The sequence below is a fragment of the Roseovarius sp. D22-M7 genome, assembly GCF_037083785.1.
Classification (GTDB): domain Bacteria; phylum Pseudomonadota; class Alphaproteobacteria; order Rhodobacterales; family Rhodobacteraceae; genus Roseovarius.
The window spans coordinates 1-53,560 of sequence record NZ_JBAPKY010000020.1 but is presented as its reverse complement, the minus strand read 5'-3'; the positions used below and the strand labels follow the sequence as shown (position 1 = coordinate 53,560).

Here is a 53,560-nt window from a genome sequence, read left to right as displayed (position 1 = left end):
GTCTCCGATACGATCGAGCCAGCGTCGCTGAACGTCGTCGAGATCGTGACTCGATGCAACCTTCCTGATGGCATTATCGACGCGGTCGGCGTAGGCCATCAGAGGATCGCCGAGGGCGGCCTGACGGATGAAGCCGATGATGGAGGCGGCAATGTCTTCATTCGTGCGGTCCCGCCATGCCGCGCGCAGATCGCTCTCTCGGAAGTGGCGGGCGTCGAGAGCGAGGCGAAGCTCACGCAGGCTCTCGCGGGTCAGGTCGCGGGGACGCGTGACGACGATGCTCAGGGCATCGATCTGGTTGGCGTTGTCGCGCACGAAGGTCTCGAAGGCGTCTATGAAGTCTGCGGGGCGGATCCCTTCGCCGTAACCCCGCGTGACACCGGTCACGTTATCCTCGCCGGTGTAGATCGGGATGATCGGTGGGGCACCGCGGTCGCCCTTGAAGTCGAAGAACTTGCCAAGGCCCGGGCGATCCTGCGTCCATTTCCGGACTTGTGGCGGCGGGCCGTTTCGGAAGCGCTCGAGCGTCTCTTCGGGCGTCTCGCCTGCCTGGGCGGTGTATTGCTCCCGAATCTCCGTATTCATGCGCCGGACCTTGCGGGACAATTTAACGATGATCTGGTCGAGAATTTCCTCCTGATGGGACGGATCATCGGCGTTCTCAAAACCATCAAAGAGGGTTTCGAAGGACACCTTCGGATCGACCACGACCGGCCGCATCTCGGTCATGGCCTGGAGGTTCGGGTAAAGGTCTACCGCATCGTAGATCTGGAAGGCCTCCTTGCCGATCTCGTCACACTTGCGGGTCGCCCGACCGATCATCTGGTCATAGAGGATCCGGGAATTCACCCGTCGGAGGAATACCAAGTTGGTTATAGACGGGACATCGATGCCTGTGGTCAGCAGATCGACCGTGACAGCGATCCTGGGATCGGCCTCGTTCTTGTATTTCAGGATCAGTTTCCCTGGCTTGTCGACCGAGCCGGTGATCTTCTGGATCATGTCGTCCCGAATCTCGAGGCCTTCCTCCCGGTAGGCCTGACGCAGGTACTGGACCACCTCATCGGCATGATCGTCGGAGTTCGCGAAGACCAAGGTCTTGCCGGCATTGGGCGATATGATGTCGATCCGGCGCGCGATTTCTGCGGCAACGACCTGGTTGAACTTCGGCGTCCGAACGCGTCGATTGAAATGTTCGACCGTAAAGTCCAGTTGATCCGGAAGAGTGGCGGTGTCGATCTGCCCCGTGCGAGGATCGAGCACGTCGATGGTCTCGCCAGCCTCGATCGTGATGCCGGCCTCGCTGAGGGCGGTCTTGATCAGATGCGGCGGGTCGTGATCGATCAGCCAGCCGTCGATGACCGCCTCACGATAGCTGTAGCGGTATATCGGATCGCCAAAGATCTGCGCCGTGTGCAGGGCCGGCGTCGCCGTGAGCCCAACCTTCACGGCGTCAAAATATTCGACCACACGGCGATACTTTGACACGTAGTCGTTCTGATCCCGGAAGGTCGTCTCGGCCTCGCTCATCTCCCGGTCGAGCAGGTAGCCCCTGTGACACTCGTCAATCAAGATCAGGTCGTATTGATCAACTGGAGGTCTCTCTCCGGGCTCGCGCTCGAGCACGCGCTTCACAAGACTTTGAACGGTGCAGATATGAATCTTCGCGTCACGATCGATGTCCTGCTCTTCGAGGCCTCGGAGTCCAAAGATCTCGGCAAAGGTCTTGGCGCCGACCATGCGGGTGGTCTCGAAGGCACTTTCCGCCTGCTCACCGAGGGCGCTGCGGTCGACCACGAAGCAAACCCGTAGGAACCGCTTCGCTTCGAGAAGACGGTAGATCATGGCGATCGCCAGTTTCGTTTTGCCCGTGCCCGTGGCCATAGCGATGAGCATTTCCCGCTGGCCTTCGGAAACCCCCTTCTCGACCGCCTTGATCGCCGTCATCTGATAGGGGCGCAGGTCGAAACCGAAATTGAAAGGTTTCTCCTCCAGCTCCTTCTCTGCGGCGCGACAATCGACCTCAAGTCGTTCGATAAGACCCTTAGGCGTGAACCATCCTTCCAGGGCCCGAGAAGCATTTGTCTCATCGCGCGTGTCGCGGAACCAGATCCCGCTCTGCGTCGCCATGGCCGGATAGAAGCTCCGCCCGTTTGTGGCAAAGATGAAAGGGGCCTTGTGGCCATCCCACGGCCCCCCCGCGAAGTCAAAAGTCTCGTCGGGCTGGATATCGTGCGAATACCGCGTCGCCTGGACGTCGACGGCTGACATCACGTTCTTGCGCTTGCGCTTCGCCTCCACGAGGCCGACCAGGGTCCGACCGGCGAAGAGCGCATAGTCCGCCTGACCCGAGGACGTCGGCCATTCAGCAATGGCCATGTTGCGGTTCTTTTCCGGCCTTGTACCCTTGGAATGGCGCATCGTCGCACTGTCGACATCCCAACCGGCCTGGCGGAGCTGTTCGTCCACGAGGAGGCGAGTGTCGGCTTCGTCGAAGTCCATGTCCTTGGCCGAGTCGAAGGCGGCCTTTATAAACATCTGTGCCTTGCCGCGCTCGACCGGTCTTGTCGCTCGTCGCTCGGCATCCTCGGCCAGTTCAAAATAGATCGCGCGCTCTTCTTCAGCGAGACGGGCCCTTTCCTCGGCATCCAGGGCGGCGCTTCTCGCGTTGTCCGCCTCGCCTGCGAGACGGACGGCTTCTGATGAACGCTCATCCAATGCTGACTTGAGCGCCGCAACCTGCTCCTTGAGATCGGGCGCATCGTCCTCCGCCAGTCTCGGTGGGATGAACGGCATGGTAAGTCGCGGGTGACGCGTGGTAGAAGCGCGGAGCCACACACCGAGACGATGGCACAGCTTCAACGCCTCGAAAGCCATGCGGCGTTCGCCGTCGTGACCATGTACAGCCGCGTTACCGTCGATACGCAGACGGTGGAGGATGTCGAGGATCTCGCGCGGGAGTAGATCATCACGGCGAATACTTCGAAGCATGCCGGAGAACGTATCGTCGCCGGAGACGTCTGCACCGGCACTCTCAGCGACGATCCGCGCCATGCGTTCCGCGAACTGCCGAGTCTTGATCAGAGCCGTGTTCGCATCGTCGACGAAATATCTTTCGGCATGCGACGCCAAGATTGCCAGCGGGCGATCGATATCATTCAGGTGATCGAAGTTCTGGCTTGTCATTTCGGGCAATCACTCACGACATATAAGCATGCTCAGGATTTCTGGTCTTATCGCGCAATGCAATAGATCGCGCTGCCTTCACACGCCGTCCCGAAAAAGGGTGTCTGCAAACCCAGACGTTCACTTTAGAGTGGCATCGGAAAGAACGATACTGGAACACTCCTCGAAACTATGTTATCAACCAGAGGTTTAGCATCTTTCCCGGAGCTTGTCTACGCGCGAAGATATTTTCGTGAGAGCGGAATGGCTCGAAAATCGAACGCTACAAGATATTCAGATGCCGGCGGCGACCTTCGCCGACAACGAAGGCGCCAAGTTCTGGCTGTCGGTGATGATCCGCGGCTTCATCGTCGTGCAGACGTACAGGCCGACCAGGCCAGAGGTAACGCGCGAATTGGTCGAGGGATGGTATCGAGACCGGGCCCACATCAAGTTTCTGGAGCGGATCGAACTCTGCCTCGGTCTCTTCCCGGATCCGGAGGCATTCCGGCCGAAGGGTCTCATCGTGCGTCAGACCAGGCAGCGATAGGGGTCCATGTCACCGGCCGGACGTCTGCTGCTGAACCGCCGCCTCGTGCAGGCGCCGGTCGACGCCATCGACTACGTGATTTACCCACGAGATCTGCCACGTGGCCGAGCCACATCACGGCGCCGCCTTTTTCGAGCTACTCGACAAGGTGATGCCGGATTGGGAGCGTTGGAAGTAGAGGTTGGAACGGGCCATGGCCTACGAATACTCGAGCTTTTTCGTAGATGGCAGGGTACACGCATTCCGATCTTTTCGAGCCTCGCCTTCGTTGACAAGTCGACAATACGCGGTCAGCGCGGCAAAAACTGTCACCGGCCTATAACGCTGCAAGCAATTGATTAAAACTGAACTTTTACAATGTCCTATTCAAAGGCTCCGGATCTGCTGCGCGTTGCCGAGATGGCGATGTCGCGCTTTGACGGCATCGCCCTGCAGGACATCACCGAAGAATTCAACTGCGATCACCGCACCGCGTAGCGCATGATGCGATCTTTCGAGACAGTCTTTCCCAGGTTCGTCCGGTAAATCTCGCCGCTTCGGATCAACGCCCAGACGACCTGCGCCATGCGGTTCGCCAGCGCGACCGCGACGACCTTCACCGGCTTTTTCTCCAGCATGCGTGTCAATCCCGGAGCAAAATGGGTCAGTGAACCGGTGAAATAGTCCTCAGCGGCGGCGGTCTGTCAGGCGCCTTGGCGCTTGCGCTCTTATATAGCTGGCAGGCGTCAAGGTGCACTGGCCAAAGGCCAGTCGTTTTATACAGTGTCGATCTGTTTCGATTTCAGGATTTGGCTTTGCGGCTCTGTCTGAGCCGGAAGCTTTCGCCGTTCATCTCGAGGATGTGCACATGGTGCCTCAGTCGGTCGAGGATGGCGCCGGTGAGACGCTCCGGTCCGAAGACCTCGGTCCACTCATCGAAGGGCAGGTTCGAGGTAATGATGATAGATCCGCGCTTGTAGCGCTGAGAGATGATCTCGAAGAACAGCTCGGCTCTCCTATTGATCAGATGCGAGACTCTCATCATCAGCTCGTTTAGTGTCAAGCATAGTGCACACGCGGATATTTTGTAGAGCAAATTGTGGATCAAATTGTGGATCAAATTGTGGACCGATCCTCTGCCAGAACCGGCCGTTCACCTTCAAATCCCTTTAATTTCAAGGATTTATCTGTTTTTTGATTGCGAATGATGGTGCCCGGGGGCGGAATCGAACCACCGACACGAGGATTTTCAATCCACTGCTCTACCCCTGAGCTACCCGGGCTTTTTTGAAGCACACCGACTTCACGACATCCTATTAGGCGAGGTGAAACAGGGTGTCCAGAGTCGATGCCGAAAAATCACTCGGGTTCTTGCGGCATGTCTTTGGCGTCTTTCGCGCCTGCGTCGATGTCCTCCGGATCGGTCGCGGGCACTGCGTACTCGCCGCTGAACCACTTGCCAAGATCGACATCCGCGCAGCGTTTCGAGCAGAACGGGCGGTAGCGGGGAGAGGTCGGTTTTCGGCAGATCGGACAGGTCATCACATCACGTCGGTCAGGGGCAGTCGGTCACGTTTACGCTGAAGCTCGAAATGGCCCAACGGCGACCATCCGGCAAGGGCCGTCTCGACCGGGTCCGCGCGGAAAGCGGCGCGCAGGGCGGTCTCGAACGCGCGCCGGTCCTTCTTGGGCATCGGCGCGAGGTCGAGGGTGATCTGCCCGCCCAGCCCGCGCAGGCGCAATTGCCGGGGCAGGTCGCGAGCCATTGCGAGGTTGGCCTTGAGGCCGGCGGCCGGGCTGGTATCGCCGCCGGTATTCACGTCGACCGCCACGAGGGCGCGTGTCGGCTCTATGTAGCACGAACCTCCGCCGGGCAGCGCCACCTCGGCCCGCCGCAAGGCCTCGACCTGGTCGAGCACGCCAAGCGTGGCGAAAGAGCCCGGCCTACACGCGACATCCGCCGGCTCCACCCAGTCGCGCCAGGCGAGGGTGTGCGGCCCGTCCCCCTCGACCAGCTTCTCCGGCCCCTGCCCGGCCGCGTCGGCCAGCACCGCGCGCGCGAGATCGTGCATCGCGCGAATATCCTCTGCGACCGCGTCGGGATCGGCGTCGGCACAGGCCGAGCGCAGGATCAGGCCGATCTCCTGGCCGCCAAGCGCGTCATGGGCGATCTCAAGCAGGCTGTCGCGCAGATCCTCGTCCTTGATGCCCCGCGACAGGTTCAGCCCCGGCGCTTCGGGTGTGACGATCGCGTAGCGGCTCTTGAAGAGCAGCCGTGCGGTCACCGGCAGCGCCTTGCCCGGCTCTGCATATCCGGTCACTTGGACCAGGATCGGCTGGCCGGGCGCAAGCCCCTTGACCTGCCGCAAGAACGCAGGGCCGTCGGGCGTGCGCACGAACATGCCCCCTTGCCCTTTCACCGGCCGGTCGGCGATGGCGCGGTAGATCGTGCCGGGCCGCGGCAGATCGGTGTCGATCAGCAGGTCGTCGAGTTGCCCCGAGACGAGCGACGCCGCCGCCTCGGCCCCGCCGAGATGGTCGAGGGCGATGCTGCGCGCGCTCATCGGCCCGGTTTCCAGAGCGGATGGCCGGCAGCCTGCAAAAGGCCAGCAGTTTCGGCCAGCGGCAGCCCGACGACCCCGGTGAAAGAGCCCTGGATCCACGGGATCAACGCGCCGGCAAGCCCCTGAATGCCGTAGCCGCCGGCCTTTCCCTGCCAGTCACCGGTGGCGAGATAGGCGTTCAATTCCTCGTCGGACACACGCTTCATGCGAACCTTGGTCACCACGTCGCGTTCCCACAGGCGGGTCCCGCGCCGCACCGCGACGGCCGTGATCACCTTGTGGCGGCGCCCCGAAAGCGCAATCAGGAACTGCGCCGCCTCGCCGGCCGAGGCGGGCTTGCCCAGGATGCGACGGCCAAGTGCGACCGTGGTATCGGCGGCGAGCACCAGATCGTCGTCACCGGCGCTGACCGCGCGCGCCTTTTCACGGGCCATCCGGGCGCAGTACGGGCGCGGCAATTCGCCGTTTCCGGGCGTCTCGTCGATATCGGGCGGGCGTATATCGTCGGCCACGACGCCGATCTGCGCCAGCAGGTCCCTGCGGCGCGGACTGGCCGACCCGAGAATGAACGTCATGAAACCGGTCGCTTACTTGAAGCGGTAGTTGATCCGACCCTTGGTCAGATCGTAGGGTGTCATTTCCACCTGCACCTTGTCGCCGGCCAGAACCCGGATGCGGTTCTTGCGCATCTTGCCTGCCGTATGCGCGATGATCTCATGGCCGTTTTCCAGCTCGACCCTGAATGTCGCATTCGGCAGGAGTTCCTTCACGACACCGGGGAATTCGAGCGTGTCTTCCTTGGCCATGGTCTCTCCTTGCTGTGTTCACCCGCACAGTCGCGGGACGCGCCTGTAAATGAGCCTGTTTCGGGCTTTTTTCAAGAGACTATATCAGTCGAGCCGCAACGATGTGACCTCTGCGTCGCGGCCGGCCTGTTCTCCCCAGTGCAGCCGGTTGAGCACGCCACCATCGGCCCGCACCCGCGCGACCTGGTCGAGATCGACATCCGCCACGGTCCAGCCCGGCTGGTCGAGCGTGCCTTCGGCGATCACCCCGGTGGGCGGGAACCCGGTATCGGGGGGCGCGAAGATGCCGCCCGTGCCGGTATTTTCATCCACCGCCGGCGACCACGCGGCCGCCCCGACGGTCGAGGCCATGACCGTCACGCACTGGGTTTCGAGCGCGCGCGCCATCGCCGCGATGCGCACCCGAGTATATCCTGCATGCGCCTCGGTGCAGGACGGCACGAGGATCAGCTCGGCTGCGCGCAACGCCCGAGCCAGCAGGGGGAATTCGCCGTCATAGCAGATCAGCACACCGATCTTTCCGATGGCGGTGTCGAAAAGCCGCAACGGGCCGCCGGGCACGATCCCCCAAGGGTCGCGCTCGTACCGGGTCATGATCTGCTTGTCCTGCACGCCTACGCCGCCGGCCGGCGTGAAGAGCCGCGCGCGGTTGACCGGGCGCGGGCCGAGATCCGCGTCGAAGACCGGCGCCGAGGCGGCGAGCACATGCACCCTGTACTGGGCGGCAAGCCGGCTGTGCAGATCGTCCACCTCGGCGATCCGGCGCGTGATCGCCTGCACCGACCGTTCCAGATCGCCCGCCACCTCCGGCCCGTCGAGCGTGGCCAGCTCCATCGCGCCGTATTCGGGGAAAACCGCAAGGTCGGCCCCCTGCCCCGCGGCGGCACCGATCCAGTCATCGATCTTGCTCTCGTACTCACCCCAGTTGGCGAGCACATCGAGCGGATAGGCAGCGGTGGCGATTCTCATTCTCGATCCTCGGTTTTACGTTGTTTCCATGTGTAAACCCTCGTGCCGGGCGCGTCGAGCGATTGCCGCCCCACGCGCAACCGTGCTATTGCTAAGGCCAAAGAGGCGGGACAGCCCTTCACATGGCAACGACGGCACTGACCAAGTATCAGAGGCTCGAGGCGGCAGGGCTGTGGCGCGCCGACGAGTCCGCGCAACGCCTCGACGTGATCGTGTCGGTGGGCGAGGCGACGCTGACCATCACCGACTTGCGCGACCGCGTGCAGACGCACTGGTCCATTGCCGCGATCGCGCGCGCCAATCCCGGGCAGCGCCCGGCGATCTATCACCCCGACGGCGATCCCGGTGAGACGCTGGAACTGCCCGAGGACGAGGCCGAGATGATCGCCACCATCGAGACCCTGCGCAGCGCCGTGGCCCGGCAGCGCCCACGTCCCGGCCGGCTGCGCCTCATCGGGGTGCTGGCCGTGCTGGCCGCGGTGATCGTGCTGGCAACGGTATGGCTGCCGGGCGTGGTGCGCGATCACGCGCTGCGCGTGGTGCCGGCCGTCAAGCGCGCCGAGATCGGGCAGGCGCTTGTCGGGCATCTGCACCGCGCGACCGGTCCCGCCTGCCGCGGTCCGGGGGGGCGCGTGGCGCTTGCAGCCCTTGCCCGGCGCCTGCCGCCGCGGCGTGGATCCGCGCGGTTCACAGTGGTGCGCAGCGGCCTCGCGGACGTGCTGCGGCTGCCGGGCGGCACGATGATGATCCCCGCCCGCCTCGTCGAGGCGTATGAGGAACCCGACGTGGTCGCGGGCCATGTCATCGCCGCCTACCTGCGGGCCGAGGCCCGCGATCCGCTCGAGCGTCTCCTGGCCGATGCCGGGCCGATCGCAACCCTAAGGCTGCTGACCACCGGCCACCTGATCGACGAGACACTGCGCGCCCATGCCGAAACGCTGGTCGATACCCGCCGCGAGGCGACGCCCGGCGACGCGATGCTCGACGGTTTCAAGCATTGGCAAGTCCGCGCCACGCCCTTTGCCACCGAACACGACATGCCGGTCGCGACGCGGAGCGCGCTGGTGGATGGCGACCCCTTCGCGCCCGCCGTGCCGCCCCCCCCGCCGATCCTGCGGGACGGGGACTGGCTTCGGCTGCAGGGGATTTGCGGCGGATAGGGTTGTACCAAACGCCCTGCCCTCTTGTACCGACCGCGCCGCGAGGCAGCCTACATGTATCCGCGCACAAGGCTGTCGGCGATCAGCGTCCACCCATCCGCGATCACGAAGAAGGCCAGCTTGAAAGGCAGCGACACCATCGCCGGCGGGACCATCATCATGCCCATCGACATCAGGATCGCGGCGATTACCAGGTCGATGATGAGAAACGGCAGGAAGATCAGGAAACCGATCTGGAAGGCCCGCGCGATCTCCGACAACATGAAGCTGGGCACCAGCACCGAAAGCGGCGCGTCGGGGCCGGTGACGATCTCGGCGGCATCGGGGCGCAGCGCGGCCATCGACGCGAAGGTACTGCCATCCACCCGCGCCGCCATGAAGCCGCGGAACGGCGACAGTGCCCGCGTCACGGCCTCGTCCAGCGGCAGGGTTTCGGCGAGCAGCGGCTCTATGCCGTTGGTCCAGGCCTCGGTGAAGACCGGCGCCATCACGAAATAGGTCAGGAACAGCGCAAGGCTGATGATCAGCATGTTGGGCGGCGATTGCTGCAAGCCGATCCCCTGCCGCAGGATCGACAGAACCGTGACAATGAAGGGAAAACAGGTGATCATGATGGCGATGCCGGGCGCCAGGCTCAGCACCGTGACCAGCGCGAGAAGCTGGATCGTGCGGGCCGAGATCGACCCGCCCTCGCCCATGGAGATCGAGATGTCCTGCGCCGCGGCGCCGTTTGCCGCGACGATCAGCACGAGCGCGATCGCGCAGACCCATCCGCCAGTGCGCATGCCGCTCACCCCAGCCCGTCGGACAGGTTCGCGACTTCGGTAAGGCGCACCGCGAGCTGCCCGGCCTGCTCGCCGTCGAGCTCTTCGAGCTGGCCGCGCGCGATCAGGCGTTCGCCGATGTAAAGCTCTACCGCGTCATCGACCCGGCGGTCGAGGGGCAGCACCGCGTCGCGACCGAGGCTCAGCAGGTCGCGGATCAACGGGCGGGCCTTTCCGACCGAGATCGTGATCTCGATGGGCACCGAGGAAAACGGGTTCGAGAGATCCGCGCCGGGGCGCGTCTTTTGCGTGCTCATGTCGTCGGTCATGCTGTGGCTTTCCTGCTGTTTTCGAAAAATCCCGAAACCGCCTGCTCGATGCCCTCAAGCACCTCCTGCATATCGATGGCCTGTTCACGGCCGTCGAAGCGCAAGTAAATCTGGCCGCTCGCCAGGGTGTCATCCACGCCCAGTTCGATGTCGATCTCGGGCACGGCCTCGGTCAGATGCGCGAGCGCGGGCATGTCCGCCTCGGCCGCGGCGATCGCGATCTTCTGGTGACCCTGCTCGCGCGCGATGTCGTGCAAGGTCTCGACCAGCCGCGGCACGAGGCTGTCGCGGGCGAGGCGGGGCAGCACCGCAGAAACCATCTGTTCGAGAAGCGGGTGCACCGCCTGCATCACCGCCGCGTAGGCCTCTTCATAGGTGAAACTCAGATCCTGCAGGTTCTGCCCCAGATCCGCGGCGATCCGGCGCGACTCTTCGCCCTGCGATTTTACCGAGTCGTCCCAGCCCGCCTGGTAACCCTTCTCGAAGGCTTCGAGCCGTTCCTCCTCGAGCGACACGTCGGTGATCGACAGCGAGGTGCCGCGCCGGGTCACGCCGAAATCCTCCAGCAGATGGGTGATCGACATCAGACCTTTTCCTCCTCGCCCTCGAGCCAGCTGCGCAGGATCTCGACGCTTTCCTCCTGGCGCTGGCCGATCAGGTTGCGCAGGCGCACCACGGGATCCTCGTCGGTCTGGCCCGGGAACCGCTCTTGCAGGCTGTTTTGCGGGCTTTCGCCCGAGACCACCGACAACCGGCTGGAATCGAATTCGCCGTCCTCGATCTCGCCGGTGAGCGGCGCGGACTCGGCAGGCGCCTCGTTGCGCGCGGTGTCGTCCTGCGCCGCCGGCGCGTCCAGCCTCGCCGGCTGGTGCGCCGCCGGCCGTGCCAGGATCGGGCGCAGCACGAACAGCCCGAGGATCAGCGCCACGAGCGCGAGAACCGCGACCTGCAAAAGCGACATCACGTCGAGATCGAAGCGGTCGAACAGGCCCGGAACCGCCAGGGTGCCCGCCGGCTGCGGTGTCTCGAACTGCATGGTCTTGATCGTCAGGACATCGCCGCGCTCCGGGTTCAGGCCGACGGCGGAAGACACGAGTTCGGCGAGGGCGTCGAGCTCTTCCTGCGGGCGCGGCTGGAAGACGGGCGTGCCGGTCTCGTCCGGCGCAAGGCTTCCGTTCACGAGCACGGCAACGGTCAGCCGCTTGATCGCGCCGGGGCCTTTGGTGATTTCGCGCTCGGTCGTCGAGACCTCGTAATTGACCCGTTCGCGGGTGTCGCTTCTCTGGCTTTGCGAGGTGTTCTCGCTGCCCGCATCACCGTCGGGCACGTTCGAGGCCACGGTCACCCCGCCGCCCTCGTCCGTCGAGGTGCTGCTGGTTTCCTCGGTATCGGTGCTGATGGCGACGCGGCCCTCGGGATCGAAGCGCCGCTCGCGAATCGCCTCGGTGCGGGTTTCGGTGTCGAGCGCCACCTCGACCACGGCATTGCCGGCCCCGACACGAGCCTCCAGAAGCCGCTGCGCACGCGCGCGCAGCGCCTCGATGCGGGTGTCGGGCGCGTTTTCCGACACGTCCTCTCCGGGGCCGATCAACCCGCCCTCGGCATCTATGACCGACACGTCGTCGGGCGTCAGCCCCGCCACCGCGGAGGCCACCAGGAACCGCAATGCCCGCGCGTGCTTGGCGGTGATCCCCGGGGCCTGCGCCGTGATCGAGACCGAGGCGGATTGCCTGATGTCGCGCTGGAACGGGTTCGACCCCGTCGAGGCCAGGTGTACCCGCGCGCTGTCGATCGCCGGATGCGCGACGATGGTGCGCGCCAGTTCGCCCTCTTTCGCGCGCCAGTAGGCGGCGTCGAACATCTGTGACGTGGTGCCGAAGCCCGACATCCCGTCGAGCAACTCGTAGCCTTTCGAGGTCGAGGCGGGCAGCCCCTCGCCGGCGAGGCTCATGCGCAGCGAGTCGCGTTGCGCCGAATCGACGAAGATCGACGTGCCGCGCACCTCGTGCGCCACGCCACGCTGGTCGAGGGCCTCGACGATCTCGCCGGCCGCGGCGCCTTCCAGCCCGGAATACAGAAGCGTCATGCTGGGGGCCGAGGCCATGCGCGCAAGCGCCAGCACCGCCACGAACATGGCCAGTGTCGCCACCCCGACGATGACGCGCCGACGCGTGTCGAGAGAGTGCCAGAGGGTCACGATCTGCTGCAATTCTTTGCCTCCTGATCTGCGGCGTTCTGCCGGTCGCTTTGGTCATGTTTCGCCGATCAGACTTAATAATCGGTTAGTTTCTGTCGGTCATATTGGCGCTGACGGAATTCGAGGAGCACGCCATGGCGCATGCAGAAGACATCGATCAGCCCGCAGAGGCGGGGCCGGGCCGCAGCAAGGCGCCGTGGGTCATCGGGCTGGTTCTGGCGCTGGTCGGGGGTGGCGGCGGCTTTTACGCCGCAGTCAACGGGTTGCTGCCCTTTCTCGCTTCGAGCGAGCCCGCGTCCGAGGACGCCGCAGGCGATTCGGACGCGCCGGCGCGCGACGCGTTCGCGGATCTGGCCTTCGTGCCGATCGAGCCGCTTGTCATATCCCTCGCCGGCGATGGGCAGACGCGCCATCTGCGGTTCCGCGCCGAGCTCGAGGTGCAGACCGACCAGAAGGCGGACATCACCCGGCTGATGCCGCGCATCGTCGACGTCCTCAATACCTATCTGCGCGCGCTCAGCATCGCGGATCTCGAGGACCGAGCGGCGCTGCTGCGCCTGCGCGCACAGATGCTGCGGCGCGTGCAGATCGTGACCGGACAGGACGGGGTCAACGATCTGCTGATCATGGAATTCGTTTTGAACTGAAAGGGGAAATGATGGAACTCATTGCCGATATCCTGCTGGTGGCGGGCGCTCTAGGGGCGGGATTCTACTGTCACGTCCTGGCCCGGCGGCTGAGCCGCTTCAACGATCTGGAAACAGGTGTCGGCGGTGCCGTCGCGGTGTTGTCGGCGCAGGTTGACGATCTGACGAAGACGCTGCGCCACGCCCAGACCACGGCCAGCGGCTCGATGGAGTCGCTCGACGGGCTGACCGACCGGGCCGAGACCGTGGCCAAGCGGCTCGAACTTTTGGTCGCATCGATGCATGACCTGCCCGACGAGCCCGCAGCGCCCGAGAGCGGCGACACCCCGGTGTTTCAGCGTCACGGCCGCGAGATGACCGGAGAGCGGTCATGACCGCAATCCGCACCCGGCCGCGCCGGCCGCGTCGGCGCCTGCGCGGCGCGCTCGTGATGATCGCGACCATGCTTCTGGCATCCGCGTTCGTGCGCCTCGGCAACGGTGTCGGTCAGGCGGTGGCGCTGGCTTCCGCCGAGGCGGTGACGGGATCAGATGCACCCGACGCACCAGACGCGAACCGCTCGTGCGAGACGCCGCAGGACCTGCAAATCCTGCTCGACGCATTGCAGGACCGCGCCGCCCGCCTCGATGTCGACGAGGCCGCAATGCAGGACCGGATGCAGGCGCTGCGAATCGCCGATCGCGAGGTCACGCAGAAGCTCGCCGCGCTCGAATCGGCCGAAAGCAGCCTGCGACAGACGCTGACCATCGCCGAAAGCGCCGCGGAAGAGGACATCAACCGCCTCACCCAGGTCTACGAGCGCATGAAGCCCAAACAGGCCGCCGCGCTTTTCGAGCAGATGGATCCCAGCTTTGCCACCGGGTTTCTCGCACGAATGCGCCCGGACGCGGCGGCCGCGATCATGGCCGGGCTCAGCCCGCAGGCCGCGCATACCTTCAGTGTCGTGCTGGCCGGTCGCAACGCCGACGTCCCGACCAAGTGACACGACCTTGACCGGCTTCTCGAAACACTCCGATGCCACCCTGACACATGTACATCCGCGGAGAATATAATGCTCGGAACCATCGGTATTCTTCTGATCTTCATCATGGTTTTCGGGGGCTATCTTGCCGCCGGAGGCAAGCTCGACATCATTTTCGCGGCCCTTCCCTTCGAGATGATGATCATCTGCGGCGCCGCCGCCGGCGCGTTCCTCATAGCCAATGACCAGTCTGTCATCAAGACGACTTTCCGGGATCTCGCGAAGGTGTTCAAGGGTCCGAAATGGAAGCCCGACGATTATCGCGATCTGCTGTGCCTGCTCTTCACCCTGATCCGCCTCAGCCGGCAGAACCCGGTGGCGATCGAGGCGCATATCGAACAGCCGGAAACATCGACGATATTCGCGGGTTATCCACGCATCCTCGCGGACGCGGAAGCGGTCGCGCTGATCGGCGATACGCTGCGTTCGGCAATGATGAACTACGACGATCCGCACCAGGTCGAGGAGGTTCTCGAAAAACGCATGGAGGTCAGCGAGCATCACGCCCTGCAATCCAGCCACGCCCTTCAGACCGTCGCCGACGGGTTGCCCGCCCTCGGCATCGTCGCTGCCGTGCTGGGCGTGATCAAGACCATGGCCTCGATCGACCAACCGCCCGAAATCCTCGGGAAGATGATCGGCGGCGCCCTCGTGGGCACCTTCCTGGGAGTGTTTCTCGCCTACGGCTTCGTCGGGCCGTTCTCGGTCAAGGTGCGCGATGTCGTCGAGGAGGATGCCCATTTCTACCGCCTTATCCGCGAGGTCCTGATCGCCAATCTGCACAATCATGCCGCGAATATCTGCATCGAGGTCGGACGCCAGAACGCCCCTCTTCACAACCGTCCCAGCTTTACGGATCTCGAACAGGCGTTGAAAAAAGTGAAACAGGGGGCGGCATGATGGTACGTTTGCTGTGTCTGGGTGTTTTCTGCCTGGCCGGTGCCGCCTCGGCGCAGACGGTCTCCGTCAGGTCCGGCGAGCACGGAAGCTTCACGCGTCTTGCCCTTGACATGCCGTACAAGGCGGAGTGGCAAATGGCCGCCGAGGGCGAGGTGAGAAAGATACGCTTTTCCGAGCCGGGGCTGGATTTCGACACCACCCGCGTGTTCGACCGGATCGGCAAGGGCCGGCTGCGCGCGATCGACCCTGCGCCCGGTGAGCTTGAGCTTGACCTGGCCTGTGACTGTGGCGTGCAAGCCTTCTGGCATACCGACACCATGCTCGTGCTCGACATCGGCGAAGCGTTCCCCCGGGTCGCGACGCCGCCGCAACCGTCGATCCCGTCGGCATCGGCACCGGAAAAGGACATTCCGCACCGAACGACACCGTCGAATGATGTCAACGCGCGGCTCTCACGGAGGTTTGCGACGAGGTTGCCTGATATGCGCTTTCCGGACCCGACCGGGGCGGGAGGTCCCTCGTCCGAAGACGAACGCGCGGATCTTTCGCAAATGCGGAAAAAACTTCTCACCGAGCTGGGCCGTGCGGCAAGCCAGGGCCTTCTGACCCCAAGTCCGCGGACGCGTCCCGAAAGCGAGCGCCTGACCGATACCGGAACCGCGCAGCCGGCGTCCGCCGCCCCGCGGGGCGAAGACTCCGCCGCGACGGCGGTTGCGCAGCCCTCTGGCGGCGCGGCGTTGAACCTGCGCGCGCAAAGCAGTATCGATGATGCAATCTCGTCGATCCAGCTCGCGACGACACCTGCTGACGGAAACGCCGACTGTCCGACAGCGGAACTGGTCGATTTGCCCTCCTGGGCGGGCACCGAACCCTTCCACCAGCAGATCGGGGCGCTCAACCGTCAGCTTCTGCGCGAATTCGATCGTCCGGACGAAGAGATCGCGCTGCAGCTCGCCCGCGCCTACCTGCATTTCGGTTTCGGCGCAGAGGCGCGGCAGATCCTCGATCTGCGGTCCCGGGGGTCAGAGGCCGACCGGATCCTGCACGAGATCTCGCTGATCATGGATCACGGCCACGTCTCATCCGTTGGGCGCCTTGCCGACATGACCGGCTGCGGAGAGCCTGCCGTGCTCTGGGCCTTGCTCGCGATGCCGGCGGTGCCGGTCGAGGCGGTTTTCGATCACAAGGCCCTTCTGCGCAGTTTCGCGGCGCTTCCGGCGCCCTTGCGGAATAGCTTCGGACCCGAACTCGCCCGTCGTCTGAGCAAGGCGCGACACGCAAAGACCGCGCGGGACATCCTGCGCATGACAGCACGCACCGGCGCGCCGGATTCCCCGGACCTGGCCCTCGCGCGCGTCGAGCTTGGAGGCGCCGAATCCGATGCCGGCACCACCCGCGCGGACCTCGATACCGCCGTGGCAAGCAACTCCGTGGCCGCTGCAGAAGCGCTTGCACGGATGATCGACGGGTTGCTGTCCGAGGGCGCGCCAGTGCCCCTGGACAAGGCCGAGCTTGCGGGCGCCTACGCCTTTGAGCACCGCGGCACGGATCTGGGACGGCGGATGACCGGTGCATATCTTTCGGCTCTGGGCGCGTCGGGCGCCTTCGCCGAGGCGGTCGCGGAGTACGAGAGGTTGCGATCGGAACTCGACGCGGCGGGGGCTACGGAGATCGCGGCGTCTCTCCTCGGACAGATGACACGCCATGCCGATGATGTGACGTTCCTGCGTCACGCGTTGAACGATCGTCTGGTGGCGCCGGCCATGGTGCCGGCCGATCCGGGCGTCGATATCGCCACGCGTCTTCTCGGATCCGGTCTTGCCGAACGGGCCCGCCAGTTCGTGGCGGCGGACCTGCCCGGCCGAAACGCGCGCCCCTCGAAGCTGGCGCGCGCCCAAATCGCCTTAGTGCAGGACCGTCCGCGTCAGGCCGAGGTCGAGCTTCTGGGTCTTGATGGACCGGATGCGGACCTTCTGCGGGCACGGGCCCGGAGTGTCGCTGGCGATCACGCAGCCGCACGGGCCCTCTACGTCGCAAGCGACAGGCCCGAGGAGGCGGCGGAGGCGGCGTGGCTTGCGCAGGACCTCGACCGCATGGCCACCGCGCAGGATCCTGTCTTGCGTCAGACCGTAGCGGCGCTCCGGGATTCGTCCGCAGACGTCGGGACCGACTCTACCCCGATCCTCGAACGCAACCGCGCCTTGCTTGAAAGCAGCGGCACATTGCGCGCGGCCATGACGACCCTTCTCGACGCAAAGGGGATGCCCGGGGATCCGCAAGAGTAAGAGACCCGTTCCTGGTTACCACTTGTCAACCAAGGATCCATAAAGTCGCACTCGAACGACGAGACTGTCATTGACCCAGAAAGGGCCCGGCATGCGACGAGACATCGCGGTCACACGCAAGAAGGACGTCATTGCGGTACATCCACGGGGCACAAGGTCGCCGAGCGCGACACCGGTCCAGTCGGTCCGCGCTGCTAGCGATACGCCTCTGAAAATGCTGCCGGAGGCCGCGGGCAGCACGGTGACGAAACGCGATGCCGGACGCGAGCGGATCCGGACCTTGGGTGTGTCGATTCCGGCACCCGTTCTGGACACCGGCGCCGTCCAAAGGCGAAATCTCGCTTGGCATGAGCGACAGGCACGGACGATACCTGCTCTCTCCGGGTCCGTGGACCTCGCGGCATGAAGGGGATGTCCATCAGCCAGTTCTTCCAGCCGACGGTGATGCTGGCCGTCGCGCTCATGGCGATCATCGTGATGATGATCCTGCCGGTGCCGGCCTGGGTGCTGGATGTCGGGTTGGCAGCGTCGTTCGCGCTCGCGATCCTGATCTTCACGATCACCCTCTTCATCGAACGGCCGCTCGACTTCTCGGCCTTCCCGACGATCCTGCTGGCGTCGCTGATGCTCCGGCTGTCGCTGAACGTGTCCTCGACCAAGCTGATCATCGGGCAGGGTCATACCGGAACGGACGCCGCGGGCGAGGTCATCGAGGGATTCGCCAATTTCGTTATGGGTGGCAGCATCTTTCTCGGTCTCGTCGTGTTCGGGGTCCTGCTGATCGTCAACTTCATGGTCATCACCAAGGGCGCGGCGCGGATGGCCGAGGTCGGTGCGCGGTTCGCGCTTGACGGCATGCCCGGCAAGCAGATGGCCATCGACAGCGACATGTCCGCGGGCGCCATCAACCACGAGGATGCGCGCGCGCGGCGCGAGCGCGACCAGCAGGAAACCACGTTCTTCGGATCCCTCGACGGCGCCTCGAAATTCGTCAAGGGCGATGCGATCGCCGGCCTTCTCATCACCCTGCTGAACCTCGTCATGGGGCTGATCATGGGCACCGTGATCCATGATATGCCGATCGGCCAGGCATTCGAGACCTACGCGATCCTCACCGTCGGGGACGGGCTCGTGACGCAGATCCCGGCCGTCATCATCTCGATCGCCTCGGCGCTGCTGCTGGCGCGCGGCGGCACGCTGGGATCGACAGACATCGCCATCACCGATCAATTGGGCCGGCATCCGACGGCGATCGGCACCGTGGCGGTGCTCATGGTCATGTTCGCCCTGGTGCCGGGGCTGCCGTTCATGCCCTTCATCCTTGGCGGGATCGGCCTGGGCACATTGGCCTTGATCGGCCAGCGCCGGAAGATCGCGGCGCAGACCTCCACGCCGGCAGACGAGACACCTGCGGCCCCGCCCGAACAATCGATGGGCGATATTCTCGAGCTTGACGACATCCACGTTGAATTCGCCCCCGACCTGGTGAACATGGTGCTGGATCCCGGCGCCGGGCTCGATGCGCGTATCGCCAACATGCGGCGGTTCACGGCCACACAATACGGTCTGATCCTGCCGGAAATCCGCCTGACCGACGAGCCGGGACTGCCCCCCGAAAGTTACGTCATCCGCGTTCAGGGCGTCGAGCAGGCGCGCGCCACCCTGCGTGCCAATCACCTGCTGGCGCTCGATCCCGAGCGCCATCCGGGCCTGCCCGCCGGAGACACCATCACCGAACCGGTCTATGGCGCGCCGGCGCGCTGGATCCCGGGCGCCGACCGTGATCAGGCGGCCCTCGACGGGATAACGCTGGTCGCCCCACCGGAAATTCTCGCCACGCATCTGCTCGAGGTGATCCGCCGCAATCTCAGCCGCCTGCTGACAATGAAGGCGATGCGGCGCCTTCTCGACGAGATGGTGAACCTGACCGACCAGACCCGTGCCGAGGCGAATCGCAAACTGCTCGACGAGATGATCCCGGATCGCGTCTCACCCGATCTACTGCACGCCGTCCTGCGGCTGCTTCTGGCCGAGCAGGTCTCGATCCGCAACCTGCCGCTGATCATCGAGGCGACGGCCGAGGCGCGTCAGACCCTTCCCACGCCCGAGACCATCTGCGAACACGTGCGCCAGCGGCTCGGGTTCCAGCTGGTGGCGGACCTGCAGCGCAGCGACGGCTCGCTTCCGCTCATTCAACTTGCCCCCGAATGGGAGGAGACGTTCACCACCTACCAGGTCGACGGCGACAAGGGGCGCCGCGATGTCGCGCTGCCGCCGGACGTGTTCAACACCCTGACCACGGCCGTCGGCGACGAGATAAAGCGCGCCGCCGAGAACGGCATCACGCCCGCCGTCGTCACCGCGACGCACCGCCGGCGTTTCCTGCGCACCGCCCTCTCGGCAAAGCATATCAACACGCCGGTCCTGTCGTTCGAGGAAATCGGCATCGACACGAAACCCGCGCTCGTGGGGGTAGTCGCGGCATGACCGCACTGATGGAAGGGCTCGAGATCACCCAGGATCTCCTGTGGCTGCATTTCACCGTCTTCCTGCGCGTCGCGCCGATCATCGCGCTGTTTCCCGGGTTCGGAGAGAATTCCGTGCCGACGCGCATCAAGCTGGGACTGGCGCTTGCCATGACCGCGATCGTGACCCCGGCGGTGGCGCCCCACCTGATGTCCTCGGGGGGGATGACGGCGCCGCTGCCCGGCCTGGTGCTGACCGAAAGCGGCGTCGGCCTGCTGCTCGGGATCGGGATCCGCCTGTTCGTGCTCGCGCTGCAGACCGCGGGCTCGATCGCGGCGCAATCGACGTCGCTCGCCCAGTTTCTCGGCGGGGCCAGCACCACGCCCATTCCCGCCATGGGTCATATCCTGGTCATAGGGGCCGTGGCGCTTGCCATGATCCTCGATCTGCATGTGCGCCTCGCCGAGATGGCGGTGCTGAGCTACCGGGTCTTTCCGGTCTCCGAAGGGTTGTCGGCGCCCGACGTGGCGCAATGGGGCATCGCCCGGGTCGCGCATGCGTTCGGGTTCGCCTTCACGCTGTCGGCCCCTTTCGTCATCGCCTCCATGGTCTACAACCTGACGCTGGGGATCATCAACCGGGCCATGCCGCAGCTGATGGTCGTCTTCGTCGGCGCCCCGGCGATCACCGCGGCGGGGCTCGCGCTGCTGATGTTGCTCGCGCCCACCATGCTCAAGCTCTGGGTGGAGGCGCTTCACGGCTTCCTCGCCAATCCACTCGGAGACGGCTGATGGCCGGGCAGGACGACGACACCGACAAGACCGAGGAACCGACGCAGCACAAGCTCGACGAGGCACGCAAGAAGGGCGAATTGGCGCGGTCGGCCGATCTGAACACCGCCGGATCCTATGCGGGATTCCTGATCGCGGCCGCGGTTGCCGGGGCCGCATCGATCAGCGACGCCAGCTCGAGCCTGATGCTGCTTTTCTCGCGCTCGAACCAGTTCGCGACGGCGATCTTCGAGGCGGGCGGCGGCGGCGGGGCATCTGCGCTGGGCGAGATCCTGCTCGGGATCTGTGTCGCCATGGCCGTCTGGTTCGCGCTGCCGGCCGGATTGGCGCTTCTGTCGGTCCTCGCGCAGCGCAGTTTCGTGGTCGCACCGTCAAAGCTCGAACCCAAGTTCTCGCGCATCGACCCGTTGCAGAACGCCAAGAACAAGTACGGCCCGACCGGTCTTTTCGAGTTCGCCAAGAGCGCCGTGAAATTGCTGCTTTTCTGTGTCCTGCTGGGTGTCTACCTCGCCGGCCGCCTGCCGCAGATCGCCGGATCGCTGCATGCCGAGCCGCGGATCATCGGCGCCCTGATGGCACGCATGACGCTGGAATTCCTCTTTGTCGTGCTGCTGATCGCGCTGGCCATTGGGTCGGTCGATTTCTTCTGGCAGCATTACGATCATCGCCGTCGCAACATGATGTCGCACAAGGAAATCCGCGACGAGCACAAGCAGAACGAGGGCGATCCGCACATGAAACAGCAACGCCGGCAGAAGGCGATGCAGATCGCGGCCAGCCAGATGATGGCCGACCTGCCGCAGGCGGATGTGGTGATCGTCAACCCGACGCATTACGCCGTGGCCCTGAAATGGAGCCGCGCGTCCGGCTCGGCGCCGGCCTGCGTGGCCAAGGGGGTCGATCACATGGCGCAGGCGATCCGTGAATGTGCCTTCCAGCACGGAGTCCCCGTGCACAGCGATCCGCCGACGGCGCGCGCGCTTCATGCCGGGACCGAGATAGGTCAGGAGATCGACCCGTCGCAATATCGCGCCGTGGCGGCCGCGATCCGGTTTGCGGACAAGATGCGACAGAAGGCGGGATACCGGCGATGATACCCGAGGATTTCGACGCACTCTGCGAGGTCACGCAGGCGCTTTATCGCGCCGAGGCGGCGCGCATGGCGCAGGTGTTGCAGGAAGAAAAGCGTTTGCGTGCAGCCCTTGCGCGGCTCGACGCGCAGCGCGCGGCAAACGAGGCCCTACCTGACACCGATCTCGACGGCCTGCGCCAGATCGGCGGCGACATGATCTGGCAGGCATGGGTGGGCCGCAAGAAGGCGGAGTTGCAGTCCGAACTGGCGCGCGTTCTGGCGCGCAAGGGGCAGATGGCAGGCAAGCTGCGCCGCGCCTTCGGAAAGGCCGAGGCGATCGAGGAAATGGCTGCGACCGCGCGCGCAAAGCGCCGGGTTGAGGCCCGCGCGCGCGACGCCACCGAGCGCGCGCAGCTTTGCGTTCTGGATAAGTGGATGTCGGGCTGACGTCCGGCCCGGTCACACGTCCTGGCGCGCGATCCCGGTGATCAACACGCCGTGGACCACCTCGCCAAGCATGTTTCGCGCGACATCCGTGAGGGCCCCCCGCAGCACGTCCATGTTGCCGGAATCGGTGAATTCGCCCGCGAAACCGCCCATGTTGGCGTGATCGAAAAGAACTTGCAGGAAGGCGTCCCGCAGCTTGGGTTCGCGGGCGTAGACCTGCTCTGCGGCGCCTTCGGTGATCTCGACATCAAGCGACAGGACGACCATTGCACTGATCTTCTCGCGCTGGACGATGGGCACGACGAACTGATTGTTGAGCTTGATGAATTCGGTGCCGATCGATGCGTCAGGCGGTGACCCTTCGGGCGCCGACGCGCCGTCGCTCGCAGCGGTGGGCGGAGCATCCCCTATTCCGGGTGCAAACCATAACCCCGCAGCAACTCCGCCCGCGGCTCCCAGTAGCCCCACGATCACGGGCAAGACCTTTCGAAGCATCGGTATCTCCTTGAAAAGGAATTCAGAACGGAAGGATGGCATCGAGGACTTGTTGGCCGATCCGGGGTTGTTGGACATCCGTGATCTGCCCGCGCCCGCCATAGGAGATGCGCGCAGCGGCGATCTTGTCATAGGTAATCTCGTTCTGGCGCGAGATGTCCTCGGGCCGCACGAACCCCGTGACCAGAAGCTCGCGAAGCTCGAAATTCACTCGCACCTCCTGCGACCCCTGGATCTCCAGCACGCCATTGGGAAGCACTCGCATCACCGTGGCGGCGACCCGCAGCGTCAATTCCTCGCTGCGCCGAACGGAGCCGTCGCCGCCCGAGCGACTGCTCGACTCGATCCCCACGGCAGGGTCGAGGCTGGCGCCTTCGGGCAAGGCCGGGTTGACGCGTTGCGGCAACCCGAAAAGGTCCGGGATCGAGAGATCCTCGGATCCGCTGCGCGACCGTTCGGTCGTATTGGACATTTGCGCCTCTTCGTCGATCTCGATGACCACGGTCATGATATCCCCGCGCTGCGCCGCACGCCGATCGCCTAGGAGAGACCTTTTCTCGGCGCTCCAGAGCGAGGCCTCGCCGAATGGCGCATTGCCCGCCCGTTGCAGCGGCAGACCGGGATCGAGCATGGCGAGTTCTTCATTGGCATTCTGTGTGGGGGTGAAGCTGGGTGGCTTGCCGATATGGTCTATGCGACCGCACGCCGCGATGATGCCGGCGCAGGTCAGAAGCATGATGTTGCGAAAATAGGGCATGGTTTCTCCTGTCGCCCGTCTAGCGGGACACTTCGATCTGGCCGTCCGGCGACACCCGGCCCATGACGGTCGCCCGAGAGGCAAGGTTCATCACCCGGACGTAGTCCCCGACCCCGGCCCGCGCGAGTGCGCGCCCCTCGGTCACGATGCGCACACCGCCCCGGGCATAGACGAGGGGTACCACCTGGTTGCGATCCACCACCGTCGGCGGACCGACGTGATGGGGATGCACCGCGCGCCCGGGATAAAGCGCGACCCGGGCCTCCTGGCCGATCAGATCCTGCAGCGTGACGGGGGCGCCGCCCTCGCCCTGCCGCAGCAGCAGATCGTCCGGGCCGATGATTTCCTGCGCCCGGATCGTGCGGGTCGGCACGATCACGTCGGCCAGCGCCGGTCCGGCCCCCGCGACCAGAAGAAATGCGAGCACGCGCCGCATCAGCGCACCTGTGTCGTGGCGCTGAGCATCTGGTCGGCGGCGGTGATCACCTTGGCGTTCATCTCGTAGCCGCGCTGCGCCTCGATCAGTTCGGTGATCTCGCGCACAGGATCGACGGAACTGTCCTCGAGGTAGCCCTGGCGCAGGGTCCCGAGACCGTCCTGTCCCGCGGTGGTAACGTTGGGCGCCCCGGACGCCTCTGTTTCGAGGAACAGGTTGCTGCCGATCGCCTCGAGCCCCTTGGCATTGGAAAAGCCCGCAAGGTTCAGCTGGCCGATGGATTGCGCCTCGGGCTCGTTCTGGAAGAAGGCGAAGACCTCGCCCTCGGCGTTGATCGAGATGCTGCGCGCATCCTCGGGGATGGTGATCTCGGGCGCCACCGCGAAGCCTTCGGAATTGACGATCAGCCCCTCCGCCGAACGCTTGAGCGCGCCGTCGCGGGTGTAGGCCGCCTGCCCCGATGGCAGCGTCACCTCGAGATAGCCGGCGCCCTCGATCGCGAGATCGAGATCGCCACCGGTCTCGCTGAGCGACCCCTGGGCGAGATCGACCGAGATCGCCGAGGGGCGCACCCCGAGGCCGAGCTGCACACCGGTGGGCAGCACCGTGCCATCGGCGGCGTTGATCGTGCCGGCCCGGGCCAGTTGCTGGTAATGCAGGTCGGCGAATTCCGCGCGCCGGGCGTTGTAGCCCGTGGTGGACATGTTCGCGAGGTTGTTGGAAATCGTCGCCACCCGCATCTGCTGGGCGGCCATGCCTGTTGCGGCGATCTTGAGAGCATGCATCGTGGTCGTCCTTCGTGGTTAGCGGGTGAATGTGTCGAGCGCATTCATCATCCGCTCGTTCTCGGCATCGAGAAAGCTTTGGCCCATCTCGTAGGCGCGCTGGACCTCGATCATACGGGCGATCTGGCCGATGGGATCGACGTTCGACCCCTCGAGGAACCCTTGCAACACGCGCGCTTCCAGTGCCGGCTCGACCCCGCCATCGGCGCGGAACATGACCCCGTCCTCGCGCAGGAGGTCCGTGCCCGCGACGGGGCGCACGATGCCGATCTGCGCCAGCGGCCGGTCCCCGTCGCTGAGCGTGCCATCGGGCGAGATCCCCGGATCGGTGATATCGGGCGGCACGAAAACCGGCGCGCCGCCCGCATCGAGCACACGGAAGCCGTCCGGCGTCACGAGATCGCCCGCACCCGAGCGCGTGAAACTGCCCGCCCGTGTCAGACGCTCGCCGGACGGTGTCTCGATCAGGAAGAACCCGTCGCCCTCGATCGCCATGTCGAGCCCGCCGCCGGTCTGGTTGAGCGGCCCCTGCAGCGCAGAAAGGCTGCGGACATTGCCCTGCGCCATCGACAACGCTTCGCCGTCACCGGTCCGCTTGACGTATTCGGAAAAGATCAGCCCGTCCTGCCGGTAGCCCGTCGTCGCGGCGTTGGCGATGTTGTTGGCTACCACGCGCAATTCGTTCATCAGCCCCGATTGTCGGGTAAGGGTCGTGTACCCGGACGCTTCCATCCTAGCCTCCTACGATCATCGGCACGAGCCGATCCTGAAAGAAAGTCACCAGTGTCTGGGTCATGAAGCCCATGCTCAGCCAGAAGACGACGACGATGGCCGCGAGTTTCGGCACGAAGGTGAGGGTCAGTTCCTGGATCGATGTGAGGGCCTGGAAAAGCCCCACGACCAGCCCGGCGATCAGCGCCACGGCGAGGATCGGAAAGGAAATGATGAGCGCCACCCAGAGCCCCTCGCGGAGCGTGTCGAAAAAGAGGACCTCGTCACGCATCGCGTCAGACCGGCATCCGCAGGATTTCCTGATACGCCTCGACCACCCGGTCGCGCACCGTCACCGCCGCCTCGACGGCAAGCTCGGTCTGGGCCAGCGCCTGTACGAGCGCATGCGGATCCGCCTCGCCGGTCATCGAGGCCGTGGCGACGTCCTCTCCTTCGCGCAACGTGGCTGCGAAATCGCGGGCCATGCTCTGGAAGGCCGCGCCCGCCGAGCCCGGCTGCGGCTCTGTCGCCGGTTTCGAGGCGGCGTATTTCTGCGCGGCGTGAAGTGCTGTGATATCCATTCTGGACCTCCTTGATCAGCTTTACCTGCGTAACAGTTCCATCAGGCGCGACGACATCTGCCGGGCCTGTTCGAACATCTTGAGATTGGCCTCGTAGCTGCGCTGGGCCTCGCGCGCATCCGCGATCTCGATCATCAGATCGACATTGGAGCCATCATACTGCCCGGTCTCGTCGGCGAGCGGGTGCCCCGGATCGTAGACCCGCGTCAGCTCGCTGCGGTCGAGCTGGACGCGGCCCGGCTCGACCTTGCCGGTGGCGCCGGGGCCGTTGAACGCCGTCTCGAACGACACGGTCTTGCGCCGATAGCCGGGCGTGTCGGCATTGGCGATGTTTTCCGACACGTGAACCAGGCGCTGTGTCTGGGCCTTGAGACCGCTGGCCGAAACCGAGAGGGAATTTGCGAAATCGCTCATGATGCCCCCCCTAGCCCCGACCGAGCGCGGTGCGCAGCAGGGTGAGTGATGACCGATAAACCGCGATCGCGCGGTCGTGCTGGCGCTTGACCTCGACCGCGTTCAGCATTTCGGTTTCCAGGGCGACGGAATTTCCGTTGGGATCGCGCCGCGCGCCATCGCGTTCCTCCACCGTGAACGCGGACTGGACGCCTGGGCCGAGGAGATGACCCGCCCGCGTGGCGCGTGGCAGATGCGTGACGCCGGGCGCCTCGTAAAGCGTCTTGAAGGGGGCGATGTCGCGCGCGGCATATCCCGGCGTATCGGCGTTCGCCATGTTCTGTGCGACCACTGCCTGCCGGGCCCCGGCATGGGTGGCCATCGCATGGGACATGCGGAAGATTTCAAGTTTTTCGAACATCAGGGCTTCTCCCTCGATTGGCTTCAATCAAGGCTTAACCCTGATTCCTTTAGAAATTGTTTTCAGGACATGATCGGAGCGTTCGAATGACCCAAAATCAGTTCGATGGCCTGCGGGCCGAAATCTCGGCGCTTTCGGCGCTCCACAATATCGGGCGCGTCGCCTCGGTGCAGGGGGCCGCGCTGCGCGTCTCAGGGCTGTCGGCCGTGGCGCGACTCGGCGACCGGGTGCGGATTCATACCCGCGACGGGCCGCCGCGCACCGGCGAGGTGCTGCAACTCGAACAGGCCTCGGTTCTCGTGATGCCGGATGAGCCTGCCGAAGGCATGGCGCTGGGAGACCGGGTGATCCTGCTCGGCGCCGCCACGATCGCACCCTCGGCCGACTGGATCGGCAGGGTGATAGATCCTTACGGCCAACCGCTCGACGATCGCCCGCTGCTGCGCGGCACTCGGAAGCGGGCCGTGCGCGCGGACCCGCCGCCGCCCGCGCGACGCCGTCCGCTGGGACCCCGGCTGGAAACGGGCATGGCGGCCTTCAATACTTTCCTGCCGATCGTCCAAGGGCAAAGGATCGGCCTTTTCGCGGGTGCCGGTGTTGGAAAATCCATGCTGCTCGGGCACCTGGCGCGCAACATGCAGGCCGACATCGTGGTGGTCGCCCTGATCGGCGAGCGCGGGCGCGAGCTTGGCGATTTCATTCGCGATGTCATGGGGCCGGAGGGCATGCGGCGTGCAGTGATCGTCGCCGCCACCTCGGATCGGTCGCCGCTGGTGCGCCGGCGCTGCGCGTGGACCGCCATGGCGGTAGCCGAGCATTTCCGCGATCAGGGGCTTCATGTCCTGTTCCTCGCCGATTCGGTGACCCGGTTCGCCGAGGCGCATCGCGAGATCGCGATATCCGCGGGTGAAATGCCGGCGCTGCGCGGATATCCCGCCTCGACCAGCCCGACGATCATGTCGCTTTGCGAACGCGCCGGGCCGGGGGAAGGACAGACCGGCGACATTACCGCGCTTCTGACCGTGCTGGTCGCCGGATCGGACATGGATGAACCGGTCGCCGACATTCTGCGCGGGGTTCTCGACGGGCATGTCGTGCTCGACCGCCAGATCGCCGAGCGCGGGCGCTATCCGGCGATCGATCTCCTGCGTTCTGTGTCGCGGTCCCTGCCCGGAGCGCTAGGGGCTGATGAGAATGCGCTGATTTCCCAGGCGCGGCGTTACCTGGGCAGCTATGCGAGGGCCGAAACGATGATCAAGGCCGGGCTCTACGTCGAAGGCAGCGACCCAGAGCTCGACCAGGCGATCCGCATCTGGCCGGAGCTTGACGGCTTTCTCGGAGATATCGAGACGGGCAGCAGCCACAACAGCTTCGCGCGTCTGTCCGTGATCATGCGACGGGCCGGTGCGGGCGGTCGGGGAACTGCGTTGACCAGTCGTTCCTGACAGCTTGGCCGCAATGGGCGGCACCCGCCAATCGATGGGTCGGATCAGAATGCGCGCGGCGCTGATTGGAGCAGGGCCAGCGCGATGGACTGCGAGGACTGGGCGTTGAAGCTGGCGATCTGGTCGCGCACCAGATAGCGACGGATCAATTGCTCCTGAACATCCGGCGCGGCGAGATCCGACAGGGAGGTGATGCCGAGCTGACGTTCCGCGCGGGACTTGATCTCGCCAAGCTGCCGGTCGAGATCGAGCTGCGCGAAACTTTCCGGCAATCCGAGGGCCGTTTCGAACACGCGGCGCAGCGGGGTGTTGCCGAGAATGCTGAACCACCGGGCGTTCTCGGACGCCTCACCGGTTGCGATGGCGCCCAATTCGCGCTCGGCGTTCAGGGCGAGGCGCAGGGCCTGGTCCTGATCCCCGACGGCAACCTCGAATTCGCGACGTCGGAACTGGTCGGTAATCGTCGCTCCGAAACCAGGCTCGGAGATGCGTGACGTCTGATCCTCGGCGAACCCGAACGCCTCAGCGAGCTGCTTGTATCGCGGATCGGTCAGTCGATTGGCCAGAGCGTCGTCGCGCCCCGTCCCCTCTTCAAGAATCGTGCGGATGAAGGCGCGGCTGTCGATATCCTCCTGCAGCCCGAAGGCCCCGAGCGCGACGCGCAGCAGACGGCGATCCGAGACAAGCTCGTCCGCCGTCGTGATGGTGCCGATGGTCTTTTCGAAATACGCGGTGTCCCGCACGAGCCGCGGCGATTTATTGAACAGCTCTGTCTGTCGATCCATCGTCCGGTCGAGCAGGGCCCATCCTGCCAGACCACCGGTCGGAAGGACGGGCGAGAAGGTCATGACAGACGCCCATGCGCCATGAGACGGTCCTCGCGCGGCAGGAGCGCGCGGAGCGCCTTCAGACATTGATAATGCTGATCTTCCAGAAGATCCTGCGTCGCGCGCGCAAGCAGCGCGCGGCTGTCGGGATCGCGCAGCACCTGGCTCAGTTCCTCGATCTGGCGCAGCAGGCGCGGGCGCACGGCGTCGGCGTCACTGTCGCCCGTCAGCACCAGCTGCGCGTTGTAGCACACGCGGCGCACGGGCGTCGTCGCCTCCTCGGGATGGATCGCATCACGAAGCCGCAGGATGTTGGCATTGGGGGTCTGGACTACGAGGCTCGACCGGCGCGCGCCGTTCTCGATGACGGCGCCGTTGATCAGCACCCGTTCGCGGGGGCCCAGCTTCAGGACAAGGCCGCTCATACGTTGGCCTTCCGGTCGCTGAGGCCGCGCATCATGGCGGTGTTGATATCGACGAGCGGGGTGATATCCGCGCCGTCGCGCAGCACCCGCCCGCTGTGCTGGCGGGTGAATTCGGCCAAGTAGACGATGCGCGCGCGCAACTCTTTCGGAAGCGGGTTGGCGGCATCGGCGACATCGACGGCGAGCGTCGTCCAGAGCCGCCGGTTGTCGTGGATCGCGGTGGCGAGGGCGGTCTGCGAGTCGGTATTCTCGGCGGCCGCCTTGAGACGATGGGTCACCCGCGCGAAGGTGTCGTATTCCACGGCACGCGGCGTGCGGGTGGGGCCGGCCTGTGCGCCGTAAGCGGTCTGTGCCTGCAGGATCGCGTTCACGTCTTGTCCTTTCCGGATATCTGTACGGGGGCAGCGGGGGAAGGGTCAGGGGCGCCGCGCGGGCGCCCCTGCCGTTGTTAGCCGCGGAAGAGCGACAGCAGGGCCTGCGGCGCCTGGTTGGCGATCGACAGCGACTGGGTCGCCAGCTGCTGCTGGACCTGCAGCGCCTGCAGCCGCGCCGAGGCCTCTTCCATGTTGGCATCGACCAGCGAACCGATCCCCGAGGTCAGCGAATCGGTCAGCTTGCCCACGAACTCAGACTGGGTGGCAATTCGACCCTCGGCCGAACCGAAAGCTGCGGCCGCATCGATCGACTTCTGGATCAGGCCCTCGATGTCGCTCAGCGCGCCGGTGGCATTCGTGGTCACATCGAGACTCTGCAACGCTCCGAGGCCACCGCTTGCGGCCGTGCTGCCCGGGGTGCCGCCTGTCATGGCGCCGACACCAACCTCGATGTCCGCGGTGGAGCCATTGGTAATGACGATCTCGTTGCCGTTCTGAACGGTCGCGGAATATGCCAAGGACGGATCGGTTGCCGCCTCGAAGAACGCGTTGATCTGCTTGGCGAGGTTGGTGGCGACATCTCCCGTACCATCGGTCCCGCTCGCGACGTACTGGAAGGTTCGGTCTCCGGTTGCTACACTACCGTCAGCAGTATTGATCTGCATCTGTCCGATGTCGATCTGGAAGCTGTCAGTAGCTGCTACCTGACCAATCGTGATGGTTTCGGAGCCTCCTCCGTTAGTCACGTTTGTGGTACCAGTGAGGGTGCTGACGCCGGCAGTTGCTATATCTACGCCTGTAATGCCAGCTCCGGTAATGCGCAAGTCTGCCTCGCCAGCGGCCAATACCGTAGCAGTACTAAAGTCTTGCGTGTTCGCACCTGTCGTCACTGACAGGTTCTGGGCGTCCACGCCGATCTTCGAGGCCGTCACGGTACCGTCCGAAGCGCGGTCGAGCGAGGAAAGCACGTCCACACCGGTGTTTCCGTTCGCATTGATTGCATTCGCCGAACCATTGACCAAGTTCAGGCCGTTGAACTGCGCCGAACCTACGACCGAGCCGATCTGCTTGGTCAATTCAGCGATATCGGTCTGGATCTTGGAGCGGTCGACATTCTCTTCCTGCGCCGCGACGATCTTGCCTTTCATCTCGGTCAGCAGATCGGTCACCGTTTCGGCGGCCTGGCGGCCGACGGCGACGGTGGACTCGCCGAGCGCGAGGCTGTCGGAGATCGCCTTGAAGCCGCCGACATCGGATTCCATCACCTTGGAGATCGCGAAGACGGCGGCGTTATCCTTGGCCGAGCCGACTTCCTTGCCGGTCGAGATCATGTCCTGCGTCTTGGCCAGGTTCGAGTTGACCGATTGCAGGGTCTGGAGCGCGACCATCGCGCTGTTGTTCGTCAGAATGCTGGACATAGCATTATCCTTTTGAGGTTTGGCGCTTTACGCCGTTGGTAGGTGTCGCCCCCGAATGGAAGACGGTAAAAGCGTCATTCTGACCGATGCGATCACGGCCGCCGGGGCCTCGATCGCGCCACCCGTCTCTGGATGCCCGGACACCATGCGCTGCCAAATCCTAATGCGAGGCTAAGCCGCTTCGGCGATTTCCGTCGCATTCTATTCAAACTGTCATGCCCGTTTCTGGACCGTGCGCGCCACCTCGCCCGGAATGGTGTGCTTGCGCCCGCGGCTGTCGTAGGTTTCCATCGATCGGCGGATCTGGCGATAGCTGGCCATGCGCGCCGCGACCGAGCGGATCCCCTGTAATGCCCCGTCGAGCAGGCCCTGGTTGCGCACGACCTTGGCCTGCAGCGCCGCCAGATCGTTCTGGCGGTCCTGGACTGCGTTGAGCGCGTCGATCAGGCGTTCCTTTTCGTCGACCCCGGCGCCGATGCGGCCCAGATCCCCGTCGAGCAGGGCGGCGCGTTCCTCGTCGAGAAGCGTGTCGAGGCGCGCGATGATGCGGTCTTCGGTGTCATCTGTCATCGATCTTTTCCTTCAATGCTGCGTGGAAGGTGTCGGCAAGACCTACGCCGCCTTGCGCGACCATTTCGCGGGCAAGCGCCTCGCGATGGAAGGAGGCGAATTGCGATTCGCCGGGGCTGCCGCTGAAGCTGTTCTCCTGCTCGCCGACACCGGCGGATTTGAGCATTTCGGCCAGAAAGCTCGCTTCGAGCTTCTCGGCGACGGCGCGCAGTTCGGGTTTTGCCTGGGCCGTCGGCTGAGGGCCGGCGAGCGGGCGCGTTGGTAAAATTTCTGTCACGGGATTACCTCGAATTGATGGAAGTGAGCCGCATGAGACAGCAAAGCGGTAAAGAATCAGTAACCGGTTGCTGCCATGATGCAGGCACGCAGAAGCGAGACCGGAGCGATCACATGCAGCCCTTCAGCCCATTGGCCGAGAAGACGACGACGGCTCCACGGCCGGACGCCGCCAACCATGCGCGGAGCCCGGGTGCCGGGAAATCCGACCCCGATGCGACACCGTTCGGTGCGGTCTTTCATGGCTCGCCCTCGCGATCGGGCGCGTCGGAGGCAGGCGCCCGGGCCCCCGCGCAGACCGATCAGGCCACGGGCAGGACAGGCCCGGAGACGTCCGAAGGCGAGGATGCAAAACCCGCCGAAGACATGAGTTTCGACGAGCGGGCGACGCTGCCGTACGACCCGGAAACCGCCGTGAAGCCTGCAGAGGCCGGCAATGCCGCGCCTGGTCGTTTGCCGGAGCAGGTATCAACGCGGGCACAGGCCGGGAACGGGCTGGACGCAACCGATCCGGGCGCCGCGATTCCGGTGACCGACCGGGCCACATCGACGGAGGCGGAGACATCAGGCCGGTCGCTTGACAGAAAGACCACGAATCACGCGATTGAGCAGATCGCGCCCGGCGCGGCGCGTCAGGCCGGGGACATCGCGGGATCCCAGATCCCGCTTGCCGCTGACGAAAGACCCGTCGCCGGACCGGACCGCCCGCCCGCGGCAAACGCGGCGCAACCGCCCGTGCCGTCTGCACCCGGTGCGGAGCGCTCAGCCGGCGCCGGCCAGACCGCGCCGCCCTGGTTCGTGCCGGAAGGCGCGGTCGCGCAGACGGGTCGCAGGGACGCCTCGGGCACAGATGCGCGCCCGATCCGCGGGCAGGATGACGCGCGCCTTGCCGCGCCGATCCCGGCATCCGGACCCGCCAACACCGCGCCGCCGCCTCTGATGCCGGGCCGCGCGGCCGAAACGATGCCAGACACCATCATCTCCGCCCTGCATGGCGACGGCAGCACCGGTGACGCCATCGAGAGACGGCGCGAATCCGACGGGATCTTCGGCCTCGAACACCGCGGCGCCAGCGCGAATGGCGCGACCGTCACCAGCCTCGCCCCCCCGGCCCGAGCCGAGATGGCGCAGAGCGCCGCGATGCAGATCGCAGCCGCGATCCAGAAGGGCGGACCGGGGGTCAAGCCGGGAATAGAGCTCACGCTGACCCCGCAGGAGCTTGGCCGCGTGCGTTTGACCTTCAACCAGTCCGAGACCGGGATGATCGTCAATGTGCAGGCGGACCGCGCCGAGACGTTGGAACTCTTGCGGCGCAACATCGATACGCTGGCGCAGGAATTTCTCGATATCGGCTACGAATCGGCGCAGTTCACCTTCGACCGCGATGATGGTGGTGCGCCGACCGCGGACCCCGCGGGCGCGATGGACGGGGCCGATAACGGCCCGCACAGTGCGCAGGATACCCCTCGGCCGGCCGCGCCGCTGGTACTGCCTTCCGACCGGCTCGATATTCGCCTTTAACAACAGGGAACATCATGGACCTCACATCACCCATCCAGACGAAACCCGGCAGCGAAGCGGCAGCACGCGCTGCCGCCCCGGCCACGGGAAAGGCCGCTCAGAGCGGCCCCGCGCTCAGTTCCGATTTCGAGACGTTTCTCAAGATGCTGACCACGCAGATGCGCAACCAGGATCCGCTCAACCCCGTGGAATCGGCCGATTTCGCAGTGCAACTGGCGACATTCTCGACGGTCGAACAACAGGTGCGCACCAACGATCTGCTGTCCGGTCTGGGCACGCGGATCGACACGCTGGGGATGGGGCAACTCTCGGGCTGGATCGGGCTGGAGGCCGAAGCGCGCGTGCCCGTTGCCTTCTCCGGCGAGCCGGTCACGCTGACCACCAAGGTCGACGCCTCGGCGGATGCCGCGCAACTGGTGGTCACCGACGCCGAGGGGCGCGTCATGCAGCGCCAGGATATCGCGCCGAACAGCGGCCGGCTGGACTGGACCGGGCGCGACCAAGACGGCACGGCACTGCCCCACGGGACCTACAATATCGCCGTGCAGTCGACTGCCAAGGGCGAAATCCTCGCACAGACCCCGGTGAGCGTGACCAGCCGCATCACCGAGGCACGGCTCAATGGAGGCGAAACCGAAATCGTGCTCGCCAATGGTCGGAGCCTGTCGGCGGCCGAGGTCATCAGCCTGCGCCAGCCGCGACCGACACCATAGGTCACGAGAGCGCTAGCACCGCCATGACGCTACCCGCGCCCAGAAGCGCCCCGGTCGCGGCGTAGCCAAGCCGGACCTGCCATGGCATGCCGGAATCTGGCTCGGGCGGGCTGGCTTGCCGGATCAGCGCCGCCTCGACCAGCTGCGGCAGCCGCGGCCCGTAGCGCGAGAGAATGGCCGCGGTGCGACCGAGATCGCGCAACGCCGCCCGCGGCCCTATGGTCTTCTTGATGTAATCCTCGACCACCGGGCGCGCGACCTGCCAGATGTTCATCCGCGGATCGAGGCTGCGCGCGACGCCCTCCACCACGACCATCGTCCGTTGCAGCAGGATCAGTTCGGTGCGCGTCTCCATCCCGAAGCGTTCGGTCACCTCGAAGAGATAGCTCAGCAGGTTGCCCATCGAGATGCGGCTGGCATCCATGCCGAAAATCGGCTCTCCCACGGCCCGCAAGGCCCGCGCGAAGGCATCCATGTCGCGGTCGGCCGGCACGTAGCCGGCCTCGAAATGAACCTCGGCGACGCGGCGGTAATCGCGCTTGATGAAGCCGTAGAGAATCTCGGCATAGACCCGACGCGTGTACTCGTCGATATGGCCCATGATCCCGAAATCATAGGCGATGATGTTGCCGTTCGGCGCGACCTTAAGGTTGCCCTGATGCATGTCGCCGTGAAAATACCCGTCGCGCAGGGCATGGTTGAGAAAAAGCTGCAACACCCGCTCGGCAAGCACGGCGCGATCATGACCGGCCGCATCGATGGCCGCGTTGTCGCCCATCGACACGCCGTCCGCCCAGCCCATGGTCATCACCCTGCGCGCCGACAGCGTCCAGTGCACCGTCGGCAACTGAAAGCCCGGATCCTCGGCGGTGTTCGCTGCGAATTCCGACGCCGAGGCCGCCTCGAGCCGCAGGTCGAGCTCGCCCAGCACGACGCCCTCGAAATGCGCGATCACATCGGTGGGGCGCAGGCGGCGTGCACCGGGGGCCAGCAATTCGATCATCCGCGCGGCGAAATAGAAGGCGTCGATGTCGCGGCGAAACGCCCGCTCGATCCCAGGGCGCAGCACCTTCACGGCTACCGCCTCGCCGGTCTCGCGCAGCCGCGCCTTGTGCACCTGCGCGATCGAGGCTGCCGCGACCGGCGGGCTGAAGTCGTCGAACATGCCGTCCACGGGCCGCCCGAGCTCGTCGGCGATGCTTTGCTTGGCCACGTCGTTGGGAAACGGCGGCAGCTTGTCCTGCAGGACCCGCAACTGACCGGCAAGCTCTTCACCCACGAGATCGGGGCGGGTGCTCAGGATCTGACCGAACTTGATATAGGCGGGTCCGAGGGCCGTCAGCGCGCGCGGCGCCGCCGGACTTGCGGGATCGCCCTTGTCACCGAGCCACTGGAACGGCCAGGCTAGGAACCGCATCGTCGCCCGCACCAGCGGCGGCGCCTCGAAGGCATCCATGATCAGCGCCATCGCCCCGGTGCGCTCCAGCGTCGCACCGGTGCGCACGAGCCGCACGATGTTGTGGGGTCCGCGCATGTCTCAGAGTTTCCATCCGGAATGCAGGCAGGCGATTCCGAGGCTGAGGTTGCGGTACCTGGCGTTGCCGAACCCGGCGGCGCGGACCATGTCCAGAAACGCCTCCTGGTCGGGAAACCGACGGATCGATTCGACCAGATACTGGTAGCTGTCGCGATCGTTTGCGATCGCCTGTCCGAGCCGCGGAATGATGTGAAAACTGTAAAGATCGTAGACCGTCTGCAGCATCTCGTTGGGGATCTGGCTGAATTCCAGCACCATCAGGCGCCCGCCGGGCCGCAGCACGCGATACGCCTCGTCGAGCGCCTCTTGCGGGCGGGTCATGTTGCGGATGCCAAAGCTGATCGTGTAGGCGTCGAAACTGTTATCGGCGAAGGGCAGCGCCATCGCGTCGCCCACCACCCAGTCGAGACTGTCGGCCATCGCCCCGGCCTCGGCGCGCTTGCGGCCCTCGATCAGCATCGGCTCGGTGATGTCGAGCACCGTGGCATGCCCCTGCCCCGCGCGGTCGAGGAACCTGAACGCGATATCGCCGGTGCCCCCGGCCACGTCCAGCAGGCGCTGCCCCGCGCGCGGGGCGAGCCAGTCCATCATCGCATCCTTCCAGATACGGTGAATGCCGAGGCTCATGGCATCGTTCATCACGTCGTATCTGGCCGCGACGCTGCCGAAGATCCCGCGCACACGGCCGGCCTTTTCCGATTCGGGAATCTCGTCGAACCCGAAATGGGTGGATGTCTCGCTCATGTGTCTTGTCGCCTTTTCCTGCCACATTTCTTATAGGACGGGCCGGGGCGGTTACAATGCGCCCGTGAACATGAGGCAGGTCCGAAATGCCCGAATTGCCCGAGGTCGAGACAGTCCGCCGCGGCCTTGCACCGGTTATGGAGGGCGCCGTGATCGCGCGGGCCCTCGTCAACCGCCCCGATCTGCGCTGGCCGTTTCCACCCGACATGGCGGCGCGTCTGACCGGACAGCGGGTGCTGATGCTGCGGCGGCGGTCGAAATACATCCTCGCCGATCTCGGATCGGGCGAGACGTTGTTGATCCATCTGGGCATGTCGGGGCGCATGCTGGTGTCCGGCCAGGGCGTCGGGCGCTTCGTCCACGCGCATCCCGCGCCCGAAAAACACGACCACGTCGTGCTGGAGATGGCGAACGGCGTGCGGATCACCTTCAACGACCCGCGGCGCTTCGGCGCCATGGACCTCGTGCCGTCCGCCGCGGCCGAGGCGCATCCGCTGCTGGCGAAACTGGGGCCCGAACCCCTGGGCAACGGCTTTCACGCGCCCTACCTCGCGGCGGCCCTCAACGGCCGGGCCAGCCCGATCAAGGCCGCGCTGCTTGATCAGCGGATCGTGGCGGGGCTGGGCAATATCTACGTCTGCGAGACGCTCTTTCGCGCGCGGATTTCGCCGCGCCGCCGCGCCCGCAACATTTCCGCCAAACGCGCGGGCGGTCTCGTGCCGATCATCCGCGCGGTGCTGGACGACGCGATCGCCGCCGGCGGCTCGTCCCTGCGCGATTTTCGTCATGCGAGCGGCGAGTTGGGCTATTTCCAGCATACCTTCGACGTCTACGGGCGCGAGGCCGAGCCGTGCCGTACCGAGGGCTGCACCGGCGTGATCGCGCGGGTCGTACAGGCGGGACGCTCCAGCTTCTACTGCCCGCGCTGTCAAAGATAGGTTGATCGCAGGCCCAACAGTGGTAAGGACTCGATCTGTTGGAAACAAATGAAAGCTGGTTTCATGGCCTATGAGACGATCATCGTCGAAGTAGAAGACCACGTGGCACTCATCAAGCTGAACCGTCCCGATGCCCTCAACGCGCTCAACGACCAGCTCATGTCCGAGCTTGCCCGCGCCCTCGGCGAGGCGCAGGAGAACGAGAAGGTCCGCTGCATCGTGCTGACCGGCTCGGACAAGGCGTTCGCGGCCGGCGCCGACATCAAGATGATGAGCGGCAAGGGCTTCGTAGACGTCTTCATCGAGGATCTGTTCACCGGCGATACCGATGCGATCATGCGCGTGCGCAAGCCGATCATCGCGGCCGTTTCGGGCTACGCCCTGGGCGGAGGCTGCGAGTTGGCGATGATGTGCGATTTCATCATCTGCTCGGATACCGCGAAATTCGGCCAGCCAGAGATCAATCTCGGGGTCATCGCGGGCCTCGGCGGCACACAGCGCCTGACGCGCTATGTCGGCAAGTCCAAGGCGATGGACATGAACCTGACGGGCCGCTTCATGGATGCCGAAGAGGCCGAGCGATCGGGGCTGGTCAGCCGCGTGGTCCCGGCCAAGAAACTGATGGAAGAGGCGATGGCCGCGGCCCAGAAGATCGCCGAAAAGTCGCAGATCACGGTCATGGCTGCCAAGGAGACCGTCAACCGCTCTTACGAGACCACGCTGCGCGAGGGACTTCTCTTCGAACGGCGCGTCTTTCATTCGCTCTTCGCGACAGAGGACCAGAAAGAGGGCATGGCCGCCTTCGCCGAGAAACGCGAGGCGCAATTCCGCGACAAGTGAGCGCGGCCGCGGCGCCGGGCCGGGAGGGGCATTGCGTCCCTTGGCCTTCGGCCGGCAGACTTTGTGCACCGGTCGCCAGATCATCAGGAACCGTCCCGAGTTTGTCGGAAGATTTATGGCGAAATGATCGTTGTCCACCCCTCTGGCTGGACAAACTAGGTTGATCCGCGCATCGGGTTTCGACACCGCTTGCGGTCCGTTGCCGCAAGGTGTCATTGAAATGTCATCGGTCCCTTGCTACCTTGATGACATGTCCAGCATCGGGGCGTTGCGGTGCGCAATCAAGGAGGACTATGTCCTGTCTCTTACGACTTATGCGGCCGGGGCCGCTGATCACGGGGCACATTCGACGGTGCCCGTTTTGACCGCAGACAGCGAAGCGCAACTTGCGGCAATCCTCACTTCCCTTTCCGATGACAAGGCCGAAGAGGTCGTGCAGATCGACATGCGCGGCAAGACCGTGATGGGCGATTACATGGTGATATGCTCTGGCCGCTCATCGCGGCAGGTCTCCGCGATATCGGAAAAGCTGGTGGATCGGCTTAAGCAGGATCACGGCATCCTCGCCAAGACCGAGGGAAAGACCGCCGGCGACTGGGTGCTGATCGACACGGGCGACGTGATCGTTCACGTCTTCCGCCCCGAGGTGCGCGAGTTCTACCAGCTCGAGAAGATGTGGATGCCCGCCGGGCAGACCGCCGCGTCGCAGGTCTGATCGCGGTCCCGAATGCGGATCCATGTCAGCGCCGTGGGCCGGTTGCGCGCCGGGCCGGAACGCGCGTTGTTCGACGATTACGCCACGCGGTTCGACAGAACCGGGCGCGCCTTGGGGCTTGGCCCGCTGAAGCTGCACGAGGTCGAGGACAGGAAGTGTGGCGGCATAAGCGCCGAGGCGGCGCTGCTGGACCGCACGATCCCCAAGGGCGCGTTACTGGTCGCTCTGGACGAGCGCGGCGCGCTTCTGACCTCGCCCGAATTTTCACGACATCTTGGTGACTGGCGCGACGGGGGGCGCGGTGACGCGGCCTTCCTGATCGGCGGGGCCGACGGCATTGACCCAGAACTGCGGGCGCGCACGGATTTCACGCTGTCCTTGGGCAAGATGGTCTGGCCGCACATGCTGGCGCGGGTGATGCTGGTCGAACAGCTTTACCGCGCGGCGTCGATCCTTGCGGGCAGCCCCTATCACCGGTCGTGACCGGGGCCTGCTGTTCAGCAGGGCACCGTGCGATAGGTGCCGTCGCCATTGGCATACGCGCATTCCCCGGTCCGGGTGTTTCGTGCCACCAGCGTGCCCGCGGCGGCCCCGGCGAGGCTCGAGATCACCGTCCAGCCGGGATTGGCGTCAAAGACCGCCGCCCCGACAAGACCGGCCCCGGCACCGATCGCGGCGCCCGTCAGTTCGCGGTTGTCTTGGGGCAGTGTGCCGCACCCCGCAAGAGTGATCCCGGCGAGACTGGCGATTAAGATATTGCGGATCATGGGCGCCTCCTGATCGATGATTTGACACCGCCAAGATGGGCCCGCCGCGCCGCAAGATCAAAGGGGTCCGGCGGGCGATTGCCGACGCGCCGCGACGCTCTCAGATCGCCAGGTATTCCGAGCGCAGTTCCTCGTTTTCCAGCACCTCGGCGGCGGTGCCGTCGAACACGATGCCACCCGTGTCGAGGATCACCGCCCGGTCCGCCAGTTCCAGCGCGCGCACCGCGTTCTGTTCCACCAGTATGGTGGTGATTCCCTGTTCCTTGATGATGCGCAGGGTCTTCTCGATCTCGTCGACGATCACCGGCGCCAGCCCCTCGTAGGGCTCGTCGAGCAGCAGCACCCTGATGTCGCGGGCCAGCGCGCGGGCCACGGCCAGCATCTGCTGCTCGCCGCCCGACAGGGTCGTGCCCTCCTGCTTGCGACGCTCGGCAAGGCGCGGGAAAAGATCGTAGAGCCGGTCGAACGACCAGCCCACGGGCGGGGCGATCTGCGCCAGTTGCAGGTTCTCCTCTACCGTCAGGCCGGGAATGATGCGCCGGTCCTCGGGCACCAAGCCGATCCCCGCCATGGCGGCCTCATGGCTGCGCATCTTGTGGAGCGGCTGATGATCCAGCCAGATCTCGCCATGATGCACCTGCGGGACATCCATCCGCGCGATCGAGCGCAGCACGGTTGTCTTGCCCGCCCCGTTGCGGCCCAGAAGCGCCAGGATCTCGCCCTCGTGGACGTTGAAGCTGATATTCTGGACGATGTAGCTTTCGCCGTAATAGCTTTCGAGGTTCCACACCGACAGGAAAGCCGGCGCGGTCTCGGCATAGTTGCGGCCCCTGGAAAAATCGGATTTGACGTTCATGATAGGCTCTCCTGTCAGGCGGCTTCGCCGAGATACGCTTCGCGCACCTTCGGGTGCCCCTTGATCTTTTCGGGCGTGTCCTCGACCAGCGGGCTGCCCTGGGCCAGCACGGTGATCCGGTCGGCGAGGCTGAAGACCACGTGCATGTCATGCTCGATGATCACGATGGTGATGTCGCGCTCCTCCTTGATCTGCTTCAGCAGGTCGATGGTGGCGTTGGTGTCGGCGCGCGCCATGCCCGCCGTCGGCTCGTCGAGCAGCACCAGCCGCGGCTCTTGCGCCAGGCACATGCCGATCTCCAGCCGCCGCTTGTTGCCGCGCGACATCCAGGCCGCGTGCTGGTGCCGATCGTCGGCCAGCCCGAGGCTTTCGAGCAACTCCTCGGCCTGTTTCAGGATCCCGGTCTCGTTGTCGGCATGCTCGAAGGCGTGCATGCGGAAGATCCCGTCGCGCTTGGCGAAGATCGGGATCATCATGTTCTCCAGCACCGTCAGGTCGCCGAAGATCTCTGGCGTCTGGAACACGCGGGAGATGCCCATCTGGTTGATTTCGTAGGGTTTGCGCCCCAGCACCGACTGGCCCTCGAACATCACCGACCCGGTATCGGGAATCAGCTTGCCGATCAGGCAGTTGAGCAGCGTGGACTTGCCCGCGCCGTTCGGCCCGATGATCGCATGCACCGAGTTTTCGGCGATGTCGAGATTGATGTCCGAGAGCGCCTGCAACCCGCCGAAGCGCTTGCCCACGTTCTTGACTTCCAGAATGCCCATGACGCGCGCTCCTTATTCGGCCGGGTTGGATTGCTTGGATTTCGCGGCCTCGCGGGCCTTCCGGCCCCGGAAGAGACGGCCAAGCCGCTGCCCGCCCTCGACCAGCCCGCCGGGCAGGAAGATCACCACCAGCATGAAGACCAGTCCCAGCGTCAGGTGCCAGCCCTTGCCCACGAACGGATAGATCAGCGTGACCAGCAGGTTCTCCAGCCCGTCGGGCATGAAGGCGAACCAGCTGTGCAGGATCTCCTCGTTGATCTTCGAGACGATGTTTTCCATGTACTTGATCGCGCCGGCGCCCAGCACCGGGCCGATCAGCGTGCCGACGCCGCCGAGGATGGTCATCAGCACCACCTCGCCCGACGCCGTCCAGAACATCCGCTCGGCCCCCGCCAGCGGATCCATCGACGCCATCAGCCCGCCGGCCAGCCCGGCATACATCCCCGAGATCACGAAGGCCGCAAGCGCGTAGGGCCGCGCGTGCACGCCGGTATAGGTCATCCGGGTGTTGTTGGACTTGATCGCGCGCAGCATCATCCCGAAGGGCGACCGGAACAGGCGGATCGCCATGTAGAAGGCCAGCAGCATGATGATCGCGCAGAAATAGTAGCCGATCGAGAAGGTGAATACCCAGTCGCCGAACGCCAGTTCGGTGCTCGCGTTCATCTTCAGCCCGAAGAGGCCCGGCCGTGGGATGTTGCCGCTTTCGGTCACCGCGAAATCGAGGAGGCGCGGATCGCTCAGCGCCAGTTGCAGCCCGGTCTCGCCGCCGGTGATCGGCGTCAGCACCGAATAGGCCAGCGCGTAGGACATCTGCGCGAAGGCGAGCGTCAGGATCGCGAAATAGATCCCCGATCGGCGCAGCGACACGTAGCCGATCAGCAGCGCGAACAGCCCCGAGGTGACCACCGCCAGCGCAATCGCCGGGATCACGTTCATGCTGAACAGCTTGAACATCCACACCGCCGCGTAGCTGCCCACCCCGAGGAAGGCCGCGTGACCGAAGCTGAGATAGCCGGTCAGCCCGAACAGGATGTTGTAGCCGATGGCGAAGATCCCGAAGATTACGAAACGCTGCATCAGGTCCGGATAGCCCGCGTTGAACTGCGCCATGGCGGAATTCACCGGAAACGGGTTCAGCAGGAACGGGGCCAGGATCGTCAGCAACGCGACGATCACCAGCAGGGCGAAGTCTCTTTTTCCCAGACCAAGCATGGTCACTCCTCCATCACGCCCTTGCGGCCCATCAGGCCGCGCGGACGCGTCAACAGAATGATGATGGCGACCAGATAGATGATGATCTGGTTGATGCCGGGGAGAACCTCGATCACCGCGCCCATCGACGCGAAGGATTCAAGGATGCCCAGCAGGAAGCCCGCCAGCACCGCGCCGGGCAGGCTGCCCATGCCGCCGACGACCACGACGACGAAGCTGAGCACCAGGAAATCCATCCCCATATGGTAGCTCGGCGGGTTGATCGGGGCGTACATCACCCCCGCCACCCCGGCCACCGCGGCGGCAAGGCCGAACATGATGGTGAAGCGCTTGTCGATGTTGATGCCCAGAAGCTGCACGGTCTCGCGGTCGGCCATGCCCGCGCGCACCACCATCCCGAAGGTGGTGAAGCGCAGGAAGGCGAAGACCCCGGCGATGATCACCGCGGCAAAGCCGAAATACACCAGCCGCCAATAGGGATAGATGATCTGACCCGGATCGAAGCCGATCAGCGTGCCGAAATCGAACGAGCCGCGGAAGGCTTCGGGCGCCGGTGTCTGGATCGGGTTGGCGCCGTAGAAATGCTTGACGATCTCCTGCAGCACGATGGCCAGCCCGAAGGTCACCAGGATCTGGTCGGCATGCGGGCGATGGTAGAAATGCTTGATCAGCCCGCGCTCCATGACGAAGCCGATGAGCACCATGATCGGGATCGCGAACAGGATCGCCAGCGGTACCCCCCAGTCGAGGATCGTGCCCCCCAGTTCCGGGCCCAGCCAGTGCTCGACATAGGTGGTCTTGACCGTTGCCGGGTTGCCTAGGAAATCGGTCCTGTTCGGGTCGATCGTCTCGAATCCGAGGTTGAGCAGCCGGGACAGCGTGACCGCGCAGAACGCGCCGATCATGAACAGCGCGCCATGGGCGAAATTGACGACCCCGAGCGTGCCGAAGATCAGCGTCAGGCCCAGCGCGATCAGCGCATAGGCAGAGCCCTTGTCGAGGCCGTTGAGTATCTGGAGGATGATCGCGTCCATTATCCCACCCATGGGTTAGAGAAGACGGTGGTCTGTGGCTGAATACGTGCCGTCAGGCGGATCGGCCGCGCGCCGCAGGGCGCGCGACCGGAAGTCGATGTGCCGTCAGGCGCCGTTGTTGCACGACCCCAGCGACCCGCCCGCGAATTGCGGGTGATCGGGCTCGTAGGTGACCTGCTCGGTCGGGGTGACCTCGACGATCTCCAGCAGGTCGAACTCCGACTCGGGGTTCTGCTTGCCGCGCACCACCAGCACGTCCTTGAAGCACTGGTGATCCTCGGCGCGGTAGAGCGTCGGCCCGTTGCCCAGCCCGTCGAACTCGAAATCCTCGAGGGCCTCGACCACGGCGCAGGGCTGGAAGCTGCCGGCGCGCGCCACCGCATCCGCGTAAAGAAGCGTCTGCACGTAGCAGGTATGCGCCGCCTGGCTGGGCGGAAAGCCGTATTTCTCGCCGAAGGACCGCACGAACGCCTTGGACGCATCGTCCTGCAGCGACCAGTGCCAGTTGGTCGAGCCGAAGATGCCCTTGACGTTCTCGCCGGCGCCGCGCGCCATCAGGCGCGAATAAAGCGGCACGACGATCTCGAAATCCTTGCCGTTGGCGGTGGCGTCGCGCAGGCCGAACTGCACCGCGTTCGTCAGCGAGTTGACCATGTTGCCGCCATAGTGGTTCAGCACCAGCACGTCGGCGCCCGACTGCATCACCGGCGCGATGTAGGACGAGAAATCGGTCTGCGTCAGCGGCGTCTTGACGGCGTTGACGGTTTCCCAGCCCATTGCCTCGGTCGAGGAACGGATCGCCTCTTCGGTGGTGTAGCCCCAGTTGTAGTCTGCGGTCAGGTGATACGCCTTGCGGTCGGTGCCGTAGGCATCGGCCAGCACCGGCGCCAGCGCCGCGCCCGACATGTAAGAGTTGAAGAAGTGGCGAAAGCCGTTGGCCTTGCGGTCCTTGCCGGTCGTGTCGTTGGAATGCGTCAGGCCAGCCATGAAGATCACGCCCGCCGACTGGCACAGGTCCTGCACCGCGACGGCGACGCCCGACGACGACCCGCCGGTGATCATGATCGCACCGTCCTTCTCGATCATCGAGCGGGCCGAGGCGCGCGCCGCGTCCGACTTGGTCTGGGTGTCGCCGGTGACGTACTCGATCTTCTTGCCGAGGATGCCGTTGCCCTCCAGTGCCTTGGAACTGAAGGTGTTCATCATGCCGCCGTCGCCGCCGCCGTTGAGATGCTCGACGGCCAGCTCGTAGGCACGCAGCTCGTCGGCGCCCTCGTCGGCATAGGGGCCCGATTGCGGCACGTTGAAGCCGAGGGTCACGGTGCTGCCGGTCGGCTCGTTGGTGAAGGCCGCGGCGCTCGAGGCGGTAAAGATGGTCGGCATCGCGAGACCGGCGCCGGCAATGGTGCTGGTACGGATGAGACCCCGACGGGTCAGGTTCGATCTGGTCATTCTATCCTCCCTTTACGGACAATCCTTTACGGATAATCGAGGGTCGCACCTCCTCAAGCGCGACCCAAGACACGATTGTGTCGATAAATTATGGGCTTGTGTCACAAAGCTGCGCAACCGCCGCCCCGGCCGGCAAGAATTCTTTTGTAAATTAATGGACATCAATGCCGGGCGGACTGTAAAAGAATTATCAAGGCAGCGCGGCAAGTGCAAATCACGACAGGATAATCCGTTGGCCGACCAGTTCACGATCGGGACACGCATACGCGACCGGCGCCTGCAGACCGGCATCCGGCAATCCGCACTTGCACGGCATGCGGGCATTTCGGCATCCTACCTCAATCTGATCGAGCATAACCGCCGCAAGATCGGCGGCAAGACCCTGCTGAAACTCGCCGAGGCGCTCGAGGTCGAGCCGGCTCTGCTGTCGGAAGGCGCCGATGCCGCGCTTGTCGCAACCCTTCAGGAAGCCGCCGCCGACTCCGGGCGCCACGACGCCGATCTCGACCACACAGAGGAGTTCGCGGAACGGTTTCCCGGCTGGGCGCGGGTGCTCGGCGCGCTGCACGAGCGCAACCAGACGCTGGAACGCACGGTCGAGACCCTCACCGACCGGCTGTCGCACGACCCGTTCCTCGCGGATTCGCTGCACGAGGTGATCTCGGCGGTGACATCCATCCGCGCCACCTCGTCGATCCTCGTCGACACCGAGGCGCTGGAGCCCGAATGGCAGGCCCGCTTCCACCGCAATATCAACGAGGACAGCACAAGGCTGACCGAGGGCGCGCAAGTGCTGGTGCGCTATCTGGAAGGTGCCGCCAATCGCGAGGCCGAGGTGCAGTCGCCGCAGGACGAGATGCACGCGTTCCTCGCCGCGCGCGACTTTCACGTGGCCGAACTGGAGCGCGCCCTTGCGAGCCCACGCGATGTCGACCGGCTGTTGCAGGGCACGCAGGGACAGGCCCTGTCGGCGCCCGCGCGCAGCCTGACGCGCGAGATGCTGCTGCGCTATCTCGACGATGCGCAGGCGCTGCCGCTGCGCGGGCTTCTGGCGCGCATCGACGATCACGGCCTGCGCCCGGACCGCTTGGCAGAGGCGTCGGGCACCGATCTGCCGCGGGTGTTCCGGCGGCTGGCCACGCTGCCGCCGGACAGCGTCGGCCCGGTGGGGCTGGCGATCTGTGACGCCTCGGGAAGCCTCGTCTTCCGCAAGCCAATCGCCGGTTTCGACATGCCGCGGCTGGCCGGGGCCTGCGCGCTCTGGCCGCTCTACCAGGTGATGGCGCAGCCCAACGTGCCGCTGCGCATGCGGGTGCGGCAGGCCGGGCGCGGCGACGCGCCGGTGCTGGCGATGGCGGTGGCCGGGGCGGCGGGGCCCGCGGGCTTCGGCCGGCCGGCGCTGACCCGGATGCACATGCTGCTGCTGCCCGACATCCCGGGCGATCCCGGCGAGGTGCTGGAGCTCGGCGTCAGTTGCCGGATCTGCCCGCTGCGCGACTGCGCCGCGCGGCGCGAGCCGTCGATCATAGCAGAGGGCTTTTGACAGGGACCCGCACAGCCTCGATAGTACAGGCTGCGCGCGGGGCTGCGCACGCATCGGAAAGGGGAGGCCGATCGCATGGACACCACCGGAGAGACGACCGAGGCGACCACGGGAAAGAAGGTTCTGCTGATCGAGGACGAACCCAACATCATCGAGGCGGTCAGCTTCATCCTGTCGCGCGACGGCTGGGAGGTGAAAACCCACTCCAACGGGCATGACGCGATGGACACGGTGCGCGCACGGCGTCCCGACCTGATCATCCTCGACGTGATGCTGCCCGGAAAAAGCGGCTACGACATCCTCGAAGAAATCCGCGCCGATGCCGATTTCGCAAAGACCCCGGTGCTGATGTTGACCGCGCGCGGGCAGGTCAAGGACCGTGAGACCGCCGAACGCGCCGGCGCCGACCAGTACATGACCAAGCCGTTCTCGAACGCCGACGTGCTGGCCGCGGTGCGCGCGCTGGTCGGGGCATGAGCCCCGAGCGCGGCCCTGTCTTCCTGGCGCGGCGCACCTACCGGCAGCGCCGCCTGGCCGACGCCGCCCGCATGCTGCCGATCGCGGCGGGGGTGCTGATGATCCTGCCGCTGCTGTGGCAGGGCCCGGACGGCGATCCCGGCACCGCGATGGTGATGATCTACATCTTCGCGCTCTGGATCGTGCTCGTGGGGCTGTCGGCGCTGGTCTCGCGGCACCTGCGCGCGCGCGAACCCGACAAGGGCAACCCCAACCACGGGGACGGGTGAATGTCCACGCTCAACGTCCTCGTGCTGGTCTGCATCTGCTACGTGGCGCTGCTGTTCGCGGTGGCCTTCGGCGCGGATCGCGCCGCGGCGCGCGGGCGGGTCGGCTGGCTGCGCTCGCCTATCGTCTACACGCTGTCGCTGTCGATCTACTGCACGGCCTGGACATTCTACGGCGCGGTCGGCTTTGCCGCGCGGTCGGGGCTGGAATTCGTGACCATCTATCTCGGCCCCACGCTGGTGATGATCGGCTGGTGGTGGACGCTGCGCCGGCTGGTGGTGGTCGGCCGCACCCAGCGCATCACCTCGATCGCCGACCTGATCTCGTCGCGCTACGGCAAGTCCAACCTGCTCGCGGTGTTCGTCACCGTGCTCGCGGTGATCGGCACGACGCCCTATATCGCGCTGCAACTGCAATCGGTCACGCTGTCCTTCGCCGCCTTCGCCGAGACCGACCCCGAAGCGATCCACCTGTCGGACATGCAATCCACCGCGCTGTGGGTGGCGGTGGGGCTGACGGTGTTCACCGTGCTTTTCGGCACCCGCAACCTCGACGCCAACGAACGCCATCACGGCGTCGTCATGGCCATCGCGATGGAGGCGGTGGTCAAGCTGTTCGCGCTGCTGGCGGTCGGGGTGTTCGTGGTCTGGGGGCTGGCCGGCGGCATGGGCGACATGCTCGACCGGATCGAGGCGTCGGGGATCTCGCGCTTCGACGTGCCCGGATCGCGCTGGGTGGGGCTGACGCTGCTGTCGGCGGCAGCCTTCATCTGCCTGCCGCGGATGTTCCAGGTCATGGTGGTCGAGAACGAGGACGAGGAACATCTGCGCACGGCGTCCTGGGCGTTTCCCGCCTACCTGATGCTGATGAGCCTGTTTGTCATCCCGATCGCCGCCGTCGGCCTTCAGATGATGCCCGAGGGCGCCAACCCGGATCTTTTCGTGCTGACCCTGCCGCTGATGGACGGGCGAGACGGACTGGCGATCCTCTCGTTCCTCGGCGGGTTCTCCAGCGCCACCTCGATGGTGATCGTGGCGTCGATCGCGCTGTCGACGATGGTGTCGAACCATGTGGTGATGCCGATCTGGCTGCGCTATTCAGGCAATGCCGCGATGATGTCGGGCGATGTGCGCAAGGTGGCGATCACCGCCCGGCGCCTCAGCATCGCTGGCGTGGTCTTCCTCGGCTATCTCTACTTTCACCTCTCGGGCGGCGGCACGGCGCTGGCGGCGATCGGCCTGATCGCCTTCGTCGGCGTGGCGCAGTTCCTGCCGGCGCTGATGGGTGGCCTCTTCTGGCGCGGCGCCACGCGCAGCGGCGCGCTGGCGGGCCTCGGCGCGGGGGCGCTGGTGTGGCTCTACTGCCTCTTCCTGCCCAGCTTCGGGCCCTCGGCGGTGCTGCCGCAGGCGGTCTTCGAGCACGGCCTCTGGGGGATCGGCTGGCTGCGGCCCTACGCGCTTTTCGGCACCGAGCGGCTGGATCCGGTGATCCACGCGGTAATGTGGTCGATGCTGCTCAATACCGGGTGTTTCATCCTCGGCTCGCTGCTCAGCTTCCCGAAACCGCTGGAGCGATTGCAGGGTGCGCAATTCGTCAACGTGTTCGAACATTCCGGCACCCCCGGCGGCTGGACCGGCAACATGGCCCAGAGCGAGGATCTTCTGGTCATGTCGCAACGCATCATGGGCGCGCACGAGGCACAGACGCTGTTTGCCGACGCCGCAAGGCGGCAGGGCGTGGCGGGCTACTTGCCCGAGCCCAGTCCGGATTTCCTGCAGGAGCTTGAACGCGTGCTGTCGGGATCCGTGGGGGCGGCCACGGCGCATGCGATGATCGGCCAGATCGTCGGCGGCGCCACCGTCTCGGTCGAGGACCTGATGGCGGTCGCCGACGAGACCGCGCAGATCATGGAATATTCCACCCGCCTCGAGGCGCAAAGCCAGGAACTGGCCCGCACCGCCCGGCAGTTGCGGCAGGCCAACGAGAAACTGACCCAGCTTTCGGTGCAGAAGGACGCGTTCCTGTCGCAGATCAGCCACGAATTGCGCACCCCGATGACCTCGATCCGGGCGTTTTCCGAGATCTTGCGCGACACCGGCGACCTGACGCCCGAGGAACAGGGAAAATACGCCTCGATCATCCATGACGAGACGGTGCGCCTGACCCGCCTGCTCGACGATCTGCTGGATCTCAGCGTGCTGGAGAACGGCCAGGTCGAGATCAACGTCCAGACCGGTCAGCTCGTCGATGTGCTCGACCGCGCCGAGCGCGCGGCGGGCGTCAAGGACAGCACGCTGCAGGTCGACCGCGACCGCGCGTCCGAGGCGGTCACGCTGACCTCCGATCTCGACCGGCTGGCCCAAGTCTTCATCAACCTGATCGCCAATGCGCGCAAGTATTGCGACGGCACCCCGCCGGTGATGACCATCCGCACCAGCCTGCACGACGACGTCGTGGTGGTCGATTTCACCGATAACGGCTCGGGCATCCCGCCCGACAAGCAGGCGGTGATCTTCGAGAAATTCTCGCGGCTTGGGCAAAGCTCGGCTGCCGGCGCGGGTCTCGGCCTGGCGATATGCCGCGAGATCATGGAGCGTCTGGGCGGCTCGGTCAGCTACCTCCCCGGGCAGACCGGCGCGGCCTTCCGGGTCAGCCTGCCACTCAGCGGCCCGCCCGCCGCACCGAAGGCAAAGGAAGAGGCCGCGTCGCCTGAAGAGGCGGAAAGCGTCGACGCGCCCGGCTGATCTAAAGGAAATGGTAACCGGAACCGGCCTAGGGTGCGGCAAGGATTCCAGGAACTAGGCGGCGGGCGTGATGTCATCGCAAGACCACGAGAAGGTCATTCATCGAAAGGCCCGACCGGCCCGGGACGGGTGCGAATCACGGGCGATGTCGCAGGCCAAGGCGCTGCGGCTGTCGCTGGCGCGCGCCGCCGACGCGCTTTTCGACCTCGCGCTGACGGTGGCGACCGTGGAACAGCGCCGCGTGGGCCTCGCGGATATCGCCGAGGTGCTGCACGAGGACGGGCTGATCGTGTTGCTCGACGGCAGCGACGGCGCGCGCGGGGCGCTCTGCCTCGACCAGCAGATGATGGCGGCACTGATCGAGGTGCAGACGACCGGCCGGGTGCGCAAGGGCGCCGCCCAGCCGCGCCCCGCCACGCGCACCGACGCGGCGATGACGGCGCCGCTGGTGGATGCGCTGATGGACGGTATCGACAGCGAAATGGGCGCCGAGATCGCCGACTACCAGCCGCGCGGCTTCTGCTTCGGCGACCGGGTCGAGGATCTGCGCGGCCTCGCGCTGACGCTCGAGGCGGACAATTACGACCATTTCCGCGTGACCGTCGATCTCGCCAGCGGCGCAAAGACCGGGTGCCTCGACCTTCTGCTGCCGGTCCGCGCCGCGCCGCCGAAACGGAACGCGGCGGCGGACCCCAAGACCGGCAAAGGCGCCGAAATGGGCGATATCGTGCTGGGGGCGCCGGTCGTGCTCGACGCGGTGCTGGCGCGCATCACCCTGCCGCTGCGCGACGCCTGTGCGTTCGAGCCCGGCCAGACCCTGCCCCTCGACCGCGAGGCGCTGAGCGCGACGCGGCTCCTGGGTGCCGGCGGCCACCTCGTGGCCGAGGCGCGGCTCGGCCAGGTCAATGGCTGGCGCGCGTTGCGGCTCGTCTCGGCCCCCTCGGCCCCCTTGCCCGACCTCGCCGAGCCCGCGCCGCAGGGCACCTCCGACCGCCCTGCCCTGCGCGGCCCCGAATCACCGGCCAAGGCGCCGCGCGACGCGGCCGGGCCAAAGGCGCAGACAGCCCCGCCCGACAGCGATCCGGTCGCGCAGGCCGCGGACGATCTCTGATACGCATTCCTCAGCCCCTGATTGACGTGGATCAAGGCCACCGCCCCTCCCGCATGGCAACGTCTGGAAAAGCGCGGAGGGGATCGCATGCTGGACACGTCACAATATCACGCGGCACTGATGCACCGTCTTCGGACGCTCGATGACCGGATGCACGCCATCGAGGCCGAGCTCGACACGCCCCGTTCGTCCGACTGGGAGGAAAGCGCCGTGGAGCGCGAGGGCGACGAGGTGCTGGAATCTCTCGGCCACAACAGCGAGCTCGAAGTCGCCCGCATCCGCGCCGCGCTGGCCAGGATCCGCGACGGTTCTTACGGGACCTGCACGGTCTGCGGCGAACCGATCTCCGAGGAGCGGCTCGAGGTGCTGCCCGAAACGCCGATGTGCCGCGTGTGCGCCGCGCAGACATCCTGAGCGGCGTCACTTTTTCGTCGCCGAACGCTGTTACTGATACCCGCGGAAGGCGAATCCTGCTATTATTGAGACTGCACCGAGGGGAGGACGACCATGATGGACTTGCACACCGAGATCGACCATCTTCAATCTCTGATCGACCAGGCGGATCCGGACACGCGCTACAAGCACGAACCGGATCTTCGCCACGCGATCGAACGCATGCGCGCAGAGGACGTGGCCGTGCCCGCCCCCGTCAAGCGCCTGCACCAGATCCTGCTGAGCGAGGCCATCGAGGCCGAATTCGACAACATGCCCGTTTGAAGGCAGGACTGACCGGCGCATCCGGCCGGTACCGGCGGATCATGCCACGGCCCTAGCCCAGCATGATCCCCGTGATCACCATGATCAGCCCGAACGCCGACAACAGCAGCGCACCCATGTTCCATGGCACCACCCGGCGCACGGCGTCGCGCAGATCCTGATCCGACAGGTTGCTGCGACGCGCGCGCCAGACCCGTGCGATGCACCACAACAGGCCCGCGAGGCCTGCGATCGACAGCGCGGTCCCGATCCAGATCAGACTTTCCATCGCGGTTTACTCCTCGTCTCCGGCGCGACACACGCATGCCGCCTAAGCCAAAGCCGCCGCCCGCGCAAGCGGCGCACGGGTTGCCGCTTGCACAGGCCTGCATGCGCCGCTAAGCGTGCCTCTCGTGCAAAGCGGAGGCTCCCATGAACGACATGACGTCCGACCAGAATTACAACGTCGCATCCGACGAATTGCGCCAGTTCGTCGAACGGATCGAGCGGCTGGAAGCCGAGAAGAAGGACATCGCCGACCAGGTCAAGGAGGTCTACGCCGAAAGCAAGGCGCGCGGCTACGACCAGAAGGCGCTGCGCACGATCATCAGCCTGCGCAAGAAGGACAGCGACGCGGTCGCCGAGGAAGAGGCTGTGCTGCAGCTTTACAAGGAAGCCCTCGGGATGACGTGAAAGCCTCTTAACACATTGAAAACGCGATCAAACAATGACGACCTTGTGAATGCGGCGTTTTTTCATGTGAAATGGCATCGAAGACCCGCTTTTTACCGAACAAATCGGCATGGATATCCGGCTTGGGATCGGCACCGAGCGTGTTGGCACGAAGCTGCGCAGAACCTCCATCAAGCCATTGTTCCTTAACATCGTTCTTGATGTGACGGGCTTTGGCGGCCCAAAGGCGCTTCGATGATTTTTTTCTTGTCAGATATTTAGATGATCGTGAGGTTGTGGCATCAAGCCATTGCAAATCTATGCCATCGGGCTCGTGCCAAGTGTTTCGTCCGGCATGGGATTGCCACACTCACGGAGCAGAATAACCTGTTGTAAAAAGATAGATCTTGTCAGTTTGTGCCGGGGGGGGGAATCCTGCTCGGCACGATAGGCTTTTCTACCGTGAAGACATTTGTTGCGTGACAAGCGGACCGAGATTTGCGCGCATTAGCTCCTCCTTGGACGAAAACAGGACGACGCCGACGCTACGGCACTCACGGCAGCATCGGCCCCACTTCCAGAGGCACACTCGTAGATAAACCCGAAACCGAAGGAGACTTGGCCGCGCCCAATGGTGCTGGTTCACCGAGGTCCCGACCCGGGACGCGGTCCCCGATGATGCCGGGTCACGCCTGATCGCCAGACGATTTGCCCGGGGACGCCTTTGAGATAGGCACACAGGAACCGCTCTTGGACTTGGCATGATGCGGCAGCCTGCGCGCTGACCGCGAACGGACGCATCATCCCGGTGTGAGAATTCACTCGGTGACGGAAGTATCCGTGTTGATCAAGCGGTTTTCGGGGTCCACTTGCGATTAGCTTTGACGAGCGCATTTGCCATTTCGATAAGTTTACGCATGAC

General features: G+C 65.3%; 63 protein-coding genes, 1 tRNA gene and 1 pseudogene (1 of these 65 cut by a window edge). 27 read left to right on the top strand and 38 right to left on the bottom strand.

Annotated features, from left to right (window positions below; all coding sequences use genetic code 11):
• A protein-coding gene (hsdR, locus tag V8324_RS10970; RefSeq protein WP_336419977.1) for a type I restriction-modification system endonuclease crosses the window boundary here: on the bottom strand, positions 1-3,186 show its 5' portion. It extends 156 nt beyond the left edge of the window; the window shows 3,186 of its 3,342 coding nt (coding positions 1-3,186); the start codon lies at positions 3,184-3,186; the stop codon falls past the left edge of the window.
• A gap of 277 nt (positions 3,187-3,463) precedes the next feature.
• Here hsdR and V8324_RS10965 point away from each other — a divergent pair, with 277 nt between their 5' ends.
• On the top strand, positions 3,464-3,715 hold the full coding sequence (locus V8324_RS10965; protein ID WP_336419976.1) for a hypothetical protein: 252 nt from the start codon (positions 3,464-3,466) through the stop codon (positions 3,713-3,715).
• 100 nt (positions 3,716-3,815) lie between these two features.
• Positions 3,816-3,893: a hypothetical protein gene (locus tag V8324_RS22385; protein WP_442970514.1), complete on the top strand. Its 78-nt coding sequence runs from the start codon at positions 3,816-3,818 to the stop codon at positions 3,891-3,893.
• Positions 3,894-4,176: 283 nt separating this feature from the next.
• Here the strand turns inward: V8324_RS22385 and V8324_RS10960 are convergent, their stop codons facing one another.
• From V8324_RS10960 to V8324_RS10925, 8 genes and pseudogenes are all read right to left on the bottom strand, one after another.
• Positions 4,177-4,332, bottom strand: coding sequence for a hypothetical protein (locus V8324_RS10960; protein ID WP_336419975.1), 156 nt, complete (start codon positions 4,330-4,332; stop codon positions 4,177-4,179).
• Between the two features lie 164 nt (positions 4,333-4,496).
• Positions 4,497-4,706, bottom strand: a pseudogene (locus V8324_RS10955) (ATP-binding protein); the annotation flags it as partial.
• A gap of 196 nt (positions 4,707-4,902) precedes the next feature.
• Positions 4,903-4,977: transfer RNA gene (locus V8324_RS10950), tRNA-Phe, on the bottom strand.
• Between the two features lie 76 nt (positions 4,978-5,053).
• Positions 5,054-5,236, bottom strand: coding sequence for a DNA gyrase inhibitor YacG (locus V8324_RS10945; RefSeq protein WP_336419974.1), 183 nt, complete (start codon positions 5,234-5,236; stop codon positions 5,054-5,056).
• Complete coding sequence (locus tag V8324_RS10940) at positions 5,236-6,258, bottom strand: ribonuclease E/G (protein ID WP_336419973.1); 1,023 nt, start codon at positions 6,256-6,258, stop codon at positions 5,236-5,238. Before V8324_RS10940 ends, V8324_RS10945 begins: the two co-directional genes overlap by 1 nt.
• Positions 6,255-6,833 carry a Maf family protein gene (locus V8324_RS10935; RefSeq protein WP_336419972.1) on the bottom strand — a complete coding sequence of 193 codons (579 nt, stop codon included), beginning with the start codon at positions 6,831-6,833 and terminating at the stop codon, positions 6,255-6,257. Before V8324_RS10935 ends, V8324_RS10940 begins: the two co-directional genes overlap by 4 nt.
• Before the next feature lie 12 nt (positions 6,834-6,845).
• Positions 6,846-7,064 carry a translation initiation factor IF-1 gene (infA, locus tag V8324_RS10930; protein WP_005978431.1) on the bottom strand — a complete coding sequence of 73 codons (219 nt, stop codon included), beginning with the start codon at positions 7,062-7,064 and terminating at the stop codon, positions 6,846-6,848.
• Positions 7,065-7,148: 84 nt separating this feature from the next.
• Positions 7,149-8,033 (bottom strand): carbon-nitrogen hydrolase family protein, encoded by an 885-nt coding sequence (locus V8324_RS10925; RefSeq protein WP_336419971.1) that lies wholly within the window; start codon positions 8,031-8,033, stop codon positions 7,149-7,151.
• A gap of 122 nt (positions 8,034-8,155) precedes the next feature.
• Between V8324_RS10925 and V8324_RS10920 the strand changes: the two genes are divergently transcribed.
• A complete protein-coding gene (locus tag V8324_RS10920) occupies positions 8,156-9,193 on the top strand; it encodes a hypothetical protein (RefSeq protein ID WP_336419970.1) in 1,038 nt (345 codons plus the stop codon).
• Between the two features lie 50 nt (positions 9,194-9,243).
• On the opposite strand, the gene fliP is transcribed toward V8324_RS10920, so the two are convergent.
• Genes fliP through fliF form a run of 4 tightly spaced genes read right to left on the bottom strand, consistent with a single transcriptional unit; the run spans position 9,244 to position 12,495 of the window.
• Complete coding sequence (fliP, locus tag V8324_RS10915) at positions 9,244-9,978, bottom strand: flagellar type III secretion system pore protein FliP (RefSeq protein WP_336419969.1); 735 nt, start codon at positions 9,976-9,978, stop codon at positions 9,244-9,246.
• A 5-nt stretch (positions 9,979-9,983) separates the two neighbouring features.
• Positions 9,984-10,286, bottom strand: a complete 303-nt coding sequence (locus tag V8324_RS10910) for a FliM/FliN family flagellar motor C-terminal domain-containing protein (RefSeq protein WP_336419968.1) — start codon at positions 10,284-10,286, stop codon at positions 9,984-9,986.
• Positions 10,283-10,870, bottom strand: a complete 588-nt coding sequence (locus V8324_RS10905; protein WP_336419967.1) for a flagellar biosynthesis protein — start codon at positions 10,868-10,870, stop codon at positions 10,283-10,285. The genes V8324_RS10910 and V8324_RS10905 overlap by 4 nt, the downstream gene beginning before the upstream one ends.
• Complete coding sequence (gene fliF, locus V8324_RS10900; protein ID WP_336419966.1) at positions 10,870-12,495, bottom strand: flagellar basal-body MS-ring/collar protein FliF; 1,626 nt, start codon at positions 12,493-12,495, stop codon at positions 10,870-10,872. Before fliF ends, V8324_RS10905 begins: the two co-directional genes overlap by 1 nt.
• A gap of 122 nt (positions 12,496-12,617) precedes the next feature.
• Between fliF and V8324_RS10895 the strand changes: the two genes are divergently transcribed.
• From V8324_RS10895 to V8324_RS10855, 9 genes are all read left to right on the top strand, one after another.
• Entirely contained in the window at positions 12,618-13,130 is a 513-nt protein-coding gene (locus tag V8324_RS10895) for a flagellar basal body-associated FliL family protein (protein ID WP_336419965.1), read from the top strand.
• Positions 13,131-13,141: 11 nt separating this feature from the next.
• Positions 13,142-13,504, top strand: a complete 363-nt coding sequence (locus tag V8324_RS10890) for a hypothetical protein (RefSeq protein WP_336419964.1) — start codon at positions 13,142-13,144, stop codon at positions 13,502-13,504.
• Positions 13,501-14,112 (top strand): MotE family protein, encoded by a 612-nt coding sequence (locus V8324_RS10885; RefSeq protein ID WP_336419963.1) that lies wholly within the window; start codon positions 13,501-13,503, stop codon positions 14,110-14,112. The genes V8324_RS10890 and V8324_RS10885 overlap by 4 nt, the downstream gene beginning before the upstream one ends.
• Positions 14,113-14,181: 69 nt before the next feature.
• Positions 14,182-15,051 carry a flagellar motor stator protein MotA gene (gene motA, locus V8324_RS10880; protein ID WP_336419962.1) on the top strand — a complete coding sequence of 290 codons (870 nt, stop codon included), beginning with the start codon at positions 14,182-14,184 and terminating at the stop codon, positions 15,049-15,051.
• Entirely contained in the window at positions 15,048-17,336 is a 2,289-nt protein-coding gene (locus V8324_RS10875) for a hypothetical protein (protein ID WP_336419961.1), read from the top strand. Before motA ends, V8324_RS10875 begins: the two co-directional genes overlap by 4 nt.
• Positions 17,337-17,738: 402 nt before the next feature.
• Positions 17,739-19,823 (top strand): flagellar biosynthesis protein FlhA, encoded by a 2,085-nt coding sequence (gene flhA / locus V8324_RS10870; RefSeq protein WP_336419960.1) that lies wholly within the window; start codon positions 17,739-17,741, stop codon positions 19,821-19,823.
• Positions 19,820-20,593: a flagellar biosynthetic protein FliR gene (locus tag V8324_RS10865; protein WP_336419959.1), complete on the top strand. Its 774-nt coding sequence runs from the start codon at positions 19,820-19,822 to the stop codon at positions 20,591-20,593. The genes flhA and V8324_RS10865 overlap by 4 nt, the downstream gene beginning before the upstream one ends.
• A complete protein-coding gene (locus V8324_RS10860) occupies positions 20,593-21,687 on the top strand; it encodes an EscU/YscU/HrcU family type III secretion system export apparatus switch protein (protein ID WP_336419958.1) in 1,095 nt (364 codons plus the stop codon). Before V8324_RS10865 ends, V8324_RS10860 begins: the two co-directional genes overlap by 1 nt.
• Positions 21,684-22,112, top strand: a complete 429-nt coding sequence (locus V8324_RS10855) for a hypothetical protein (protein ID WP_336419957.1) — start codon at positions 21,684-21,686, stop codon at positions 22,110-22,112. The genes V8324_RS10860 and V8324_RS10855 overlap by 4 nt, the downstream gene beginning before the upstream one ends.
• A 12-nt stretch (positions 22,113-22,124) precedes the next feature.
• On the opposite strand, the gene V8324_RS10850 is transcribed toward V8324_RS10855, so the two are convergent.
• From V8324_RS10850 to V8324_RS10810, 9 genes are read right to left on the bottom strand one after another with little or no spacing between them, the layout of a single operon-like run.
• Positions 22,125-22,607 carry a flagellar basal body-associated FliL family protein gene (locus V8324_RS10850; RefSeq protein ID WP_336419956.1) on the bottom strand — a complete coding sequence of 161 codons (483 nt, stop codon included), beginning with the start codon at positions 22,605-22,607 and terminating at the stop codon, positions 22,125-22,127.
• A 22-nt stretch (positions 22,608-22,629) separates the two neighbouring features.
• Positions 22,630-23,364, bottom strand: coding sequence for a flagellar basal body L-ring protein FlgH (flgH, locus tag V8324_RS10845; RefSeq protein ID WP_336419955.1), 735 nt, complete (start codon positions 23,362-23,364; stop codon positions 22,630-22,632).
• Positions 23,365-23,383: 19 nt separating this feature from the next.
• A complete protein-coding gene (gene flgA, locus V8324_RS10840; protein WP_336419954.1) occupies positions 23,384-23,800 on the bottom strand; it encodes a flagellar basal body P-ring formation chaperone FlgA in 417 nt (138 codons plus the stop codon).
• Positions 23,800-24,585, bottom strand: a complete 786-nt coding sequence (gene flgG, locus V8324_RS10835) for a flagellar basal-body rod protein FlgG (RefSeq protein WP_336419953.1) — start codon at positions 24,583-24,585, stop codon at positions 23,800-23,802. Before flgG ends, flgA begins: the two co-directional genes overlap by 1 nt.
• An 18-nt stretch (positions 24,586-24,603) precedes the next feature.
• Positions 24,604-25,317, bottom strand: a complete 714-nt coding sequence (locus V8324_RS10830) for a flagellar hook-basal body complex protein (RefSeq protein ID WP_336419952.1) — start codon at positions 25,315-25,317, stop codon at positions 24,604-24,606.
• A gap of 1 nt (position 25,318) precedes the next feature.
• Positions 25,319-25,588, bottom strand: coding sequence for a flagellar biosynthetic protein FliQ (locus V8324_RS10825; protein ID WP_336419951.1), 270 nt, complete (start codon positions 25,586-25,588; stop codon positions 25,319-25,321).
• Between the two features lie 4 nt (positions 25,589-25,592).
• Entirely contained in the window at positions 25,593-25,877 is a 285-nt protein-coding gene (gene fliE / locus V8324_RS10820) for a flagellar hook-basal body complex protein FliE (RefSeq protein ID WP_336419950.1), read from the bottom strand.
• 21 nt (positions 25,878-25,898) lie between these two features.
• The gene (flgC, locus tag V8324_RS10815; RefSeq protein WP_336419949.1) at positions 25,899-26,291 is read right to left on the bottom strand and encodes a flagellar basal body rod protein FlgC; all 393 of its coding nucleotides are present in this window, start codon (positions 26,289-26,291) and stop codon (positions 25,899-25,901) included.
• Positions 26,292-26,301: 10 nt separating this feature from the next.
• Entirely contained in the window at positions 26,302-26,691 is a 390-nt protein-coding gene (locus V8324_RS10810; RefSeq protein WP_336419948.1) for a FlgB family protein, read from the bottom strand.
• Between the two features lie 86 nt (positions 26,692-26,777).
• On the opposite strand from V8324_RS10810, the gene V8324_RS10805 reads away from it, so the two are divergent.
• Positions 26,778-28,136 carry a FliI/YscN family ATPase gene (locus tag V8324_RS10805; protein ID WP_336419947.1) on the top strand — a complete coding sequence of 453 codons (1,359 nt, stop codon included), beginning with the start codon at positions 26,778-26,780 and terminating at the stop codon, positions 28,134-28,136.
• Positions 28,137-28,180: 44 nt separating this feature from the next.
• Here V8324_RS10805 and V8324_RS10800 read toward each other — a convergent pair whose 3' ends face one another.
• From V8324_RS10800 to V8324_RS10775, 6 genes are all read right to left on the bottom strand, one after another.
• Positions 28,181-28,984, bottom strand: a complete 804-nt coding sequence (locus V8324_RS10800) for a DUF1217 domain-containing protein (RefSeq protein ID WP_336419946.1) — start codon at positions 28,982-28,984, stop codon at positions 28,181-28,183.
• Entirely contained in the window at positions 28,981-29,388 is a 408-nt protein-coding gene (gene flbT / locus V8324_RS10795) for a flagellar biosynthesis repressor FlbT (protein ID WP_336419945.1), read from the bottom strand. Before flbT ends, V8324_RS10800 begins: the two co-directional genes overlap by 4 nt.
• A complete protein-coding gene (gene flaF / locus V8324_RS10790) occupies positions 29,385-29,759 on the bottom strand; it encodes a flagellar biosynthesis regulator FlaF (protein WP_336419944.1) in 375 nt (124 codons plus the stop codon). Before flaF ends, flbT begins: the two co-directional genes overlap by 4 nt.
• Positions 29,760-29,836: 77 nt before the next feature.
• Positions 29,837-31,180, bottom strand: coding sequence for a flagellin N-terminal helical domain-containing protein (locus V8324_RS10785; RefSeq protein WP_336419943.1), 1,344 nt, complete (start codon positions 31,178-31,180; stop codon positions 29,837-29,839).
• Between the two features lie 213 nt (positions 31,181-31,393).
• Complete coding sequence (locus tag V8324_RS10780) at positions 31,394-31,750, bottom strand: flagellar protein FlgN (protein WP_336419942.1); 357 nt, start codon at positions 31,748-31,750, stop codon at positions 31,394-31,396.
• Positions 31,740-32,027, bottom strand: coding sequence for a rod-binding protein (locus tag V8324_RS10775; RefSeq protein ID WP_336419941.1), 288 nt, complete (start codon positions 32,025-32,027; stop codon positions 31,740-31,742). Before V8324_RS10775 ends, V8324_RS10780 begins: the two co-directional genes overlap by 11 nt.
• 113 nt (positions 32,028-32,140) lie before the next feature.
• Between V8324_RS10775 and fliK the strand changes: the two genes are divergently transcribed.
• Together fliK and V8324_RS10765 are read left to right on the top strand one after the other, a co-directional pair.
• Positions 32,141-33,547, top strand: coding sequence for a flagellar hook-length control protein FliK (gene fliK, locus V8324_RS10770; protein ID WP_336419940.1), 1,407 nt, complete (start codon positions 32,141-32,143; stop codon positions 33,545-33,547).
• A 14-nt stretch (positions 33,548-33,561) separates the two neighbouring features.
• A complete protein-coding gene (locus V8324_RS10765) occupies positions 33,562-34,260 on the top strand; it encodes a flagellar hook capping FlgD N-terminal domain-containing protein (RefSeq protein WP_336419939.1) in 699 nt (232 codons plus the stop codon).
• Position 34,261: 1 nt separating this feature from the next.
• Here the strand turns inward: V8324_RS10765 and ubiB are convergent, their stop codons facing one another.
• On the bottom strand, positions 34,262-35,794 hold the full coding sequence (gene ubiB / locus V8324_RS10760) for a 2-polyprenylphenol 6-hydroxylase (RefSeq protein ID WP_336419938.1): 1,533 nt from the start codon (positions 35,792-35,794) through the stop codon (positions 34,262-34,264).
• A 3-nt stretch (positions 35,795-35,797) separates the two neighbouring features.
• Complete coding sequence (gene ubiE / locus V8324_RS10755) at positions 35,798-36,541, bottom strand: bifunctional demethylmenaquinone methyltransferase/2-methoxy-6-polyprenyl-1,4-benzoquinol methylase UbiE (RefSeq protein ID WP_336419937.1); 744 nt, start codon at positions 36,539-36,541, stop codon at positions 35,798-35,800.
• An 86-nt stretch (positions 36,542-36,627) separates the two neighbouring features.
• On the opposite strand from ubiE, the gene mutM reads away from it, so the two are divergent.
• From mutM to rlmH, 4 genes are all read left to right on the top strand, one after another.
• Positions 36,628-37,479: a bifunctional DNA-formamidopyrimidine glycosylase/DNA-(apurinic or apyrimidinic site) lyase gene (mutM, locus tag V8324_RS10750; RefSeq protein WP_336419936.1), complete on the top strand. Its 852-nt coding sequence runs from the start codon at positions 36,628-36,630 to the stop codon at positions 37,477-37,479.
• Between the two features lie 63 nt (positions 37,480-37,542).
• On the top strand, positions 37,543-38,319 hold the full coding sequence (locus tag V8324_RS10745) for an enoyl-CoA hydratase (RefSeq protein ID WP_336419935.1): 777 nt from the start codon (positions 37,543-37,545) through the stop codon (positions 38,317-38,319).
• Between the two features lie 361 nt (positions 38,320-38,680).
• The gene (gene rsfS, locus V8324_RS10740) at positions 38,681-39,034 is read left to right on the top strand and encodes a ribosome silencing factor (protein WP_336419934.1); all 354 of its coding nucleotides are present in this window, start codon (positions 38,681-38,683) and stop codon (positions 39,032-39,034) included.
• A gap of 12 nt (positions 39,035-39,046) precedes the next feature.
• On the top strand, positions 39,047-39,517 hold the full coding sequence (gene rlmH / locus V8324_RS10735) for a 23S rRNA (pseudouridine(1915)-N(3))-methyltransferase RlmH (RefSeq protein WP_336419933.1): 471 nt from the start codon (positions 39,047-39,049) through the stop codon (positions 39,515-39,517).
• Positions 39,518-39,531: 14 nt separating this feature from the next.
• Here the strand turns inward: rlmH and V8324_RS10730 are convergent, their stop codons facing one another.
• The 6 genes from V8324_RS10730 to V8324_RS10705 all read right to left on the bottom strand — a co-directional run bounded on the left by V8324_RS10730 (position 39,532) and on the right by V8324_RS10705 (position 45,128).
• Positions 39,532-39,801: a glucose-6-phosphate isomerase gene (locus V8324_RS10730; protein WP_336419932.1), complete on the bottom strand. Its 270-nt coding sequence runs from the start codon at positions 39,799-39,801 to the stop codon at positions 39,532-39,534.
• Positions 39,802-39,901: 100 nt separating this feature from the next.
• Positions 39,902-40,657 carry an ABC transporter ATP-binding protein gene (locus tag V8324_RS10725; protein ID WP_336419931.1) on the bottom strand — a complete coding sequence of 252 codons (756 nt, stop codon included), beginning with the start codon at positions 40,655-40,657 and terminating at the stop codon, positions 39,902-39,904.
• A gap of 14 nt (positions 40,658-40,671) precedes the next feature.
• Positions 40,672-41,427: an ABC transporter ATP-binding protein gene (locus V8324_RS10720; protein ID WP_336419930.1), complete on the bottom strand. Its 756-nt coding sequence runs from the start codon at positions 41,425-41,427 to the stop codon at positions 40,672-40,674.
• 12 nt (positions 41,428-41,439) lie between these two features.
• On the bottom strand, positions 41,440-42,642 hold the full coding sequence (locus tag V8324_RS10715) for a branched-chain amino acid ABC transporter permease (protein WP_336419929.1): 1,203 nt from the start codon (positions 42,640-42,642) through the stop codon (positions 41,440-41,442).
• Between the two features lie 2 nt (positions 42,643-42,644).
• Positions 42,645-43,676, bottom strand: coding sequence for a branched-chain amino acid ABC transporter permease (locus tag V8324_RS10710; RefSeq protein ID WP_336419928.1), 1,032 nt, complete (start codon positions 43,674-43,676; stop codon positions 42,645-42,647).
• A 105-nt stretch (positions 43,677-43,781) separates the two neighbouring features.
• Complete coding sequence (locus tag V8324_RS10705) at positions 43,782-45,128, bottom strand: substrate-binding protein (RefSeq protein ID WP_336419927.1); 1,347 nt, start codon at positions 45,126-45,128, stop codon at positions 43,782-43,784.
• Between the two features lie 232 nt (positions 45,129-45,360).
• Between V8324_RS10705 and V8324_RS10700 the strand changes: the two genes are divergently transcribed.
• The 7 genes from V8324_RS10700 (at position 45,361) to V8324_RS10670 (ending at position 51,987) form a co-directional block, all read left to right on the top strand.
• The gene (locus V8324_RS10700) at positions 45,361-46,671 is read left to right on the top strand and encodes a helix-turn-helix domain-containing protein (protein ID WP_336419926.1); all 1,311 of its coding nucleotides are present in this window, start codon (positions 45,361-45,363) and stop codon (positions 46,669-46,671) included.
• A 75-nt stretch (positions 46,672-46,746) separates the two neighbouring features.
• Entirely contained in the window at positions 46,747-47,148 is a 402-nt protein-coding gene (locus tag V8324_RS10695; protein WP_336419925.1) for a response regulator transcription factor, read from the top strand.
• The gene (locus tag V8324_RS10690) at positions 47,145-47,417 is read left to right on the top strand and encodes a hypothetical protein (protein ID WP_336419924.1); all 273 of its coding nucleotides are present in this window, start codon (positions 47,145-47,147) and stop codon (positions 47,415-47,417) included. Before V8324_RS10695 ends, V8324_RS10690 begins: the two co-directional genes overlap by 4 nt.
• Positions 47,418-50,159: a sensor histidine kinase gene (locus V8324_RS10685; RefSeq protein ID WP_336419923.1), complete on the top strand. Its 2,742-nt coding sequence runs from the start codon at positions 47,418-47,420 to the stop codon at positions 50,157-50,159.
• A 145-nt stretch (positions 50,160-50,304) separates the two neighbouring features.
• Complete coding sequence (locus tag V8324_RS10680) at positions 50,305-51,270, top strand: FliM/FliN family flagellar motor C-terminal domain-containing protein (RefSeq protein ID WP_336419922.1); 966 nt, start codon at positions 50,305-50,307, stop codon at positions 51,268-51,270.
• Positions 51,271-51,357: 87 nt separating this feature from the next.
• Entirely contained in the window at positions 51,358-51,684 is a 327-nt protein-coding gene (locus V8324_RS10675) for a TraR/DksA family transcriptional regulator (protein WP_336419921.1), read from the top strand.
• 93 nt (positions 51,685-51,777) lie between these two features.
• Positions 51,778-51,987, top strand: a complete 210-nt coding sequence (locus V8324_RS10670; protein WP_336419920.1) for a hypothetical protein — start codon at positions 51,778-51,780, stop codon at positions 51,985-51,987.
• A 52-nt stretch (positions 51,988-52,039) separates the two neighbouring features.
• On the opposite strand, the gene V8324_RS10665 is transcribed toward V8324_RS10670, so the two are convergent.
• Positions 52,040-52,255 carry a hypothetical protein gene (locus V8324_RS10665; RefSeq protein WP_336419919.1) on the bottom strand — a complete coding sequence of 72 codons (216 nt, stop codon included), beginning with the start codon at positions 52,253-52,255 and terminating at the stop codon, positions 52,040-52,042.
• A gap of 143 nt (positions 52,256-52,398) precedes the next feature.
• Here V8324_RS10665 and V8324_RS10660 point away from each other — a divergent pair, with 143 nt between their 5' ends.
• Complete coding sequence (locus V8324_RS10660; protein WP_336419918.1) at positions 52,399-52,659, top strand: DUF2312 domain-containing protein; 261 nt, start codon at positions 52,399-52,401, stop codon at positions 52,657-52,659.
• A 7-nt stretch (positions 52,660-52,666) separates the two neighbouring features.
• On the opposite strand, the gene V8324_RS10655 is transcribed toward V8324_RS10660, so the two are convergent.
• On the bottom strand, positions 52,667-53,008 hold the full coding sequence (locus V8324_RS10655; RefSeq protein WP_336419917.1) for a hypothetical protein: 342 nt from the start codon (positions 53,006-53,008) through the stop codon (positions 52,667-52,669).
• Positions 53,009-53,560 lie beyond the last annotated feature (552 nt).

Bases quoted from the DNA above. Each gene is read 5' to 3' on its own strand.
- V8324_RS10965 (WP_336419976.1), top strand. From the start codon at position 3,464: ATGCCGGCGGCGACCTTCGCCGACAACGAAGGCGCCAAGTTCTGGCTG.
- V8324_RS10960 (WP_336419975.1), bottom strand. From the start codon at position 4,332: ATGCTGGAGAAAAAGCCGGTGAAGGTCGTCGCGGTCGCGCTGGCGAAC.
- V8324_RS10945 (WP_336419974.1), bottom strand. From the start codon at position 5,236: ATGACCTGTCCGATCTGCCGAAAACCGACCTCTCCCCGCTACCGCCCG.
- V8324_RS10940 (WP_336419973.1), bottom strand. From the start codon at position 6,258: ATGAGCGCGCGCAGCATCGCCCTCGACCATCTCGGCGGGGCCGAGGCG.
- V8324_RS10935 (WP_336419972.1), bottom strand. From the start codon at position 6,833: ATGACGTTCATTCTCGGGTCGGCCAGTCCGCGCCGCAGGGACCTGCTG.
- infA (WP_005978431.1), bottom strand. From the start codon at position 7,064: ATGGCCAAGGAAGACACGCTCGAATTCCCCGGTGTCGTGAAGGAACTC.
- V8324_RS10925 (WP_336419971.1), bottom strand. From the start codon at position 8,033: ATGAGAATCGCCACCGCTGCCTATCCGCTCGATGTGCTCGCCAACTGG.
- V8324_RS10920 (WP_336419970.1), top strand. From the start codon at position 8,156: ATGGCAACGACGGCACTGACCAAGTATCAGAGGCTCGAGGCGGCAGGG.
- fliP (WP_336419969.1), bottom strand. From the start codon at position 9,978: ATGCGCACTGGCGGATGGGTCTGCGCGATCGCGCTCGTGCTGATCGTC.
- V8324_RS10910 (WP_336419968.1), bottom strand. From the start codon at position 10,286: ATGACCGACGACATGAGCACGCAAAAGACGCGCCCCGGCGCGGATCTC.
- V8324_RS10905 (WP_336419967.1), bottom strand. From the start codon at position 10,870: ATGTCGATCACCCATCTGCTGGAGGATTTCGGCGTGACCCGGCGCGGC.
- V8324_RS10895 (WP_336419965.1), top strand. From the start codon at position 12,618: ATGGCGCATGCAGAAGACATCGATCAGCCCGCAGAGGCGGGGCCGGGC.
- V8324_RS10890 (WP_336419964.1), top strand. From the start codon at position 13,142: ATGGAACTCATTGCCGATATCCTGCTGGTGGCGGGCGCTCTAGGGGCG.
- V8324_RS10885 (WP_336419963.1), top strand. From the start codon at position 13,501: ATGACCGCAATCCGCACCCGGCCGCGCCGGCCGCGTCGGCGCCTGCGC.
- motA (WP_336419962.1), top strand. From the start codon at position 14,182: ATGCTCGGAACCATCGGTATTCTTCTGATCTTCATCATGGTTTTCGGG.
- V8324_RS10875 (WP_336419961.1), top strand. From the start codon at position 15,048: ATGATGGTACGTTTGCTGTGTCTGGGTGTTTTCTGCCTGGCCGGTGCC.
- flhA (WP_336419960.1), top strand. From the start codon at position 17,739: ATGAAGGGGATGTCCATCAGCCAGTTCTTCCAGCCGACGGTGATGCTG.
- V8324_RS10865 (WP_336419959.1), top strand. From the start codon at position 19,820: ATGACCGCACTGATGGAAGGGCTCGAGATCACCCAGGATCTCCTGTGG.
- V8324_RS10860 (WP_336419958.1), top strand. From the start codon at position 20,593: ATGGCCGGGCAGGACGACGACACCGACAAGACCGAGGAACCGACGCAG.
- V8324_RS10855 (WP_336419957.1), top strand. From the start codon at position 21,684: ATGATACCCGAGGATTTCGACGCACTCTGCGAGGTCACGCAGGCGCTT.
- V8324_RS10850 (WP_336419956.1), bottom strand. From the start codon at position 22,607: ATGCTTCGAAAGGTCTTGCCCGTGATCGTGGGGCTACTGGGAGCCGCG.
- flgH (WP_336419955.1), bottom strand. From the start codon at position 23,364: ATGCCCTATTTTCGCAACATCATGCTTCTGACCTGCGCCGGCATCATC.
- flgA (WP_336419954.1), bottom strand. From the start codon at position 23,800: ATGCGGCGCGTGCTCGCATTTCTTCTGGTCGCGGGGGCCGGACCGGCG.
- flgG (WP_336419953.1), bottom strand. From the start codon at position 24,585: ATGCATGCTCTCAAGATCGCCGCAACAGGCATGGCCGCCCAGCAGATG.
- V8324_RS10830 (WP_336419952.1), bottom strand. From the start codon at position 25,317: ATGGAAGCGTCCGGGTACACGACCCTTACCCGACAATCGGGGCTGATG.
- V8324_RS10825 (WP_336419951.1), bottom strand. From the start codon at position 25,588: ATGCGTGACGAGGTCCTCTTTTTCGACACGCTCCGCGAGGGGCTCTGG.
- fliE (WP_336419950.1), bottom strand. From the start codon at position 25,877: ATGGATATCACAGCACTTCACGCCGCGCAGAAATACGCCGCCTCGAAA.
- flgC (WP_336419949.1), bottom strand. From the start codon at position 26,291: ATGAGCGATTTCGCAAATTCCCTCTCGGTTTCGGCCAGCGGTCTCAAG.
- V8324_RS10810 (WP_336419948.1), bottom strand. From the start codon at position 26,691: ATGTTCGAAAAACTTGAAATCTTCCGCATGTCCCATGCGATGGCCACC.
- V8324_RS10805 (WP_336419947.1), top strand. From the start codon at position 26,778: ATGACCCAAAATCAGTTCGATGGCCTGCGGGCCGAAATCTCGGCGCTT.
- V8324_RS10800 (WP_336419946.1), bottom strand. From the start codon at position 28,984: ATGACCTTCTCGCCCGTCCTTCCGACCGGTGGTCTGGCAGGATGGGCC.
- flbT (WP_336419945.1), bottom strand. From the start codon at position 29,388: ATGAGCGGCCTTGTCCTGAAGCTGGGCCCCCGCGAACGGGTGCTGATC.
- V8324_RS10785 (WP_336419943.1), bottom strand. From the start codon at position 31,180: ATGTCCAGCATTCTGACGAACAACAGCGCGATGGTCGCGCTCCAGACC.
- V8324_RS10780 (WP_336419942.1), bottom strand. From the start codon at position 31,750: ATGACAGATGACACCGAAGACCGCATCATCGCGCGCCTCGACACGCTT.
- fliK (WP_336419940.1), top strand. From the start codon at position 32,141: ATGCAGCCCTTCAGCCCATTGGCCGAGAAGACGACGACGGCTCCACGG.
- V8324_RS10765 (WP_336419939.1), top strand. From the start codon at position 33,562: ATGGACCTCACATCACCCATCCAGACGAAACCCGGCAGCGAAGCGGCA.
- ubiB (WP_336419938.1), bottom strand. From the start codon at position 35,794: ATGCGCGGACCCCACAACATCGTGCGGCTCGTGCGCACCGGTGCGACG.
- ubiE (WP_336419937.1), bottom strand. From the start codon at position 36,541: ATGAGCGAGACATCCACCCATTTCGGGTTCGACGAGATTCCCGAATCG.
- mutM (WP_336419936.1), top strand. From the start codon at position 36,628: ATGCCCGAATTGCCCGAGGTCGAGACAGTCCGCCGCGGCCTTGCACCG.
- V8324_RS10745 (WP_336419935.1), top strand. From the start codon at position 37,543: ATGGCCTATGAGACGATCATCGTCGAAGTAGAAGACCACGTGGCACTC.
- rlmH (WP_336419933.1), top strand. From the start codon at position 39,047: ATGCGGATCCATGTCAGCGCCGTGGGCCGGTTGCGCGCCGGGCCGGAA.
- V8324_RS10730 (WP_336419932.1), bottom strand. From the start codon at position 39,801: ATGATCCGCAATATCTTAATCGCCAGTCTCGCCGGGATCACTCTTGCG.
- V8324_RS10725 (WP_336419931.1), bottom strand. From the start codon at position 40,657: ATGAACGTCAAATCCGATTTTTCCAGGGGCCGCAACTATGCCGAGACC.
- V8324_RS10720 (WP_336419930.1), bottom strand. From the start codon at position 41,427: ATGGGCATTCTGGAAGTCAAGAACGTGGGCAAGCGCTTCGGCGGGTTG.
- V8324_RS10715 (WP_336419929.1), bottom strand. From the start codon at position 42,642: ATGCTTGGTCTGGGAAAAAGAGACTTCGCCCTGCTGGTGATCGTCGCG.
- V8324_RS10710 (WP_336419928.1), bottom strand. From the start codon at position 43,676: ATGGACGCGATCATCCTCCAGATACTCAACGGCCTCGACAAGGGCTCT.
- V8324_RS10705 (WP_336419927.1), bottom strand. From the start codon at position 45,128: ATGACCAGATCGAACCTGACCCGTCGGGGTCTCATCCGTACCAGCACC.
- V8324_RS10695 (WP_336419925.1), top strand. From the start codon at position 46,747: ATGGACACCACCGGAGAGACGACCGAGGCGACCACGGGAAAGAAGGTT.
- V8324_RS10690 (WP_336419924.1), top strand. From the start codon at position 47,145: ATGAGCCCCGAGCGCGGCCCTGTCTTCCTGGCGCGGCGCACCTACCGG.
- V8324_RS10685 (WP_336419923.1), top strand. From the start codon at position 47,418: ATGTCCACGCTCAACGTCCTCGTGCTGGTCTGCATCTGCTACGTGGCG.
- V8324_RS10680 (WP_336419922.1), top strand. From the start codon at position 50,305: ATGTCGCAGGCCAAGGCGCTGCGGCTGTCGCTGGCGCGCGCCGCCGAC.
- V8324_RS10675 (WP_336419921.1), top strand. From the start codon at position 51,358: ATGCTGGACACGTCACAATATCACGCGGCACTGATGCACCGTCTTCGG.
- V8324_RS10670 (WP_336419920.1), top strand. From the start codon at position 51,778: ATGATGGACTTGCACACCGAGATCGACCATCTTCAATCTCTGATCGAC.
- V8324_RS10665 (WP_336419919.1), bottom strand. From the start codon at position 52,255: ATGGAAAGTCTGATCTGGATCGGGACCGCGCTGTCGATCGCAGGCCTC.
- V8324_RS10660 (WP_336419918.1), top strand. From the start codon at position 52,399: ATGAACGACATGACGTCCGACCAGAATTACAACGTCGCATCCGACGAA.